This is a genomic window from Sphingomonas sp. Ant20, from assembly GCF_000783375.1.
GTDB lineage: Bacteria > Pseudomonadota > Alphaproteobacteria > Sphingomonadales > Sphingomonadaceae > Sphingomonas > Sphingomonas aerolata.
Map to the genome: position 1 here is coordinate 1 of NZ_JRVI01000006.1, position 49,089 is coordinate 49,089.

The 49,089-nt window shown below is 66.7% G+C and carries 38 protein-coding genes and 10 pseudogenes; 23 read left to right on the forward strand and 25 right to left on the reverse strand.

What is annotated here, in order from left to right; translation table 11 throughout:
* The 9 genes and pseudogenes from proB to NI18_RS01620 form a co-directional block, all read left to right on the forward strand.
* Window positions 1-920 (forward strand): glutamate 5-kinase (gene proB / locus NI18_RS01585; RefSeq protein WP_037527620.1); only part of this gene is annotated, 920 nt, incomplete at its 5' end.
* 34 nt (window positions 921-954) lie between these two features.
* Window positions 955-1,854 carry an NAD(P)H-binding protein gene (locus NI18_RS01590; RefSeq protein WP_037527652.1) on the forward strand — a complete coding sequence of 300 codons (900 nt, stop codon included), beginning with the start codon at window positions 955-957 and terminating at the stop codon, window positions 1,852-1,854.
* 58 nt (window positions 1,855-1,912) lie between these two features.
* Window positions 1,913-2,158: an acyl carrier protein gene (locus NI18_RS01595; RefSeq protein ID WP_037527622.1), complete on the forward strand. Its 246-nt coding sequence runs from the start codon at window positions 1,913-1,915 to the stop codon at window positions 2,156-2,158.
* 211 nt (window positions 2,159-2,369) lie between these two features.
* Window positions 2,370-3,560 (forward strand): aminotransferase class I/II-fold pyridoxal phosphate-dependent enzyme, encoded by a 1,191-nt coding sequence (locus tag NI18_RS01600; protein WP_037527624.1) that lies wholly within the window; start codon window positions 2,370-2,372, stop codon window positions 3,558-3,560.
* Between the two features lie 232 nt (window positions 3,561-3,792).
* Window positions 3,793-4,560, forward strand: a pseudogene (locus NI18_RS27715) (CHASE3 domain-containing protein); the annotation flags it as partial.
* Window positions 4,561-4,922: 362 nt separating this feature from the next.
* Window positions 4,923-5,573 carry a response regulator gene (locus tag NI18_RS27720; protein ID WP_347574782.1) on the forward strand — a complete coding sequence of 217 codons (651 nt, stop codon included), beginning with the start codon at window positions 4,923-4,925 and terminating at the stop codon, window positions 5,571-5,573.
* Window positions 5,574-5,688: 115 nt separating this feature from the next.
* The gene (gene lptF / locus NI18_RS01610) at window positions 5,689-6,882 is read left to right on the forward strand and encodes an LPS export ABC transporter permease LptF (RefSeq protein WP_031394134.1); all 1,194 of its coding nucleotides are present in this window, start codon (window positions 5,689-5,691) and stop codon (window positions 6,880-6,882) included.
* Window positions 6,879-7,975 (forward strand): annotated as a pseudogene (gene lptG, locus NI18_RS01615) (LPS export ABC transporter permease LptG). The gene lptF and the pseudogene lptG overlap by 4 nt, the downstream one beginning before the upstream one ends.
* 68 nt (window positions 7,976-8,043) lie before the next feature.
* Window positions 8,044-9,198 (forward strand): GNAT family N-acetyltransferase, encoded by a 1,155-nt coding sequence (locus NI18_RS01620; RefSeq protein WP_037527626.1) that lies wholly within the window; start codon window positions 8,044-8,046, stop codon window positions 9,196-9,198.
* 22 nt (window positions 9,199-9,220) lie between these two features.
* Here the strand turns inward: NI18_RS01620 and NI18_RS01625 are convergent, their stop codons facing one another.
* From NI18_RS01625 to NI18_RS26220, 10 genes and pseudogenes are all read right to left on the reverse strand, one after another.
* A complete protein-coding gene (locus NI18_RS01625; protein ID WP_031394137.1) occupies window positions 9,221-9,613 on the reverse strand; it encodes a response regulator in 393 nt (130 codons plus the stop codon).
* A gap of 64 nt (window positions 9,614-9,677) precedes the next feature.
* Window positions 9,678-12,110 carry an ATP-binding protein gene (locus tag NI18_RS01630; RefSeq protein ID WP_192008253.1) on the reverse strand — a complete coding sequence of 811 codons (2,433 nt, stop codon included), beginning with the start codon at window positions 12,108-12,110 and terminating at the stop codon, window positions 9,678-9,680.
* 54 nt (window positions 12,111-12,164) lie between these two features.
* Window positions 12,165-13,454, reverse strand: coding sequence for an EAL domain-containing protein (locus tag NI18_RS01635; RefSeq protein ID WP_084214944.1), 1,290 nt, complete (start codon window positions 13,452-13,454; stop codon window positions 12,165-12,167).
* A 723-nt stretch (window positions 13,455-14,177) separates the two neighbouring features.
* A pseudogene (locus NI18_RS01640) lies at window positions 14,178-18,433 on the reverse strand (translocation/assembly module TamB domain-containing protein).
* Window positions 18,433-20,550 (reverse strand): BamA/TamA family outer membrane protein, encoded by a 2,118-nt coding sequence (locus NI18_RS01645; RefSeq protein WP_306286166.1) that lies wholly within the window; start codon window positions 20,548-20,550, stop codon window positions 18,433-18,435. The pseudogene NI18_RS01640 and the gene NI18_RS01645 overlap by 1 nt, the downstream one beginning before the upstream one ends.
* 154 nt (window positions 20,551-20,704) lie before the next feature.
* Window positions 20,705-21,145, reverse strand: coding sequence for a hypothetical protein (locus tag NI18_RS01650; RefSeq protein WP_306286167.1), 441 nt, complete (start codon window positions 21,143-21,145; stop codon window positions 20,705-20,707).
* Window positions 21,145-21,918: an A24 family peptidase gene (locus NI18_RS01655; protein ID WP_249403288.1), complete on the reverse strand. Its 774-nt coding sequence runs from the start codon at window positions 21,916-21,918 to the stop codon at window positions 21,145-21,147. The genes NI18_RS01650 and NI18_RS01655 overlap by 1 nt, the downstream gene beginning before the upstream one ends.
* 61 nt (window positions 21,919-21,979) lie before the next feature.
* Window positions 21,980-22,447: a GNAT family N-acetyltransferase gene (locus NI18_RS01660; RefSeq protein ID WP_037527636.1), complete on the reverse strand. Its 468-nt coding sequence runs from the start codon at window positions 22,445-22,447 to the stop codon at window positions 21,980-21,982.
* Between the two features lie 32 nt (window positions 22,448-22,479).
* Complete coding sequence (locus NI18_RS26215; protein WP_306286168.1) at window positions 22,480-22,776, reverse strand: SH3 domain-containing protein; 297 nt, start codon at window positions 22,774-22,776, stop codon at window positions 22,480-22,482.
* On the reverse strand, window positions 22,773-22,970 hold the full coding sequence (locus NI18_RS26220) for a hypothetical protein (protein WP_306286169.1): 198 nt from the start codon (window positions 22,968-22,970) through the stop codon (window positions 22,773-22,775). Before NI18_RS26220 ends, NI18_RS26215 begins: the two co-directional genes overlap by 4 nt.
* Window positions 22,971-23,132: 162 nt before the next feature.
* On the opposite strand from NI18_RS26220, the gene NI18_RS01670 reads away from it, so the two are divergent.
* Window positions 23,133-24,155, forward strand: coding sequence for a D-glycerate dehydrogenase (locus NI18_RS01670; RefSeq protein WP_037527638.1), 1,023 nt, complete (start codon window positions 23,133-23,135; stop codon window positions 24,153-24,155).
* A gap of 91 nt (window positions 24,156-24,246) precedes the next feature.
* Entirely contained in the window at window positions 24,247-24,438 is a 192-nt protein-coding gene (locus NI18_RS01675) for a hypothetical protein (protein ID WP_031395371.1), read from the forward strand.
* Between the two features lie 47 nt (window positions 24,439-24,485).
* On the opposite strand, the gene NI18_RS01680 is transcribed toward NI18_RS01675, so the two are convergent.
* From NI18_RS01680 to NI18_RS01695, 4 genes are all read right to left on the reverse strand, one after another.
* Window positions 24,486-24,734 carry a hypothetical protein gene (locus NI18_RS01680; protein WP_197975206.1) on the reverse strand — a complete coding sequence of 83 codons (249 nt, stop codon included), beginning with the start codon at window positions 24,732-24,734 and terminating at the stop codon, window positions 24,486-24,488.
* 121 nt (window positions 24,735-24,855) lie between these two features.
* Window positions 24,856-25,482 (reverse strand): LysE family translocator, encoded by a 627-nt coding sequence (locus NI18_RS01685; protein ID WP_037527640.1) that lies wholly within the window; start codon window positions 25,480-25,482, stop codon window positions 24,856-24,858.
* A 26-nt stretch (window positions 25,483-25,508) separates the two neighbouring features.
* Window positions 25,509-26,912, reverse strand: a complete 1,404-nt coding sequence (locus tag NI18_RS01690) for a nitronate monooxygenase (protein ID WP_037527642.1) — start codon at window positions 26,910-26,912, stop codon at window positions 25,509-25,511.
* A 68-nt stretch (window positions 26,913-26,980) separates the two neighbouring features.
* Window positions 26,981-28,117: a glycosyltransferase family 4 protein gene (locus NI18_RS01695; protein ID WP_031441355.1), complete on the reverse strand. Its 1,137-nt coding sequence runs from the start codon at window positions 28,115-28,117 to the stop codon at window positions 26,981-26,983.
* Window positions 28,118-28,256: 139 nt separating this feature from the next.
* Here NI18_RS01695 and NI18_RS01700 point away from each other — a divergent pair, with 139 nt between their 5' ends.
* Window positions 28,257-28,463, forward strand: coding sequence for a hypothetical protein (locus NI18_RS01700; protein WP_128082019.1), 207 nt, complete (start codon window positions 28,257-28,259; stop codon window positions 28,461-28,463).
* A 35-nt stretch (window positions 28,464-28,498) separates the two neighbouring features.
* Here the strand turns inward: NI18_RS01700 and NI18_RS01705 are convergent, their stop codons facing one another.
* The 3 genes from NI18_RS01705 to NI18_RS01715 form a co-directional block, all read right to left on the reverse strand.
* A complete protein-coding gene (locus NI18_RS01705; RefSeq protein WP_037527645.1) occupies window positions 28,499-29,614 on the reverse strand; it encodes a glycosidase in 1,116 nt (371 codons plus the stop codon).
* A 133-nt stretch (window positions 29,615-29,747) separates the two neighbouring features.
* Window positions 29,748-30,482, reverse strand: a complete 735-nt coding sequence (locus NI18_RS01710; protein ID WP_347574783.1) for an SDR family oxidoreductase — start codon at window positions 30,480-30,482, stop codon at window positions 29,748-29,750.
* A gap of 86 nt (window positions 30,483-30,568) precedes the next feature.
* The gene (locus tag NI18_RS01715; RefSeq protein ID WP_037527659.1) at window positions 30,569-31,450 is read right to left on the reverse strand and encodes an alpha/beta hydrolase; all 882 of its coding nucleotides are present in this window, start codon (window positions 31,448-31,450) and stop codon (window positions 30,569-30,571) included.
* 37 nt (window positions 31,451-31,487) lie between these two features.
* On the opposite strand from NI18_RS01715, the pseudogene NI18_RS01720 reads away from it, so the two are divergent.
* Both NI18_RS01720 and astD read left to right on the forward strand, forming a co-directional pair.
* Window positions 31,488-32,866 (forward strand): annotated as a pseudogene (locus NI18_RS01720) (protein adenylyltransferase SelO family protein).
* Window positions 32,867-32,935: 69 nt separating this feature from the next.
* Window positions 32,936-34,347, forward strand: a pseudogene (gene astD, locus NI18_RS01725) (succinylglutamate-semialdehyde dehydrogenase).
* Between the two features lie 62 nt (window positions 34,348-34,409).
* Here the strand turns inward: astD and NI18_RS01730 are convergent.
* Window positions 34,410-36,226 (reverse strand): annotated as a pseudogene (locus tag NI18_RS01730) (DUF885 domain-containing protein).
* Window positions 36,227-36,424: 198 nt separating this feature from the next.
* Here NI18_RS01730 and cobA point away from each other — a divergent pair.
* The 5 genes and pseudogenes from cobA (at window position 36,425) to NI18_RS01755 (ending at window position 40,596) form a co-directional block, all read left to right on the forward strand.
* Window positions 36,425-37,212 (forward strand): annotated as a pseudogene (gene cobA, locus NI18_RS01735) (uroporphyrinogen-III C-methyltransferase).
* A pseudogene (locus NI18_RS01740) lies at window positions 37,209-37,504 on the forward strand (DUF2849 domain-containing protein). Before cobA ends, NI18_RS01740 begins: the two co-directional pseudogenes overlap by 4 nt.
* A gap of 282 nt (window positions 37,505-37,786) precedes the next feature.
* On the forward strand, window positions 37,787-39,418 hold the full coding sequence (locus tag NI18_RS01745; RefSeq protein ID WP_031441364.1) for a nitrite/sulfite reductase: 1,632 nt from the start codon (window positions 37,787-37,789) through the stop codon (window positions 39,416-39,418).
* Window positions 39,411-39,851: a DUF934 domain-containing protein gene (locus NI18_RS01750; RefSeq protein ID WP_031395826.1), complete on the forward strand. Its 441-nt coding sequence runs from the start codon at window positions 39,411-39,413 to the stop codon at window positions 39,849-39,851. The genes NI18_RS01745 and NI18_RS01750 overlap by 8 nt, the downstream gene beginning before the upstream one ends.
* A complete protein-coding gene (locus NI18_RS01755; RefSeq protein ID WP_037527649.1) occupies window positions 39,844-40,596 on the forward strand; it encodes a phosphoadenylyl-sulfate reductase in 753 nt (250 codons plus the stop codon). The genes NI18_RS01750 and NI18_RS01755 overlap by 8 nt, the downstream gene beginning before the upstream one ends.
* A gap of 41 nt (window positions 40,597-40,637) precedes the next feature.
* On the opposite strand, the gene NI18_RS01760 is transcribed toward NI18_RS01755, so the two are convergent.
* The gene (locus NI18_RS01760) at window positions 40,638-42,128 is read right to left on the reverse strand and encodes a replicative DNA helicase (RefSeq protein WP_031395824.1); all 1,491 of its coding nucleotides are present in this window, start codon (window positions 42,126-42,128) and stop codon (window positions 40,638-40,640) included.
* A gap of 143 nt (window positions 42,129-42,271) precedes the next feature.
* Between NI18_RS01760 and NI18_RS01765 the strand changes: the two genes are divergently transcribed.
* The 3 genes from NI18_RS01765 to NI18_RS01775 are packed head-to-tail and all read left to right on the forward strand — an operon-like array spanning window position 42,272 to window position 43,902.
* Window positions 42,272-42,754: a UPF0262 family protein gene (locus tag NI18_RS01765; RefSeq protein ID WP_031395823.1), complete on the forward strand. Its 483-nt coding sequence runs from the start codon at window positions 42,272-42,274 to the stop codon at window positions 42,752-42,754.
* A gap of 9 nt (window positions 42,755-42,763) precedes the next feature.
* Entirely contained in the window at window positions 42,764-43,441 is a 678-nt protein-coding gene (locus NI18_RS01770) for a GH25 family lysozyme (protein ID WP_031441366.1), read from the forward strand.
* Complete coding sequence (locus NI18_RS01775) at window positions 43,438-43,902, forward strand: cytidine deaminase (protein ID WP_031441367.1); 465 nt, start codon at window positions 43,438-43,440, stop codon at window positions 43,900-43,902. Before NI18_RS01770 ends, NI18_RS01775 begins: the two co-directional genes overlap by 4 nt.
* A 7-nt stretch (window positions 43,903-43,909) precedes the next feature.
* Here the strand turns inward: NI18_RS01775 and NI18_RS01780 are convergent.
* A pseudogene (locus tag NI18_RS01780) lies at window positions 43,910-45,342 on the reverse strand (porin).
* 239 nt (window positions 45,343-45,581) lie between these two features.
* Here NI18_RS01780 and dcd point away from each other — a divergent pair.
* Complete coding sequence (gene dcd / locus NI18_RS01785; protein WP_031395819.1) at window positions 45,582-46,136, forward strand: dCTP deaminase; 555 nt, start codon at window positions 45,582-45,584, stop codon at window positions 46,134-46,136.
* A gap of 93 nt (window positions 46,137-46,229) precedes the next feature.
* Here the strand turns inward: dcd and NI18_RS01790 are convergent, their stop codons facing one another.
* The 5 genes and pseudogenes from NI18_RS01790 to NI18_RS21950 form a co-directional block, all read right to left on the reverse strand.
* Window positions 46,230-46,574 carry a tetratricopeptide repeat protein gene (locus tag NI18_RS01790; RefSeq protein ID WP_031441369.1) on the reverse strand — a complete coding sequence of 115 codons (345 nt, stop codon included), beginning with the start codon at window positions 46,572-46,574 and terminating at the stop codon, window positions 46,230-46,232.
* Between the two features lie 236 nt (window positions 46,575-46,810).
* Window positions 46,811-47,233 (reverse strand): biopolymer transporter ExbD, encoded by a 423-nt coding sequence (locus tag NI18_RS01795; RefSeq protein WP_081874365.1) that lies wholly within the window; start codon window positions 47,231-47,233, stop codon window positions 46,811-46,813.
* Window positions 47,234-47,240: 7 nt separating this feature from the next.
* A pseudogene (locus NI18_RS01800) lies at window positions 47,241-47,754 on the reverse strand (biopolymer transporter ExbD).
* A 92-nt stretch (window positions 47,755-47,846) separates the two neighbouring features.
* Complete coding sequence (locus NI18_RS01805) at window positions 47,847-48,641, reverse strand: MotA/TolQ/ExbB proton channel family protein (protein WP_031395815.1); 795 nt, start codon at window positions 48,639-48,641, stop codon at window positions 47,847-47,849.
* A 51-nt stretch (window positions 48,642-48,692) separates the two neighbouring features.
* Window positions 48,693-49,089: energy transducer TonB (locus NI18_RS21950; RefSeq protein ID WP_306286170.1), on the reverse strand; the 397-nt coding region annotated here is incomplete at its 5' end.

Sequence of the window (49,089 nt, forward strand, 5' to 3'; positions counted from 1 at the left end):
CGCGGCGACTGGGCCTGGCCAAGGGCGGCCGCGCGAGTCTCGAGGATGCGCAGGCCGCCGCCGCCACCGGGCAGATCGCGCTGAGCCAGGTCTGGGCCGAGCTGCTCGCCGCGCAGGGTCTGAACGCGGCGCAGATGCTGGTGACGCTCGACGATCTCGAGGACCGCCGCCGCTATCTCAACGCCGCCGCGACGCTCAACCGGCTCCTGTCGCTCGGGGTCGTGCCGGTGATCAACGAGAATGACAGCGTCGCGACCGCCGAAATCCGTTTCGGCGACAATGACCGGCTCGCCGCGCGGGTCGCGCAGGCCGCGGGCGCGCAGGGGGTGATCCTGCTCTCCGACGTCGACGGGCTCTATACCGCCAATCCGCATGTCGACCCTTCGGCCACCCATATCGCCGATGTCCCGCGGATCGACACGGTCGCCGCGATGGCGGACGACGGGTCGGGGTCCGGCATGGGATCGGGCGGCATGGCATCGAAGATCGCCGCCGCGCGAATCGCCACGGCGGCAGGCATTCCACTCGTGATCGCCTCGGGCCGGATCGACCATCCGCTCTCCACCCCTGCCCGCCACACGATCTTCAGCGCCGAACGCACCGCGTCCGCGCGGAAAGCCTGGCTGGCGGGGGGGCTGACCGCGAAGGGCACGATCCGTGTCGACGCGGGGGCCGCCGCCGCGCTCGGCCAGGGGCGCAGCCTGCTGGCCGCGGGCGCGACGGGGCTCGACGGGGGCTTCGTGCGTGGCGATCTGGTGACGATCGAGGGGCCGGCCGGAATCGTTGCGCGCGGGCTCGCCGAATATGACGCGGCGGACACCGCGCGTCTGCTCGGCCGCCACAGCGACGATCACGCTGCGATCCTCGGCTATGCGCCGCGCTCGGCGCTCGTCCATCGCAATCATCTGGCGCTCGTATGACTGCCGCGCATACGTCGATCTGGAGCGAGCCGTCATGATCCTGGCCATCACCGGCGGCACCGGGTTCGTCGGCAGCCACCTGATCGACCATGCGCTGGAGACGGGTCACACGATCCGCGCGCTTGCCCGCAAGCCACAGGCCAAGCGCATCGGCGTGACCTGGATCGAAGGCGCGCTCGATCGCCCGAAGAGCCTCGCGACGCTGGTCGAGGGCGCGGACGTGGTCATCCACGTCGCCGGCGTGGTCAATGCCGCCGATCGCGCGGGCTTTGCCGAGGGCAATATCGCGGGCACCCAGGCGATCGTCGACGCGACGCGGTCGGCGGGGATCCGCCGCTTCGTCCAGGTCTCGTCGCTCGCCGCGCGCGCGCCGGCGCTTTCCAACTATGGCTGGTCGAAGGCCGAGGCGGAGACGTGCGTTGCCGCGTCGGGGCTCGACTGGACGATCGTCCGCCCGCCCGCGATCTTCGGCCCGCGCGATCACGACCTGCTCGACGTGTTCAAGGCGGCGCGATCGGGATATGTGCCGATGCCCCCTGCCGGCACGCGCGTCTCGCTGCTCTATGTCGAGGACCTGACCGCACTGCTGCTCGCGCTGGCCGAGATCCCGGTCGCACCGGCGATCATGGAACCCGACGACGGTACGCCCAAGGGCTGGGACAATCGCGACTTCGCGCGCGCGATCGGCGTCGCGGTCGGCAAATCGGTGAGGCCGCTGTCGATGCCGCGTGTCGTCCTGTCGCTGGCGTCGGCCGCCGACCGTCTCGTCCGGCGCGGCAAGGCCAAGCTGACGCGCGACCGGGTCCGCTATTTCTGCCATCCCGACTGGGTCTCGCACACGCCGCCGCCGGCCACGCTCTGGACGCCCTCGGTCCCGACCCCGCAGGCGCTGGCGCAAACCGCGGCGTGGTATCGCGCGGCGGGGCTGCTATAGCGCCGAAAAGCCGCCGCAATTCGCTGTCAGGATTGCGTCGACACCCGGAAGGAAGAGCATGAGCGACCGTCAGCAGATCTACGACACCGTCACCGCGCAGATCGAGCCGTTCAACAAGAAGGGCGTCGCGCTGAGCGATGCGACGACCTTCCAGGGCGATCTCGAATGGGACAGCCTGACCGTCATGGATTTCGTCGCCGCGATCGAGGATGAATTCGACATCATCATCACGATGAACATGCAGGCCGAGATCGAGACCGTCGGCCAGCTGGTCGATGCGGTCGCCAAACTGAAGCAGGACTAACCAAAAATATCCCGTTCGTGGTGAGTAGGGACTGAGCGCGGCGAAGGCCCGTATCGAACCACCTGCCCTTCGATACGCGTCTTCGGCTTCGCTCAGCCGCTACTCAGGACGAACGGAAGTTTTTAAGGCCGAATGACGATGACCGAAGCCGCCACTACCGCCCACGCCCTCCCCCGTCGATCCCCCCGAGGTCGCGCCCGAACGCGATCTGATGAGCAAGTTCGACGGGCTGATCGCCGAACGCGAGGCGCTGGTGAAGTCCGGCGTGCGCAATCCGTTCACGATCGTGATGGACGAGGTCAAGTCGCCGACCCAGGCGGTGATCCGCGGTAAGGACACGATCCTGCTCGGCACCTACAACTATATGGGGATGACGTTCGACCCCGACGTCATCCAGGCGGGCAAGGACGCGCTCGAGAAATTCGGGTCGGGCACCAATGGCAGCCGGATGCTCAACGGCACGTTCCACGATCATATCGACGTCGAGCAGGCACTGCGCGACTTTTACGACATGAGCGGCGCGATCGTGTTCTCGACCGGCTACATGGCCAATCTCGGGATCATCTCGACGCTCGCCGGCAAGGGCGAGTACGTCATCCTCGACGCGGACAGCCATGCGTCGATCTATGACGGCTGCAAGCAGGGCAATGCCGAGATCGTCCGCTTCCGCCACAACGACGTGGCCGATCTGGACAAGCGGCTCGGTCGCCTGCCGAAGGAGGCCGGCAAGCTGGTGGTGCTCGAAGGCGTCTATTCGATGCTCGGCGACATCGCCCCGCTGAAGGAGATGGTTGCGGTCGCCAAGAAGCATGGTTGCATGGTGCTGGTCGACGAGGCGCATTCGATGGGCTTTTTCGGCCCCAATGGCCGCGGCGTGTACGAGGAGATGGGGCTGACCGACCAGGTCGATTTCGTCGTCGGCACCTTCTCGAAATCGGTCGGCACCGTCGGCGGGTTCGTCGTGTCGAACCATCCGAAGTTCGAGATGGTCCGCTTCGCCTGCCGCCCGTACATCTTCACCGCATCGCTTCCCCCCTCGGTCGTCGCGACTGCCGCGACGTCGATCCGCAAGCTCATGACCGCGCATGACAAGCGCGCGCAGCTCTGGAAGAATGCACGGGCGATGCATGCGGGGCTCAAGGCGATGGGCTTCAAGCTCGGCACCGAGACGTCGGATTCGGCGATCATCGCGATCATCCTGACCGACCAGGAACAGGCGATCGCAATCTGGCAGTCGCTGCTCGAGGGCGGGCTGTACGTGAACATGGCGCGCCCGCCGGCGACGCCTGCGGGCACGTTCCTGCTGCGTTGTTCGCTGTGCGCCGAACATACCGACGCGCAGGTCGAGACGATCCTCTCCATGTTCCGCGACGCGGGTCGCGCCGTCGGCGTGATCGGCTAGCAGCCGGCCGCTGTCATTGCGTCGGGAGCAATACGCACGCTATCGTCGCGGGGTGACGCAGGACGAGGCCGACGCGGCAGCCCTTGGAGGCGGTGCGACCTGGCGGACCATCACGCTCATCGTGATGGCGCTGCTGGGCGCCGCCGTGCTGGTCGGGCTCATCGCGACGCTGAGCAGCGCGAACCGCCAGCGCGACAGCGCGTTGCGGCTGCAGGCGCACAGCTATGACGTGATGATCCTCGCTCGCACGCTGTCGAGCACGATCGCCCGGTCCGAAGCGTCGCTCGGCCGCTATGTGATCAGCGGCGACCGGCAACTGGGCCGGCTCTATTTCGAGGAATGGGTCCTGGCCGGGACGCAGCTCAACCGGCTCGAGCGACTGACCTACGACAATGGCGAACAACGCGGCCACATCGCCGAACTGCGCCAGGCCTATGAGGACCGCGGCCGCGAGCTGTCGATGACCGCGCTCAGCACCAATTACGGCAAGAATTCGCAGGCGTTCGCGCGCTATCACCAGGGCCGCAACGCCCCGACGCTCATCGCGATCAACCGGACGCTCGACCGGCTCATCGCGCGCGAGCGGGCGCTGCTCGACAACCGGACGTCGCGGGCGATGGCATCGGTCGAACGCTCGAGCTCGATCGCGGGCGTGCTCGCGGTGTTCGGGATGCTGATCGTGCTCGGCGCGATCGGGCTGGGCTGGTTCACGATCCGCGCGGTCAGCGACCGGGCAGTCGCGCAGGCGGACGCGGACATGGAACGCAGCCGCGCCGAGGAACTGTCCGCCGCGGTCGAACAGGCGACTGCCGAGTTGCGCGTGCAGGACGCCAAGCTGCGCCAGGTCCAGAAGATGGACGCGGTCGGCCGGTTGACCGGGGGTATCGCGCATGATTTCAACAACATGCTCGCCGTCATTCTGGGCGGGCTGGAACTGGCGCTGCGCAACATCGCGCGCGATCCGGCGACCGCGCGGCGGCACATCGAGAGCGCGACCGACGGCGCTACCCGCGCCGCCGCGCTGACCCGCCGGCTGCTCGCGTTCAGCCGCGAGGATTCGCTGAAGCCCGAGACGATGGGGGTCGCAGGGCTGGTCGAGGGCATGTCCGACCTGCTCGACCGGACGCTGGGCGATGCGATCACGCTGCACGTCGTCGACGCCTCCGAGGGCTGGCGCCTCCGCGCGGATCGCGTCCAGCTCGAAAATGCGGTGCTCAACCTTGCGGTCAACGCGCGCGACGCGATGAACGGCCGCGGCACGATGATCGTGACCACCGGCGCGCGGTGCTGGCCGCGGGCGCGATCGGCGACTGCCCGGCCGGCGACTTTGCCACCATCACGGTCGCCGACGATGGCAGCGGCATGTCGCCGGACGTCGCCGAGCGCGTGTTCGAGCCGTTCTTCACCACCAAGGAAACCGGCAAGGGCACCGGGCTTGGCCTCAGCCAGATCTTCGGCCTCGTCCGGCAGCTGGGCGGCGAGATCGCGATCGCCAGCGTGGTCGGCGAAGGGACGACGGTGACACTCTATCTGCCGCGCGACACCAGCGATCCCGCGACCGAGCCGCAACCCGTTCTGCCGTTTGCGGATCTGCCGGAGCCGGTACAGCCCGTCGCGCCGACGGGGCTGAACGTGCTGGTGGTTGAGGATGATCCCCGCGTGCTCGCCGCGACGATCGGTGCGCTCGAGGAGCTTGGCCATCATCCGGTCGCCTGTGACGACCCGACCCATGCGGCGGCGATGCTCGCGCGTCACGGCGCGATCGACCTGATCATTTCCGACGTGCTGATGCCGCGGCAGACGGGGCCCGAGATGATCGCGGCATTGCGGCCGCTGTTCCCCGACATCGCGATCCTGTTCGTCACCGGCTTTGCGGGCGAGGCCGCGACGAGCGAGTTCGGCGAGCATGAGGTGTTGCGCAAACCCTTCACGCTGAGCGGCCTGGAACGCGCGGTCGCGGCGGCGATGGGCACCGACCGCCCTACCCCGCCCCGCCAGATGGCGGCCGAATAGACCGTGACAGGCCCGCCCCGTCCGCCCTATATCCCTGACCCTATATCCCGCGCGAAAAGCTGATATAGACCCGCCCCACGCCTCGCGTTCGAGGCGCTCGCAGAGCCCCCGCTTCATGAAATCCATCGATCGCTACATGGCCCGGCTGATCGCGGTCCCGCTCTTTTCGACGCTGATCATCGCGGCGATGCTGCTCGTGCTCGACCGGATGCGCCGGCTGTTCGATTTCGTCGCGACCGAGGGCGGACCGATCAGCGTCGTCTGGCGGATGCTCGCCAATCTGCTGCCCGAATATCTCGGCCTCGGGATTCCGATCGGGCTGCTGCTCGGCATCCTGCTCGCGTTCCGCAAGCTCGCGACGACGTCGGAACTCGACGTCCTGCGCAGCGTCGGGATGAGCTATACCCGGCTGCTGCGGGTGCCCTATATGTTCGCCATCGTGCTGGCGATCGCGAACCTGCTGATCGTCGGCTATCTCCAGCCGATCGCCCGCTATTATTACGAGGGGCTCCGCTTCGAGCTGCGCACCGGCGCGCTCGGCGCGTCGATCAAGGTCGGTGAATTCACGCATCTGGGCGACCGGATGACGCTGCGGATCGAGCAGAGCCGCGACAAGGGGCGCGAGCTGTCGGGCATCTTCGTCCATGCGCAGACGCCCAAGAACGACTGGATCGGCGTCACCGCGGAGAAGGGACGCTTCCTCGCGACCGACGATCCCAACGTCATCATCTTCCGGCTCGCCAACGGGACGCTGATCCACGAACGACCCGAATTCAAGACGCCGCGCGTGCTGACCTTCAGCAGCCATGACCTGCCGATCAACCTGCCCAAGTTCGAGAGCTTCCGCGTCCGCGGCGGGCGCAACCTCGAATTCACGCTGCCCGAACTCGCGCGTGCGGGGCATGAGGCGGCGACGCCCGAGCTGCGCGATGCGAGCCGGTCCGAATTCCACTTCCGGCTGGCGGAGGTGGCGATGATGTTCCTGCTGCCGATGCTTGCGGTGGCGCTCGGCGTGCCCGCGAAACGATCGACGTCCGGTCTCGGCGTCTTCCTGTCGATCGTGATGATCGTCACCTATCACAAGGTGAACCAATATGCGGCGGACGTCGGCGAGCTTGGCCGGATCGACCCGCTGATCGCGCTCTGGGTGCCGTTCACGGTGTTCGCAGGGCTGATCCTGTGGATGTACTACACCATCGCCTATGTGCCCGGCGGCGAGCCGATCGGTGCGCTCGAGCGCGGCGTCGGCCGGATCGGCAAGGCGATCACCAGCCGGCTGCCCGGGCGCCGCAAAGAGAAGACGGCATGAGCAGGATCACGATCTTTCCGTCGCGCACGGTCGCGGTCTATATGGGCCGGCTGTTCATGACGCGGACGTTCAGCATCCTCGCGGCGCTGGTGCTCGTGCTCCAGGCGCTCGACCTGCTGAGCGAATCGGGCAACATCCTGGCGCAGGCGGGCAACGGCGACGCGCAGGTCTGGCAATATGTCAGCCTGCGCGCACCGCAGATCATCGCCTTCGCGCTGCCCTTCTCGGTCCTGCTCGGCACCATCCTGACGCTGATCACGATGAACCAGAACAGCGAGATCATCGCGCTCAAGGCGTCGGGCCTCTCGGCGCATCAGGTGCTCGCCCCGCTGCTGATCGCCAGCCTGGTTGTCGCGATCGTCAGCTTCAGCTTCAACGACCGCGTCGTGTCGCGCGCCACCGCAACTCTGTCGCAGTGGCAGAAGGTCAATTACGGCGCGATGCCGATCGACCGTGGCGACCGCGCCAATGTCTGGGTGCGCGACGGCGACGACCTGATCCAGGTGAACCAGACGCGCGGCAAGGGCGCGAGCACGCGGCTTGGGGGAGTGACGCTCTATGATCGCGCTGGCGGAAGCCTCGTCTCGATCATCCGCGCCCCCAATGGCAAACGCGTCGCCGGGGGCTGGGAAATCGGCCCCGCGACGCGGTTCGACGTTGCCAGTGGCACGCTGACCACGCTCGGCTCGGTGGTCGTCGGGCGCGATGTCCGGCCCGACCAGTTCACGCTCGCGAGCGTCGACGCCGACAGCCTGTCCTTCGGCGCGCTGAAGGCTGCGATCGGCGACCTGGCCGATGCGGGGCGCCCGACCAAGGCACTCGAGGGATCGCTCTGGCACAAGCTGTCGGGACCGCTGTCTTCGGTGCTGATGCCGCTGCTGGGCGCGGTCGCGGCGTTCGGCATCGCTCGCTCGGGCAAGCTGTTCGTCCGCGCGGTGATCGGCATGGGGCTGGGCTTTGCCTATTTCGTCGCGGACAATTTCGCGCTCGCGATGGGCAATCTCGGCGCTATCCGCCGTTCCTCGCCGCCTGGGCGCCCTTCCTCCTGTTCTTCCTGATCGGCGAGGCGGTGCTGTTCCGGACCGAGGAATAGCCGCTGTACGAACCGCGTGATCGTCGATATCCGCAGCGGCTGACGACGAAGCGCTGAGGGGCGAGCCAATGGCCGGTACGATAACGATCCGCAAGGTCGAGACGAAGCGTGATCGCAAGGTCTTTGTCGACGTGCCCTTCGGCCTCTATCGCGACGATCCGCACTGGGTCCCGCCCCTCAAGACCGAGGCGCTCGGGCTGATCACGCCCGAGAAGAATGGCTGGTTCAGCCATGCCAAGGCGCAACTGTTCCTCGCCGAGGAGAACGGCCGGGTCGTCGGTCGCATCTCCGCGCATATCGACACGCTCGCGCTCACCATGCCCGCCGAACAGGGCTTTGGCCCCGGCGTCGGCCAATGGGGGCTGATGGAGGCGGAAAGCGAGCCGGTGTTCCAGGCTTTGCTCGCCGCGGCCGAGGATTGGTTGCGTGCGCAGGGCATGACGCGGATGCTCGGCCCGATCAGCATGTCGATCTGGGAGGAGCCCGGGCTCCTCGTCGAAGGCTATGATCACGCGCCGACGATCATGATGGGGCATGCGCGTCCCGAATATCGCGACTGGGTCGAGCGGTCGGGCCAGGTCCCCGTCAAGCGGCTGATGACCTATGAGGTCGACGTCACGCGGCAATTCCCGCCGATCGTCCAGCGGATCATCAAGTCGGGCGAGAAGAATCCGCGGATCGTCATCCGCGAGGTCGACAAGTCGCGGTTCGAGGACGAGGCCGCGATCATCCTCGCCATCCTCAACGATGCCTGGTCGAGCAACTGGGGGTTCGTGCCCCTGACGCCCCCCGAGATCAAGGATGTCGGGGTGAAGCTCAAGCCGATCGTCTTCAACGACCTGATCCGGATCGCCGAGGTCGACGGCAAGCCCGTCGCGTTCATGATCACGCTGCCCGACCTGAACGAGGCGATCAAGCCACTGCGCGGGTCGCTCCTGCCGTTCGGCTGGGCCAAGCTGTTGCTGTGGCTGCGCAAACCAAAGGTGAAGACGGTCCGCGTCCCGCTGATGGGCGTCGTCCGGGAGCTGCAGTCGTCACGCATGGCAAGCCAGCTCGCCTTCATGATGATCGAATATATCCGGCGTTCCGCCTCGCAGGATTATGGCGCGACCCGCGCCGAGATCGGCTGGATCCTCGACGACAATCAGGGGATGCGCTCGATCGCCGAGACGATCGAGAGCCGCATGAACAAGGTCTACCAGGTCTACGAAAAGACGCTCTAGCGGCCGTATGACCGGCCTGCGATCAGCCGATCAGCCCGTCGCCCTGTGCCTCACGCGCGAGAATCCGGCCGATCGCGTCGAACAGCGAATCCATCGCGACGGGCTTGAAGATCACATCGTCGGCGCCCGCGGAAAGACAGCGCTGGCGAAGGTCGGGGGCGACGTCCGCGGTCACGACGATGATCGGGACCATGCCCTTGGCGTCGGACCGCGCGCGGATGTGGCGGATCGCGGTGATCCCATCCATGCCCGGCATGCGCAGGTCGACCAGCACCATCTCGAAATCCTGCTCGTCGAGGATTTCGAGGCCACGCTCGGCGCTTTCCGCCTCGACCATCGTCGCGCCGGCCACGTCGAGCATGTCGCCCACCACGCGGCGGTTCATCCGATCGTCCTCGATGAACAATATGTTCAACATATCCTCCGTGACGGGTCGACCGGGAGAGGCGCACTGTCCGTCATTGCTAGGCGTTTACGCATCAAGCCGCCCGCGAGACAAGATCGGGAATTGCGTTGTTTTTAACTACCGGCGACGCGAAGATCGCTTCGACCAGATCCGCACCCGATACCGGCTTCGCAACGATGCGTGTAATGGCAGTCGTGAGCAGTGCCGGATCGTTGAGCCGATCGGCGGGCCACAACAGCGTCGTCGCGGCATCACCCGCCGCCCGCGTCAGCTGCTCCAGCGCCGGCCCCGGATCGCCACCGGCGCGCAACGTCGCATCGTCGATCACGATATTCGCGACGACCGTCTGCGCCAGCAGTATGACAGCCTCGTCGATCGAGGCGGCGGTCAGGACGGTGTCGCAATGCGGTGTCACCAGCGTCCGGAACATGCTGCGCATGATCGGATTACGGTCGATGATCAGCGTCGCCGCGCCGGTTCCCTGATCGGCCCCCAGGTCGCCGAGCGCGATCGCCTCCGCATGGACCAGCGGCAGGCTGAGCGTGAACGTGGCGCCCTGCCCTTCGCGGCTGGTGACCGTGACGTCGCCGTTCATCGCGCGCGCGAGGTTGCGGCAGATCGACAGGCCGAGGCCCGTGCCGCCGAACTGCCGCGTCGTTCCGGCATCCGCCTGGCGGAAGGATTCGAAGATCTCGTCGAGCTTGTTCGCCGGAATGCCGATGCCCGAATCGGATACGTCGAGCCACAGCCGGTCTTCGCCGGTCCGCAACGCTACCGTCACCGCGCCCACGCGAGTGAATTTCAGCGCGTTCGACAACAGGTTGAACACGATCTGCCGCACCCGCGCGGCGTCGCCCATGATCCGGGCGGGGCAGTCGGCCATGTCGAGCGTGAACGACAGCCCCTTCGACCGGGCCTGCTCCTCCCACATCTGCGCAGCATCGGTCACCGTGGCGCACAGATCGAACGGTGCGAACTCGATCGTCAGGTTGCCGGTTTCCATCTTGGCGATGTCGAGAATGTCGTCGACCAGCGCGCGCATCGTCGCCCCCGCGCCGCGCACGATGCCCAGCCGGTCGCGCACATCGGGCGCCAGGCCGGGGTCCGCGAGCATCACCTCGGTCATGCCCAATATCCCGTTCAGCGGCGTGCGGATCTCGTGGCTCGTCGTGGCAAGGAATTCGGTCTTCGCCGCGAGTGCCTTGCCAAGCGCGGCATTGGTGATCGCGAGATCGTCATTCGCCGCCCGGACCTTGTCGCGACTGCGACGGATCGTCACCAGGCCGATCGCGAGCATGCCAATGATGATCGAAACCGCGGCGATCGCGCCGATGAACATCAGCCGCTGTGTCTTCGCCCGATCCTTCTCGTACCGCACGCTGCGCTCGAGGTCGTCGGCGCGCAGCTTCGAAATCTTCAGTTCCTGATTCGCAAAGTCGAATCGTGCCGCCAGCAAAGCCGTGCTCATATTGGTAGCAAGCTTGGTCGCCTGATCATCCAGACGCTTCTGCGCCTCGAGATGGACGAGTGCGTCTGCAGGGCGGTCGAGCGCTTTGTAGATTGCATAAGCTGTCTGGTGCGCTTCCCTAAACGACAAGCTGGTGTTTTCGACATCGACGCCCGCAAAACGTTCCGAAATCAGCGCCAACGCGCGCTGCAGATTGCCCTGCTTTAACGCAACTTTGGCGGCGATCGGCAGGAGCTGAACGCGCCACACCGCAGCTTCTGATTGCAGGGTAAGGCGCTGGCTCGACGCGACGGCCTTCGCTGCCGCAGCGATCTTACCAGCCTTGAGAAGCGTCCTAGCAATATTTCCCTGGATACGGGATTGCAAAAGCGGGCTTTTCATCTGCCCCGCGAGCCGCAGGGCATTGCGGTACTGCGCTGCGGACTGATCGTAACGGCCAAGATCCTGCAGATACGACCCGCTGTTATTATAGATTGAAACTAGCAGACCAGGATCGCCGTCGTAAGTGTCCAGTGCTTGGCCCAGATACTTCAGCGCCGACTCGGCATCATTGCTGTCGCCATAGAGCGCCGCAATCAACATCAGCGCCTTTGCGCGGTTGCGATTATCCGAAAGCGCGCGGAAGATGTTGTGCGCGTTCTGGTAGTCGGCCAGCGACGCGGCGACCTGCCCGCGCGCCGCATGCACCCCGCCCCGCGACAGCAGGACGTTGGCGTGCAGGTTCGAATTGGGGTCGCGCCGCTGAACGATCGCCAGCGACCGCGCGATGAGCAGTTCGGCATGATCCGGGTCGTTGACCCGGATCAATGCCTCACCCTGCAACCACCAGGCGGTGGCGAGCGCGTTCTCCTTCCGGACCGGATCGTTGATGCCTTGGGCGATCGTCTCGGCTGCCTTTGCCTTACGGATTGCCACGGAAGGATCGACCTGCATCGCCGACTTCGCGTCGGCGATCGCGGCGTCGAACCGTACCGCCGATGTCGCGGCGGACACTTTCACGACCGGGGCCGCGGCCGTCAGAAAGGGCGCTGCCAACATCACGCCCACCGCCAGGCTGCAAGCGATCACACGCGATCGGATCGACCTGTGCATTCAGCCGCTCTTCCGAAAGGCCGCCACCCGCGTGAAAGGCGACCGCACATCCTGCGCGATTGCGAGGTGACGTTCCTCCGCCAGGAACGGGAGCAGCGCATCGAGCCCGATCGGGCGGCTGATCAGGAATCCCTGCACCATGTCGCACCCCATGACCGACAGCAATGCCATTGCTGCCGGGGTTTCAACCCCTTCTGCCACAACTTCCATCTCGAGCGCATGCGCCAGATCGATGGTCGACCGGACGATCAGCGGGTCGCGGTTCGAGCTGGTGAGCTGCGTCACGAAGAGCTTGTCGATCTTGAGCTCGCGCGCGGGCAGCTGTTTGAGATAGGCGAGCGAGGACAGGCCGGCACCATAATCGTCGATTGCGATGACGATGCCGATGTCCGCGAAGATCTGCAGGTTTCTGATCGCACTTTCCGGATCGCGGATTACCGACGTCTCGGTGATCTCGAAACCGAGACGCGCGCCGCTCGACGTGATCATCTCGCAGGCCTGCCGCACAAAACGCGCATCGGCGAGCAAGACGCCGGCGATATTGATGAAGATCGGCAGTTCATGACCATGCGCCGCCAGGATCCGCTGGTCGCCGATCACCTGCTCGATCGTCCATAGCGTGAGCGCAACGATGTCGCGGCTCTCCTCCGCGATCGGGATGAAATCGCTCGGCAGGACAAGGCCGCGCTGCGGATGGCGCCAGCGGACCAGTGCCTCGACACTGACGATCTCCTGCCGACGCAGATGGACCTTGGGTTGATATTGGAGGAACAGCTGGTCGCCGCCGATCGCCTTGTGCAACTCGCGCGCCAGCATCAGCCGGTCGAGCGACGCGCTGGCCGCCGATACGTCGCGCGCGATCGGTCCGCGCTCGACCCGAGCATCGGCAAGCGCGAGCTCGGCTTCCTCGACCAGGCGAACCTCGTCGTGCTGTGGCGCACGGACCGACGCGCCGCCCAGCGTCAGGTCGACATGATAGAGCTCGCCATCGATGTCGAACGGCGTGGTGAAGGCGTGCGCGATCTGGTCGAGCGCCAGATCGAGATCGCTCTGCTGATCCCCCAGCAGCGCGATGTCGATCAGGTCGCGGGCGGCGATTTCGGTGCGCGACTGTGGCAGCAAGGCTGCGATCCGGATCGCGATGTCGCCGACCAACGTGTCTGCACGGCCCCGCCCGACATGCCGGCGAAGCATCGCGAAATTCGCCACTTCTGCCAGGATGACGAACTGCCAGCCATGATAGGCGACCGGAAGGCAAGGCACAGTCACGTGCTCCGGGACGTCAGTCATAGGACCGCCCCGTCGACGCATACCCGCACTCACGCACGTCGCAACGGCAGTCGGAAGGAAGATGCGACCGGTCATTCATCTCCGAAACGCTAGCTGCCGATACTGAAGATAGCGTTAAGCCTCCCATTACGACACGTAAACATGGTTAACGATCAATAAACCATGTTGTGTTTCAATTAACGCCTGATTAACTTTCTCAAGCGTCCGAAACGGCGTGAATAAGGGAGAAAAAAGTGCTGAAGTTCATTCTTTCGCTCGTCTATGGCGACTCGATGCGCCCCTGGTAAACAGGTGCCGGCCCGGTGTTTTTGGAAAGATCCGCGGTTTCGTGGTTCGGCTTCCTCGGCACCGGGCCAATTTAACGACGTTCAACTATAGTAGTTTAAGATCCAGCCCGGCCTGCCCCCCCGGCCCGCCGCGAACGGCATTGCCCCGTGCGCTGACCGCCACGTGGCACAGGCGTAGAGCCGCCCTGCAAGACCGTATCGGGTCATGCATCAGCGACAGCCGTCATTCCTGTCATCAGTCCGAACGGACCACCACGTCGCCGGCGGAAAGCCCGGGCACCCGGCATCGTCTCACGAACGGCTCAGGCCTTCGCGCAACATCGCCGCGCCCGCACACGCGACGTCAATGGACGCGCGAGCCTGACCGCAAGCGGAAATCACCGATCAAGCGAGATCCCGTGGCGGGCGTGATTCGCGCCGCCACGGGATGATGCGATCAATAGTCCTTGGAGTATTTCACGCTGGCGTTGGTCCCGCCCTGCGCGCCAGCCGACGAGAGCAGGCTGAGCGCCTTGGTCAGGGCAATCTCGAGCTGGGTCGAGGTGAAGCCCTTCGCGTCGGTCACGATCTCCACATAGATGTTGTCGGTCAGGTACTTGCCTGCCGCAAGGCTAGTGCCACGCCCGCTGGCCTCGTCGGCGCCAAGGACGCGCAGACGATCGAAGCCGGTCGCCGAGCGCAGCTTGCCGAGCGGGTTCAGCCCGCCACCCGATCCGCGCAGCGAATTGAGCGCAGACGCCAGCTGGATCGCCTCGGTCGCCGAGAGATTCTCGGGGTTGGTCCCGAACAACAGCCTGCTCAGCACCTCGTCCTGTGGCAGCGCCGGGGTCGAGGTGAAGGCGATCTGCGGCCGCTGGCCGGTGCCCGTGACGTTGATGACGACGGTGATGTTGTTCGTGGTCGTCGTCGCCTGGATGTTGATGTCCGGATCAGTCAGCGCCCCGCCACGGAAGCGGATCGTGCCGCGATTGACCTCGAACCGCTTGCCCGCGAACGAATAGGTACCGCGGACGATGTCGAGCCCACCGGTGACGACCGGCGCGGTCGACGTGCCGGTGATCCGCATGTCCATCTCCCATTCCGATTCGAGACCCATGCCGGACACGAACAGTTGGTTCGGCGCCCGCACCCGGAGGTCGAGCTTGATCAGGCTCGGCGGCGCGGGCCGCGCCGGACGATCGGTCGGCAGGGCCGGCCGGATCTCGCTCTTGCGACGGATACCGGACAGCTCGGCGACTTCCGCCTGACCCTGGCGGATGATCTCGTAGCGCGCCTCCGGGATCTGCAGGTCACCCTTGAGCAGTCCGCCATCGCGGCCATAGGTGAACCGCACCGACCCGGTCGTCGTCGCACTGAGCGCGTCGCTCTTGGCAAGCTGTGCATTGTCGAGGGTCGCGCGCAGATCGATCGGGAAGCCGCTGTCCGCGGCAAGCCCGACGCTGCCCTGGGCCTGTACACTGCCATTGCCGGCACGGGCCCGCAGCTGCGTCAGTTCAAGCCGGTCGTTATTGAACCGTGCGTTGATCGCCATCTGCGACAGCCGCGTCCCGTAGACCTCATTGTCATAGGTCAGCGAATCGGCCCGCACGATGCCGTTCAGACGCGGCGCCTGGACACGCCCGGAGAAGTCCGCCGCGATCGCGATCGGCCCGGACAGCTGCTGATTGGGCAGCGCGGCCAGGCTGAACAGCACTGCCGATGGCCCGTTATACCGGATGCCACCCGACAGCGGTGCCGCCATCAGTCGTTCGGACCAGGACGCGCCAGCGCCCAGCGGCCGGAGATTGGCGACCATGCGCCCCACCACCGTCGTCCCGCGCCGGACCAGCGCGCGGCCGGTCCCGCCATCGGCATTGAGCGTGCCGGCGAACACGATGTCGACCGCATCGGACACCGCCGCGATCCCCGTGCGGGTGAAGTTGCTCACCGTCGCACGGACGTTCGCCGTCGGCACCGCAGTGCTGTTGGCCTGGGCGAAGTCGAGGCTGCCCGTCGCGGTGCCGCCGATCCCGAGGTTCGGCATCAGCGCGCTCAGCACCGACAGGTCGAGCTTGTCGAGCCGCGCTTGTGCGTTCAACCCGCGGCCATAGCTGCCGGCAAGACGCGCTGCGCCGGCCGCGGTCCCCTGACCAAAGTCGATCCGGGTCGGCGAAAGGCGATAGACGCCCTGCGTCGCCTGGATCCGCGCGGGATTGGCAGTGCGGAAGTCGATTCCGTTCGCCTGGCCCTTGAGCGCAACGAGATAGTTCTCGGGGCTCAGCTTCGCATTCATCGCGAGGCGGAATGGTACGCCGCTCGACCCCGTCGCCAGTGCCTGGGCGGTGCCCTTGCCACCGACGTAATTCACCTTTGCGCGCGCGGCGGACAACACGACCTCGCCGTAGCGCATGTCGGCGATCTGGACGTCGGCGATCACTTCGGGCGCCTTGGGATACAGCACGGCGCTGGCATCGACGATCGCGCGGCCGATCGTGAAATCGACCATGCCCGGAATCTTTGCGCCATAGGCCCGCGCGGCGACATCGGCGCGCTGATACCCGCCCTGGTTCGCGAGACGGACATTGCCCGTCAGTCCCTGCCCCGCGAACTGCAGCGCACCGGCGAACGGCCCCGCCGCACTCTGCACGATCCGGCCGCGTGCAACGATGCCCGCGAAGACCGCACGGCGCACGTCGACCGCAAGCTGGGTGCCCGGCGTTACGAGCACATCGGCGGTGAAGGGGCCGTAATCGGTGCCGCCGCTCGCGACGACGGCATAGGCGCCGTTGCGCCCGACGACCCGCGCCTGGAGATTGACCAGCCCGACGCCGACGCCCGGCCGCGGTGCACGCAGGACGACGACCGGCGCGGTCGCGCTGCCCGTGACCCGCGCCGACAGCGGCCCGTAGACGGTCGAATAGGCATCGGCGTTGACGAGCACCGCGCCGGTGGCCGGATCGAACCGCCCCTCGCCGCGCGTCACGCGGAATTGCGGGGCGTTCATGCGGAGGTTGCGGAAGGTCACGATCCCCTCGGGACTGTACCCGATATCCGACCGGACGATCGCGTTGCCGCCGAGGAAGCTACGCGCGCCCTCGTTGAAGATCTGTGCGGTCTGCGCGACGACGCGACCGGTGATGCCGAACCCGCCATTGGGGCCCGGCACTAGCTTCGCATCAGCGTCAGGTTGACGATGCCGATCCCGTCGACGCGGTAGTTGTTGACCCGCCCCTTGAGCGCGCCGGTGTAGCGTCCGGTCGACATGTTCGCGACGACGACCGCGGTCGCGTCGATCTTGTCCGAACGGATCTTGAGATTGTCCGACAGGACGTTGACGCCGGAGATCGCGAAGTCCCCGTCGATCGCGACGTTGGTCGCAAGACCGCCAACCGCCGCATTGAGCCCGGTCACGCGACGCGCGCGGGCCTTGATCGGCAGGAGGATGCGGTCGGCATTCACGCGCGCAAGACCCTCGGCATAGAGGTTCTCGACACCCATTTCGCCAAAGGCGATCGTTGCCGCCCGGACCTTGTAGTCGACCGTCGGAGTCGCGAACGCCCCGTCGAGGACGACGCGCGCGGTGACATCGCGACCGCGCAGATTGGGCAGGATCGCCCCCGGGGTCAGAAGCTTGGCATTGACCGCGAAATTGGCGAACCGGCTGTTGGCGAGATCGATCAGGCCGCCGGCATCGACCGCGAGCGCGTCCGACTTCAGCGTCATGCGCGTGTCGGCCTTGCGGTCGTTCAGCGTCGTGTCGATCGACACGTCGAGCTGTGGCGCGGTCAGGCGCTCGACCGGTCCTTCGAGATAGAGGCCGGGGCGGGTCGCGCCGCGCACCTCGATATGACCGTTCTTCGCGGTCAGGTCGAGATTGGCGAGCTCGCCGCCGCCCAGCGTCGCGACCGCACGGCCGCGCCAGGCGGCCCAGCTTCCGCGTCCATCCACCGTTGCGGTCAGCGGTGCCTTGAGCGACCCCATCGTCGCGACCACGCCGTCAACGGGCGCGGTCAGCTTGACGTTGACGTCGAGCTTGTTCTGTTCGGGCACCGCATCGAGCTTGAGAATGAGGCTGTCACCGCCGGCAATGCCGGGGCCGGTCAGCGCGGCAGCGTTGGTCGTCAGCTGTGCACGCTTGTCGGCGATATGGACCGCACCGTCGATCTTGAGGATATGCGTCTGGCCCGTCACCGGCTTGCCGATCACGAACCGGTCGATCACCAGCCGGTTCACGTCGATATCGAGATCGGGCAGCAGCGGCGCGTTGGGATCGGTCGGGGTCGCCTTGAGCACCGGACGCCGTTGCAGCGTGACGAGCGGCGTGGTCAGCGACCGGACGTCGACATGGTTGCTGGCAAAGGCGAACGGGCGCCAGTCGACGCGCAGCTTCGGGCTGGTGAGGAACACGCCGGTCGGGTCCGACACGCGGACGTCGCTGAGCGTCATCGCGCCGTAGATGGATCCGTCGATCCGGCCGACCTTGATGTTGAGACCGGACGCGGTCGTATAGCCACCGATCTGATCCGCGACGAGGCGGCGACCGGGATCGGTGTTGATCCCGAACAGCACGATCAGCACAAGTGCGATCAGCGCCACGATCAGGATCACGATCCCCTTGAGGATCCGCTGCCACAGCGGCCGTCGGGCGACGACGTTGTCGTCAGCCTGATAGATAGGTCCCTGGTCGGCAGGGGGTGCGCCGTTTTCGGCCATCAGAATGCCTGCCCGATCGAGATGTAGAGCGCGACCTTGCCGTCGCCCTCGCGTGGGTTCAGCGGCGTCGCGACGTCGATGCGCATCGGACCGAAGCTGGTGTAGAAGCGACCGCCGATACCCGCGCCGTAGCGCAGGCTCGACAGGTTCGGCGTGCTGCTCTCATAGCTGTTGCCCGCGTCGATGAACGGCACGATGCCGAAATCACCGAACCGGTAGCGCGCCTCGAGCGCGAACTCGTTGAGCGAGCGGCCACCAACCGGATCGCCATTGGGATCAAACGGTCCGAGGCGTTGATAGCCATAGCCGCGGACCGATCCGCCGCCGCCGCCATAATAGCGCCGCGAGGGTGCCAGATCGTCGCGCGCGACGCCCTGGATCGTTCCCGCCTTGGCGCGGCCGGCGATCACGATGCTGCTCGACACGGGATAGTAGAAGGTCCCCTCGACCATCGCGCGGACATAGGGTTTGACCGAGCCCTGCACCGATGTTTCGGGGCTGGCGTTCAAACGCAGGCGGAAGCCCTTGGTCGGGTTCAGCAGGCTGTCGGAGCGGTCGAACAACAGCTGCCCGGGCAGCGCGACGATGCCGTAGGTGCGCCGGACGTTTCGCCCCTGCGCGAAGTCATAGACGCTCTCGTTCGTGCCGACGAGCTCGCCGCCGTAGTAATAGGTGATCGGCTTCTGCCAGATCGGCGTCGAATCATAGCTCCAGCGGATGCCGACGCTCGTCGTGAACGCCTCATAGGCGTCGTAGTTCGAATGATTGGCCCCCGCCGTCAGGCTGAAGGTGCGGTCGCGACGCCCGGCATTAGCGCGCCGGAACGTGCCCGCAAGCCCCTGTTCCTGCGTCCCCGCGATCACCGACGCGAGCAGGCCACCCTCATAGGGGAAGAGGTTGCGATGCTGCCAGGTCCCCTCGGCGCGGAAGCCCTGCCCAGTCGAGAAGCCGACATTGCCGCCCAGCGTGCGCGCCGGGCCCTTTTCCTGCCGGACCAGCAGGTCGACCTGCTCGGTGCCGTCGGGGTTGGTCCTGCCGGTGCGCTGCGGAACCACCGAGACGCTCTGGAACAGGCTCGTCGCGACCAGCGCGTCGCGCAGATCGTCGGTCATCCGGTTGTCGTAGAGCTGCCCCGCCTCGAACCGCGGAAAGACGTTCAGATGCTCGATGTCGAACACTGCGTCGCCTTCGGTGCGCAACTGCCCGAACGAGGCGCGCGGCCCCGTATCAACGGGCAGCGTATAGGCACCGGTCGGGACCTGCGCCTCGTCGTCGAGCAGGATGTCGCGCTCGCCGACCTTGACGAAGGGATAGCCCATCTGCGGCAGCATTAGCGAGACATTGGCCTCCGCCCCCTGGATCCGGTCCGCCTGGATCGGATCGCCGACCTTCAGCGGCAACTGGCTCCGCACCAGATCCGGCGGAATGGTCTGCGCGGTCTTCACGTCGATCGAGCCGAGCGTGTAGAGCCGCCCCGGCTGCGCGCTGACGATCGCCTTCAGCCGGCCGGGCTTTTCGGGAACCGCCTCGATCGTGGAAATCGCGGTCGCGTCATAATAGCCGAGCGACTTCAGAAGCCGGACGACCAGCGCCTCGTCTTCCTTCGCGCGCGCCGAAACCTGCGTCGTGTTCGCCGCCTTGCCGCCGCCCTTCAGCGCGGACAGCGCCTTGTAGCGCGCCTCGAGCCCGTCGCCCGCATCGGCCAGACCCTTGATCTCCGCATCATAGCGGATCTCGGGCGCATCCTTGTCCTTGATGTCCGCAGCAGTCGCCAGCGGTGCCGTGTCGTAGCTCGCGAGTGCGGGAAGCGGCACGACCAGCTGGGGATCTTCGGGACCGATGGGGGGCAATACGGCGCCCGTCGCGGTTGTCGCGGAGGTCACATCCGTCGCGGGGGTCACGGGCGCGGTCTCGCTTGCCATCGGTTCGAGCGGTGCGTTGATGTCGTTCGAAAGCGGCGGCAGCGCCTGGTTGAATTCCGCGTCGGGAACGATCGGGGCGTTGCCCTTCGGATCGGCGACGCCGGTGTCGGCTCGCTGCTCGGCGGTGGGTGCGTCGGGTCCCTTCGCTGGCGCGGTACCGGGCTTTGCCAGCTGGGCTTCGCCGGGAGCAGCCACAGTCGCCGCCAGAGCAATCGCGAGCCAATAGTGCCGTCTTGTCGAACTCGTCACAGGAAACACGATCCCCTTTCGAAGGGCGACCGCGTTCGATTCATCCCCGTTAATCCCTCGCAACGCACGAAACTTGGGTTGGTTTCCGTCATCCGGCGATTCACACGCAGCCGATCATGCCGGCCACCGGAAGGACGATGGTGTCGCGGCCCGGCCGCTCGAGCCGTAGCGTCGCATTGGGCACCATCGCGCCTGACGCCAGATCCTCGCGCGTGACGATCGTCATGTCGAGCGCGACGGTCAGATCGCCACCGCGATAGGTCGTGACCCCGGCAAAGCCGTAGCCACCCGGCCCGGCCTCGTCGACGCGCGCATAATCGACCGGCTTGCCGTCGACCGCGAGACGCAACCGCGCCGAGTCGGCGGTCGCCATCGCCACCAGCGCTCGGTCGCCCGTCGACCAGAGATACGCCGCGCATCCCCGTGCGGGCATCGACTGCTTGCCGATCGGACCGAGCGTCGCGGGAGCCTTGGTGGTGTCGCCGGGCACCGTCTTGGCGGGCGTGGCGGCCTGCACGGCCGCGGCGATAAGCAATAGCATCATCCGCTCGACGCTATCATGAAGAGCCAGGCCGGATAAGCCGCGATCGCCAGCAATGCGCCGAACGGCATCGCGGTCTGCCCGGTCACGGGTTTGCCGCCGACACGCATCGTGAGCACCGCGCCCAGCCCGACCATGCTGGCGATCAGCAACACGGCGGGCAGCATCTGCCAGCCGAGCCACAGCCCGATCGCACCGAACAGCTTGGGATCGCCGCCGCCCATCCCGTCATGCCCACGGATCCGACGATAGCCTGCCGCGATCGCCCAGAGCAGGCCGAACCCCGCGACCCCGCCGATCAGCCGGTCGGCTCCTCCTGGCGCCAGTCCGGTGACGCCGCCCGCCGCGCCGCCGAGCGCCAGCAAGAGGGTCAGACGGTCGGGCAACCAGAAGGCGACGAGATCGAGCGCGGCGAGTGCCAGCAACAGCCAGCCAAAGGCGGCGCCCCACAGGGCGACGGCCCCCGGCACGACCAGTCCCGCGGCGACGCCGATCGCCAGGCCGCAGGTCTCGATTCGCCAGTGCAGCGGGTCGATCCGCGCGCCGCAACTTCGACACCGCCCCCGCAGCAGCAGCGCACTGACCAGCGGGACGAGATCGATCACGGTCAGCGTCCGCCCGCATGCGTCGCACGCCGACCGCCCGCGAACGACCGACCGGTCCTGCGGCCAGCGAATCACCAGCGCAGCGATGAAGCTGCCGACGATCGCACCGAGCACGCCCAGCGCCGCCGCGGCGATCATCGGGCTCGGCACGGGCATGGCGTCGATCATCCGCCGCGCGTGCCGGGCACGTCCCGCGCCGTCAAGCCGATCCCGGCCAACGTTACCGCCGTCAGAGATCCAGCGTGTAATATCGGCTGAACCGCGAGGGCGGATAAGACCCGAACCGCTTACAGCGGACAAAGCCGGCGCGCTCGTACAGCGCGCGCGCTGCGGCATAGGCGGCGTTGCTCCCGGTCTCGAGGCTGATCCGGGTCGCGCCCATGTCTCTGGCATGGCGGATCGCATGCTCCAGCAGCGCCGCGCCGACGCCGCGGCGTACATGGTCGGGATGCGTCCGCATCGATTTCAGCTCGCAATGCCCCGCGTCGAGCCGCTTCATCGCGACGATCCCGAGCAGCGTCGACTCGCCCCCCGCCCCGTCCCAGGCCGACCACACCACCACCGACGGATCGCGCAGGCCGGCGAGGTCGAGGGCAAAGACACAGCCCGGCGGCGAATTGGCATGCGCGGCGCGCTGGTGCAGCGCGACCAGATCGACGACCGCGTCGCGCGTCAGATCGTCGCGCTCTATCCGCATGACGCGATCCGGATGCGACGGCGCGTCATCGCTCAGGGCAGCGCTTCGTCCGCGTCGACTCCCCACAGCGCGTCGACGCGCACGAAACCGGCCTGTCCCTTGATGTCCATCTTGCACCACCCATTGCCGCACTGGCTCAGCCGACCGACGACGCCGGGGGCCGCGCGCCATTGCAGGCGTCCGCTTTCGCTCGGGCGGTCGAGGATCGCGATCGGGGTGGTGCCGCGTACGATCGCGGTGCGCGTGCTGCTCATCAGATTGGCCTGCATCCAGCCTTCGGTGCCGTCCGGATCGGCGATCTTGCGCCATTCCTTGTGGATCGCGATCACGCGCACGGGCAGGTCGCACGCTGATACAGCCAGCTGGCGGGATAGGCGCGTGCCGGGCCGGTCCGCAACCGCGCGCGCCCCGCCGAGATCGAGGCATAATAAGGGAGTTTGCGCACCGGATCCGCGGCGGCGGCAGGCTCGGTGCCCAGCGCCGCCGTGACGAGGGCGGCGAGCCCGAAGGCGAGAATGCGCATGCTGATGTCCTGTTGCCGACGCGGTTCGTGTCCGGCCAAGCTCTATCGCCACCGCGGCGGCGGTTTCAACTGCTAAGCGTGCGCGCCGCCGTTCCACGGATGGCAGCGCGGTTTTGCCGCTCCATCGTTGACGCCGTGGATGACGTTCGCCAAGCCACAGTCATGCCCGATCCACGCCCCGATAGCCGGCCCGACACCCGGCGCTGCCCCAACCCCAAGGTGGTCGTCACGCGCGAACTCGCCGATGCGGTCATGGACCGTATGGCGGCGCTGTTCGACACGACCAACAACCACGGCGATGCCAAGCTCAGCCGCGACCAGTTGGCCGCCGCGATGGCCGATTGCGACGTGCTGGTCCCGACCGTGACCGACGATATCGACGCCGCGCTGATCGCCGGCGCGGGCGATCGCCTTCGCCTGATCGCCAATTACGGCGCGGGCGTGAACCATATCGACCTGAAGGCGGCGCGTGCGCGCGGGATCATCGTCACCAACACGCCGGGGGTGCTGACCGAAGACACCGCGGACATGACGATGGCGTTGATCCTGTCGGTGCCGCGGCGGCTGGCGGAGGGCGAGAAGCTCGTCCGTTCGGGCGCATGGACCGGCTGGAGCCCCGGCGGGATGCTGGGCCACCGGATCGGCGGCAAGGCACTCGGCATCGTCGGGATGGGCCGGATCGGACAGGCGGTCGCGCGCCGTGCCGCCGCATTCGGCCTCTCGATCCACTATAACAATCGCCGCCGCCTCCCCGTCGCACTCGAACAGGCGCTCGGGGCGACGTGGCACCCCTCGCTCGACGAGCTGCTCGGCGCAGTCGACATCGTGACGATCCACACCCCGCTGAACGCCGACAGCCGGGACATGATCGACGCGCGCCGGATCGCGCTGATGCGCCCGCACGTCTTCCTCATCAACGCCTCGCGCGGCGGCGTGGTCGACGAGACCGCGCTGGTCGACGCGCTCGAGGCGGGCCGGCTCGCCGGTGCCGGGCTCGATGTCTGGCGCCACGAGCCGCAGATCGATCCGCGGCTGCTCGCGCTCGATAACGTCGTGATGCTCCCGCACATGGGATCGGCGACGTTCGAGGGGCGGATCGCGACAGGCGAGAAGGTGATCCAGAACATCCGGATGTGGGCCGATGGCCACCGCCCGCCCGATCAGGTGCTCGAAGGCTGGGCCTGACTGTCCCTCACCCGTCCCCGCGCCTGTGCCCGGAACCGATTCCGCAGTGCGGCATTTGTTGGATACCCCCGGAGAGAAAGAGGAGTATCCCATGAAGAAGATTGCTGTTTCCGCGCTGCTGATCGCGTCCGCCGTGTCGATGAGCGCCTGCTCGACGCTCAAGGGCGCAGGCATCGGTGCTGCGGGCGGTGCGGGTGTCGCCGCGGCGACGGGCGGTAGTGTCGAAAAGGGCGCAGCGGTCGGTGGTGCCGGCGGTGCGGTGGTCGGCACGGTCGCTGACTGAAACGTCTGGCGCGCGCGGGCCTGAAGGTCCGCGCGTCGCCCCTCAAATCACCGTGCGCGGATCCAGCCGGTCCGCTGGACGGTGCCCGTCAGGACCTTCGACCCGAACGCCTTGGCGACGGTCGCGGCATCCGCAATGTTCATCAGGACGATCCGTGTCCCCCCCGACGGCAGCGATTCTATCGCGCTGATCTCGGCCTTGTGCTTGGCGCACATCGCGACGGCCTGGGCCTCGGTGACGCGTACGTTCATCGCACGCGAAATGGGCGCAACATCGGCGCTGGGCGTGGTGGTCATCTGATAATCCCGGCAGGAGCGGGAGCGCGATACGTCTCTCAGTCGTGGCTTGCCCGAATGAAGCGCCGCAATGCGCACGGTATGCGCGCTATCCCGCCAATCGGCAACCTCAGCCGCCGCGTCAGACGCGCGTTCCGAGCAGCGCGAGACCGAAGCCGACGAACACCGCCCCCGTCGCCCGGTCGAAGGCGCGCCGCAGTGCCGGTCGCGTCAGATGCCGCGCCAGCGTCCGCCCGCTCATCGCATAGACCGCATACCAGAGGCTTTCGACCACCGCGAAGGTGACGACGAGGATCGCGAACTGCGGCCCCTGCGGCGCGGCGCGGTTGACGAACTGCGGCAGGAAGGCGGCGGCGAACAGCAGCAGCTTGGGATTGCTGATCCCGATCACGAACCCGCCGCGGAACAGTCGTGCGGCCGACATCGTGCGCGGCAGCGTGTCGGCGCCCAGATCGACTGGCCCGCCCGCACTGCGCCACGCCTTGATCCCCAGCACGATCAGATAGGCGACGCCGGCATAGCGCAGCGCATCAAACACCCGCGGCCAGGCAGTCAGCAAAGCCGCGACGCCCGCCGCCGATGCCGCGAGGACGAGGACCAGCGCGGTCAGGCACCCCGCCATCGCCGCCAGGCTGCGCCGCGCGCCGAAGGTCATGCTGCGCGTCATGACGTGCAGCATGTTCGGCCCCGGCGTGCCGCACAACAGGATCACCGCGACTAGGAACACCGTCCACGCATGCAGCGTCATGCCTTTGCCCCCCTAGCCTGACCGGCTCAGTCGCCGGTCAGGATCCGATCGACCAGCTGCCCGACGCTCGGCACGAACCCGTTGGAATAGAACGGGTCCTTCTTGAAGTTATACGCCGCATGGCCGGCGAACATCAGGTTCTGGTCGATGTCGCCGCCATGCGCGATATCCTGCAGCGTCTTCTGGATGCAGAAGCTGCGCGGGTCGGCGAGCCGCCCCGTCGAGTTGGTCTCGGTATCCGCCCAGCTCGAGAAGGAGCATTGCGACAGGCAGCCCATGCAGTCGGCCTGGTCCTTGCGGATCATGCCCTTCTCCTCGGGGCCGACGAAGACGAGCGTGTTGTCCGGGGTCTTGAGCGCGTCGGTATAGCCTTCGCCGAACCACTGGCGTGCGCGCAGCAGGTCGTTGCGCGTTACCCAGAAATTCTTGCCCTTCACGCCGACGTCGAGCTGGAAGATGTGGTCGCCCGCCTCCTGCGTCGAGAACGCGATCTGGCGTTCGGACCGCGCCTCGAGGCTACGCAGAAACGGGTTGCGCACCGCCGAGGAATAGAAACCGGTCGGCGAGAATTTGTGCAGCAGCACATCGCCTTCCTCGATCTTCGTCAGCGCGTCCTTCCACCCCTGCGGGATCGGGCTTTCGCGCGTCAGCAGCGGGCGGGTACCGAACTGGAACGCGATCGTGCCGAGTTCGGGATTGTCGATCCAGTCGTTCCAGTCGCGCAGATACCAGACGCCGCCCGCCATCACGATCGGCACATCGTCCGAAATACCGCCCTCGCGCATCACGTCGCGCAGTTCCTTCACGCGAGGATAGGGATCCTGCGGCTTCAGCGGATCCTCGGCATTCGACAGGCCGTTATGCCCGCCCGCGAGCCAAGGATCCTCGTACACGACTGCCGCCAGCCACTGTGCCGCCTTCGAATAGGCGCGCTTCCACAGCGCACGGAACGCCCGCCCCGAACTGACGATCGGCAGGTAGCTGACGCCGTAGGACGCGGTGATCTCGCTGAGCTTGTAGGGCATGCCTGCGCCACAGGTGACGCCCGCCACCTTGCCGCGCGTCCGCTCGAGCACGCCGTGCAGGATCCGCTGCGCGCCGCCCATTTCCCACAGCACGTTGATGTTGATCGCGCCCTTGCCGTCGGCGATCTCATAGGCGCGCTCGACCTGCTGGACCGCACCGTCGATCGCATACTGGACCAGCTCCTCATGCCGGTCACGCCGCGTCAGCGCGGCATAGACCTGCGGGATGATCTTGCCCTCTGGATCGTAACTATCGGCATTCACGGCAGAAACCGTGCCGATGCCACCCGCGGCGGCCCAGGCTCCGGCCGACGCATGGTTGGTCGCCGCGACTCCCTTGCCGCCTTCCACCAGCGGCCACACTTCGCGACCGTTATAGACGATAGGCTTCAGGCCCTTGAACACGACGTCACCTCTCCCGGAAAATACGGCCCCCTATATCGCAAGGACGCAGCGTGCGAGCAAATTAAGACCTAGGTTAGCGCGCCGGGTCTGCCGAGCGCCTCTTCGTACAGCGCACGGTAGCGCGCGATCATCACCGATTCGTCGAATTCGGCCCGCGCGCGCCGCTGATTCGCCGCCCCGATCGACGCGCGCAGCGCGGGATCCGCGACCAGCGCCTGCAACGCATCGCGCAGCCGCACCTCGCTCGGCGCCTCGGTGATGAACGGCAGGTTTTCGGGCGCGACCATCCGCGCGACGTCGCCGACCGGATAGCTCGCGATCGGCAGGCCGGCGGCCATCGCCTCGACCACCGAAATCGGAAACTGCTCGCTGCGCGACGACAGAGCGAGGATGTCGAAATGCCCGATATAACGATAGGGCCGATCGAGAAATCCCGGCAGGACGAGCGTGTCGGCCATCCCCATCGCGGCGGCCGCCTGCGCGATCCGCGCGCGTTCGGGTCCTTCGCCGACGATCACCAGCCGCACCCGCCCCGACACGCCGCCGACCGCACGCACCAGTGCGGTGAGGTCCTTCACCTCGCGCAGACCCGCCAGCGCGCCGATGACGACCTCCTTCGCCTTCGGCACGAACCCCGGGATCGCCTTGGGTTCGGGCTTCTGCGCATAATAGGCGGTGCCGATGCCGTTCACGATCCGGTGCACCCGCTCGCGCGGCTGTTTCCAGGTCTTCAGCGCGATCGCCTCGAGTACCTCGGACGGGACCGCCAGCGCATGTGCCGCACCCAGCGCGAGCCGGCGATAGATGTTGCGCTCGATCTTCAGCCCGCCCGCCTCGTCGGCGTTGAACCCGTCCTCGTGGTGGACCAGCGGCGGTGCGCCCTTGCCGAACGCGCGGCGCGCCATCGCCCCGTCGATCGCCCCCCAGTTATAGCTCAGCACCAGGTCGAACCGCCGCATATATTGCGCGATCGCCTCGTAGCGCGCGACCGACGGCTTGCCCGTCAGCGGCGGCGGGTTCTGCGCGATCTCGTAGCGGATCCCCTTGGCGATCGACGCCTGCGCGCCCAGCGCATCGGGCACGCCCGACACGATGGTATGCTTGGCGCGATCGCCGAACGCATTCATCAACCGCACCGCCCGCGCCTCCTTCCCGCCGAGGTCGAACGAGGAGTGGAGATGCAGGATGTTGACGGGTGCGGCCATGCCCGACGCGATGCCGATTTCCCGCCGGGGTTTCAAGGGAGCAGGCGCGCTGGATTGCTGTCAGCTTCCGCCCACTTGCGGACACTAGAAGCATAATTTCATGCCGTGCTATGATGCCGACAACGGAGGGGGGCGGACGGTGAAAACACTGGATGACTTGATCAAATGGGCGAACGAGCAGCGCAAAGAATCTCTGCGACAGGTCGATCTCTTCAGTAACGGCGGAGTGAAGGCACAGCTTGTCATGCCGGATGGCACTACGCAGGATATTACTGCCGGGGTGCTTTCGCATCAGAAAGCGAACGTAGATGCTTTCACCAGTCTTGTGTCAGCCTTGGAGAGGTAAGGTCCGCTCCCCACCAAAATACGCCACGAACCGCATCAGGCGGGCGGGTCGAACGCAGTCTTCGCGATGTGGGTGATCCGGCACGCCAGGTCCGCCTCGCCGCTCGCCACCACGTAGAAGTCGCCCGCGTCCGCAATGCCCGTCGTGAAGACGACATTGTCGACGTACATCTGGTCCTTGAGCGGTTCGGTCAGCGCGGGGTTCGCCTCGAGCAGCGGCGCGTGCTGGGTCGCGATCGTGATCGACGGGTCGCCCTTGTCGAGGATCGACCAATAGGTGCGGTAGATGCCGACCACGCCCGACGGCTCGACGCCGTGCCACAGGCTCAGCCAGCCGCGATCGGTCAGGATCGGTGGTGTCCCGCCGCCCATCCGCGCGGTCGAGACCGTGGCGGCGTGAGGGCGGATGCCGGGCTTGTCATGCGGCTTCCAGTGGAGCGCATCGGGCGAGCGCGACAGGTTGATCGACGGCCCGGCGCGCCATTCGCTGCCCGGCGGATAGGCGAAGTACAGATCGCCGAGCGGCCGCGTCTGCGCCCAATATTGCCCGCCGATCAGCCCTTCGAAGATCAGCATGTCCTTGTTCTGGTGATCGAGCACGATCCCCTCGAGCTGCCAGTCGAGCGCATCGGCGGACGAATAAAGCGTGGTCGAATGCCGTTCCGGGCTGACCGAACAGGTCGTCATCAGATAGCGGTCGCCGACCTTCGAGATTCGGGCATCCTCGACGCCGTAGCATTGATAGGGCGTGCGCGGCGCGATCGCCTTGTCGTAATGGACCGCGACGACCGAACGGCCCTCCGCGTCGAGCTCGACCGGTAGCAGCCAGGACAGCGAGGTCAGCGCCATCACCTTCCATCCGCCGCCGGGGATCAGGAATTTGCGCGGATCCTTGGTGTCGACCATCTGCAACGGCCACGCATCGCGCAGATAGGCGCCGTCCTGCCAGCGGATCGCATGGACATTCCCGCCCTTGAGCGGCTCGCGCAACGCCTCGGCCACGCGCACCATCAGCAGCAGATTGCCGTTCGCCAGCCGCGTCATCCCCGGATTGAACGCACCGAGCACATAGGTCTCGGCCCCGACCTTGCCCGCCAGCGGCGAGCGCGACAGGTCGATGTCGGCGGGAGTGAAGACGAGCTGATCGAACATGCTATTCTCCTAAATTCTGGTTGTTTGGCCGCCCCGCACCATGCCCGTTCGCCCTGAGCGAAGTCGAAGGGCATGCCCCGAGCGGAGGTGCTTCGACTTCGCTCAGCACGAACGGGACGGGTGAGCGGTGTCGCTATTCCCCCTCCAACGCGCGGGGCACGATGACGAGCTGCTGGATCACACTGCGCGTCGGCTGCGTCAGCAGGAACTCGACGCCCGCAGCGATGTCCTCGCCGCGCAGCATCTGCTCCGCCGCGATCATTTCCCGCTGCTTTTCGTCGGGCACGTCGGGATATTGCATGTTGGAGCCGACCTTGCCGGGCTCGATCAGCGACACCCGGATCCCCTTGGGCCCCAGCTCGCGGCGCAGCGCCTCGGCGAAACCGGCGATACCCGCTTTGATGCCCGCATAGACGGTCGAGCTCGGCCCGAGGATATGCGCGCTGAGCGACCCGATGAGGACGAGGTCGCCGATCGGCGTCATCCGGTGCGCGGCGTGATGCGCGCTGAGCAGATAGGCGGTGAAATTGACCGCGATCGCGTAGCGCAGCGCGTCTTCGTCCATCTGCGTCAGCCCGCCCGCAGCGATCGAGGCGTTGACGACGGTGATGTCGAACCCGCCCAGATACGCCTCGCCGGCATCGAAAAAGGCGCGGACCTTGTCCGGATCGGCAAGCTCGGTGACCATCCCGTCGCCTTCGCCAACCTCGCGGATGCAAACGAGCGCGTCCTCGAGATGACCCGCATCGTGACCGCAGATATAGACTTTGGCGCCCCCCGCCGCGAGCAGCACCGCGATCGCCCGGCCGATGCCCGTCGTCCCTCCCGTGATGATCGCGCGTCGACCCTCGAGGGAGCGATGATTCACATGAAGGTCGGCAGGTGCGGTCATAAGCTGTTCCGGTCATCGAGCAGGCGGGACGAGGCGTCGCTGCGACGCCCCGTCCCCGTCCCCTAGGCGCGGACAGCATCCCCCTCAAGCACCTGCGCCAGCAGCTCGTCGATCGGCGCCTGGACGATCGGCTCGCTCAGCGTTGGGGCATGACCGACCCCGGGCACGGTGACGAGCGTCGCGCGGTCGAGCGATGCGACCATCCTGTCCGCGATCGCGGCGGACAACAGGTCGGACCGGCCACCGCGCACGATCAGCGTCGGGATCTCGCGCAGGCCCGCCAGCGCCTGCCACATGTCCGGCCCGGCCTCGCTGCCCGGCACGCGGAACGGTTCGGCGATCTTCAGGTCGTAATCGAGCACGATCCGGCCCGAGCTGTTCAGCCGGTAGATGCGCTTGGCCATCGCCAGCCAGTCCTCGATCGTCCAGTCGGGATAGACGTCGGCATTGCTCTCCGACACACAGCGCGCGGCATGCATCCAGGTCGGAAAGACGCTCGCCTTGCCGACATAGCCGCGGATCCGCGACAGGCCCTGCGCGTCGATCTCGGGTCCGACATCGTTGAGCAAAGCGGCTGCGATTCGCCCGCGCGCCGGCCCCGCCATCAGCATCGTGACGATCCCGCCGAGCGACGTCCCGAACGCGACGAAACGGTCGATGCCATGCTCGGCCAGCAACGCCTCGACATCCTGGACATAGGTCAGCGGGACATAGGACATCGGATCCTTGGCATAGGCGCTCTCGCCGCGCCCGCGGAAATCGATCCCGATCAGCCGCCAGCGTCCCGCCAGCCGCGCCGCGAGCGCATCGAAATCGCGCGCGTTGCGTGTCAGCCCCGGCAGGCACAGGATCGGCGGACGGCCATCGCCGCCGCCCGGATAGTCGCGTGCGTGCAGCCGCAGCCCGTCCCTGGACCACCAATAGAGGTTTTCGTAAGCGGCCATGGTTGCGTCCTTCGGGTAGCGGCCACCATATCGCCGCATGCCCATCGACCCGCAAGCCTTCCCCGCCTATCGCCCCGAAACCACGTTGCTCGACCTGGGCGACCCGTTCTTCGATCCGGTCGCGGCGGCCGATTTCCCCCGCACCCAGCTCCGCTTCCGCAACGATCGCGCCGCCGCACAGGTCGGTCTGGCGGCGCTCGACGACGACGAATGGACCCGCCATTTCGGCCGGTTCGCGCCGTTGCCGGACACGCTGCCCGGCCCGCTAGCGTTGCGCTATCACGGTCATCAGTTCCGCAATTACAATCCCGATCTGGGCGACGGTCGCGGTTTCACCTTTGCCCAGATGCGCGACGATCGCGGCCGCCTGATGGATCTCGGCACCAAGGGCTCGGGGCAGACGCCGTGGAGCCGCGCGGGCGATGGTCGGCTCACGCTGAAAGGTGGCGTTCGCGAGATCCTCGCGACCGAGATGCTCGAGGCGCTGAACGTCCCGACCTCGCGCACGCTCTCGCTTATCGAGACGGGCGAAGACCTGCAGCGCGGCGACGAGCCGAGCCCGACCCGCTCCGCGGTCATGGTCCGGCTCAGCCACAGCCATGTCCGGATCGGCACGTTCCAGCGCCTCGCCTATCATCGCGACGACGGCGCCCTACGCCGGCTGGTCGGCTATACGCTGCGCAACCTGTTCGACGAGGACGGGAACGGGGAAGGCGACGATCCGGTCCGCCTCCTCGCGCTCGTCGTCGCGCGGACCGCGCGGCTCGCGGCGCGCTACATGGCCGCGGGCTTCGTCCACGGCGTGCTCAATTCGGACAACATCAACGTCACCGGCGAAAGCTTCGACTATGGCCCGTGGCGGTTCGCGCCGACCTGGGACCCGGGCTTTACCGCCGCCTATTTTGATCATCAGGGGCTGTACGCCTTTGGTCGCCAGCCCGAGGCGATCCACTGGGACGTGATGCAGCTCGCGGTATCGCTGCGCACGATCGCCGAGAGCGATCCGCTGATCGCCGCGCTCGACGGTTTCGGCCCCGCCTATCAGACCGAAGTGGGCGCGGCGATCCTGTGGCGGCTGGGCGTCCGCCCGCGCGATCCGGACAGTGACCGCGCGCTCGTCCAGGCGATCGAACGCGCGCTGCGGACCAGCGGGACGGGTATCGACCGGTTCTTCTTCGATGCCTTCGGCGGCGAGCTGCCCGCAAGCTACGGTCCCGAATGGGACGAGGTCCGCGCCGCGCTCGGCGGCTATGCAGCGCGCAAGGATCGCAGCCATCCCTATTGGTCGGGCACGCCGTGCAGCCTGCTGATCGACGAGGTGGAATCGATCTGGGCGCCGATCGCCGACGCGACGACTGGAGCCGTCTTACTGCGAAGGTCGCGGCGATCCGGGCGATGGGCGAGGCGCTTGCCTGAACGCGGGTGCCGCGGCCGACGGTGCGGCGGGTGGTGGAAACTCTTCTAAAATTGGGGCAAGAGCCCGATATGGCCGATGAGATCCTCTCCTACGAACCCGCAACCGGTACGCTGTTGTGGCGTCACCGATCGGGGATGTCGATACCGAAGTGGCGACCGCGCGGTCGGGCTGGGCCGGCTGGGCCTCCAAGCCGCTCGCGTTCCGGATCGAGACGATGCGCCGGTTCGCCAATGTCGTCCGCCAGCGCAACGACGCGTTCACCGACCTGATCGCGCGCGAGACGGGCAAGCCGATCTGGGAAGCGCGCGGCGAGGTCGAGACGGTGATCGCCAAGGTCGACATCTCGGTCAGCGCCTATGCCGAACGCACTGCGCAGCGCCGGATGGAGGCGCCGATGAACAGCCGCGTCGCGCTGCGCCATAAGCCGCACGGCGTGCTCGCGGTGCTCGGCCCCTATAACTTCCCGGCACATCTCCCCAACGGCCACATCGTCCCCGCCCTGATCGCCGGCAACGCGGTCGTCTTCAAGCCGTCCGAAAAGACCCCCGCATCGGGCGCGTTCCTCGTCGAGTGCTACCGCGCCGCGGGTGTGCCCGAGGACTGTATCCGGCTGCTCGTCGGCGGCCCCGCGGAGGGCAAGGCGCTGGCCGCGCATCCCGATATCGACGGCCTGCTCTTCACCGGTTCGGCCCAGACCGGCCTCGCGCTCAACCGCGCCTTTGCCGAGAAGCCCGAGAAGATCCTCGCGCTCGAAATGGGCGGCAACAACCCGATCATGGTCTGGGACACGCCGGACCTGCACACCGCGGCGGTGCTCGTCGTCCAGTCCGCCTTCACCACCGCCGGCCAGCGCTGCACCGCCGCGCGCCGGCTGATCGTCCAGGAACGGCTCGCCCAGCCGCTGCTCGACACGATCGAGCGGATGATTGCGCGGATCATCGTCGACGAGCCGCATGCGAACCCGGCGCCGTTCATGGGCCCGGTGATCGACAACCAGGCGGCGGACCAGCTGACCGAGAGCTTTCTCGAGCTGCTGATGCGCGGCGGCCGGCCGATCCGGCATCTCGAACGCCCGGTCGATACGCTGCCCTTCCTGCGCCCGGCGATGATCGACGTCACCGACATGGCGGAGCGCCCCGATCTCGAGCTGTTCGGGCCGATCCTGCAGGTCTTCCGCACCGATGATTTCGACGCCGCGATCGCCGAGGCGAACAACACCCGCTATGGCCTGTCCGCCGCGCTGATCAGCCAGACGCCCGCGCTCTACGACCGGTTCTGGGCCAATATCCGCGCCGGGATCGTCAACTGGAACAAGCCCACCAACGGTGCCTCATCGGGCGCGCCGTTCGGCGGCGTCGGCTGGTCGGGCAACCACCGCCCCAGCGCCTATTACGCCGCCGACTATTGCGCCTATCCGGTCGTCAGCAGCGAATCCGAAAGCGCGCGGGCCAGCATCGGCATCGGCCTGCGCGACGGCTGAGGCGGGTAGCGGGCCTAAAGCCGCACTGAAATCCTCCCCCGCCAGGGGGAGGATCATGGGGCTTACTTCGCCCCGCCCAGCCAGTCGTCGATCTTCTTCTCCAGCACCGGCATCGGCAGTGCCCCCGTATCGAGCACCTGCGCATGGAAGGCGCGCGGATCGAACGCGGCGCCCTGCGCCGCCTGCGCCTTGGCCTTCATCCTGAGGATCGTCAGCTGGCCGATCTTGTACGCCAGCGCCTGGCCGGGAATAGAGATGTACCGCTCGACCTCGGCGGTCGCGTCGGTCCGCCCCATCGGCGAATTGGCGAGCATATAGGCGATCGCCTGGTCGCGGCTCCACCCCTTGGCGTGGATGCCGGTATCGACGACCAGCCGCATCGCGCGCAGCATCTCGTCGTTCAGGCCGCCCATCCGCTGATAGGGATCGCTTTCGACGCCCAGTTCCTTCCACAAGGTCTCGGCATAGAGCGCCCAGCCCTCGACATAGGCGGTGTTGCCGCCGAACCGGATGAACGCGGGGAGCGCGACATTCTCCTGCGCGAGGCTGATCTGGTAATGATGGCCCGGCACCGCCTCGTGCAGGTAGAGCGTCTCCATCCCCCACAGATACCGCGTCGGCAGGTCATAGGTGTTGTAGTAGAAGATCCCCGGCCGCGTGCCGTCGGGGGTCCCCTGCTGATACGACCCCGCCGCATCGGTCTTCGCCCGGAAATCGGGCACCGCGCGGATCTCGAGCGGACTTTTGGGCACCAGCGAGAATTGCGTCGCGATGCGCGCGTTGACCCGTTTGCCGATCTCCTCATAGCCCTCGCGCACCGCCGCCGCCGACTTGGGCTGGAAGCGAGGATCGGTGCGCAGATGGTCGAAGAAGGCGGCGAGCGTGCCCTTGAACCCGACCGCGGCCTTCTGCGCCTCCATCGCCTGCGTGATCCGCGCGACCTCGGACAGGCCGAGCTGATGCACCGCCTCGGGCTCTAGCGGCAGCGTCGTGCTGTCCTCGATCCGCTGGGCATAAAGCGCGGCCCCGCCCGGCAGCGCCGACAGCCCGACCGTGTCGCGGGCTTGGCGAGATATTCGTTGGCGAGGAAATCGCGCATCCGGACATGCGCGGGATTGATCACCTCGCGCACCTGCTTGGCATAGGCCGCGGTCAGGCGCGTGCGGTCGGCCGTAGGGATCGACGCGGGGAACATCGTCACCGGGGCGTAGATGGTCGATTTCTCGACACCCTCGGCGATCAGATTGTCGAACTGGCCGATCATGTTGCGCACGACCAGCTTGGGCTGGGTCACGCCCTTCGCCATGCCCTCGCGGAACCGCGCGATCGCCCGGTCATAGACCGCGGCATAGCCCGCATTGCGCCGCAGATTATTCTCGTAATCCGCGACCGTCTTGAACGGCGCGCCACCCTTGCCCGACGCGAAATCGGGATAGAAGGTCTGGAACCCGCCGAAATGGCTGAGCGGCAGCAACCGGTCGATCGCGACCAGGTTCGGCGCGAACCCGCGCAGCGCGACCTCGCGGCCGTTGCGGAACACGTCATAGGCAATCTGGTCGACGCGGGTCAGCTTGCTGCGGTCGATCGCGGCGATCGCAGCCAGGTCCTGCTCGACGTTGCGCTTGTCCTGCGCTGTGCGCGCATCGGTCAGATATTCGCCGAAACGATCGGCATAGCGCATGTCGCCGCGGAAAATGGCCTGCAGCGGATCATTCTTCAGATCGCGCTCGTCGCTGGCATAGAAAAGCTGCTTGAGCTTCGCATCCTCGGGGCCGTCGCCGGCGATCGGCGCGGGCGGCGGCAGCGCCTGGCTCGACACCGGCACCGCGCCGATGAAGGTGGTCGCCAGCAACATGGCGGCAAGGCAGGTCAGGCGCATTATCGAAGTTCCCCATCGCGTCCGGGTTACCCGGTTGTCGCGCCTTCCTATCGCGCGGATTCCACCGCCACCAGCCCGTGACCGGGGCCTGCGCACGTTTCCGGCGATGGCACCCGCGCCGCGTGGGAAAGCAGGACTAGCCCCGGGGCAAATAATGCTGGGCTCGCCAATCGCCCGCCCAGAGCCCATCTTCCTGACATGGTAAGCTTGCTAGACCCCGGTGCCCGCGGGCGCGTCATCCTCGTCGGGGCGGGGCCCGGCGATCCCGGGCTGCTGACCGTGCGTGCGGTCGCCGCGCTCGAGATTGCGACGTCGTCGTCCATGACGGGCTGATCGATCCGCGCGTGCTCGACATCGCGCCGCCTGCCGCCCAGCGCATCTCGGTCGCCAAGCAGCGCGCGCGCCACACGCTGCCGCAGGAGGCGATCAACGCGCTGATCATCGCGCATGTGAAGACCGGCGCGATCGTCGTCCGGCTGAAGGGCGGCGATCCGTTCGTGTTCGGTCGCGGCGGCGAGGAGGTCGAGGCGGTACGTGCGGCGGGCCTGCCGGTCGAGGTGATCCCCGGCGTCTCCGCAGCACTGGGTTGCGCGGCCGAGGCGATGCTCCCGCTCACTCACCGCGATCATTCGAGCGCGGTCAGCTTCGTCGCGGGCCAGTGCAAGGGTCTGACCGAACAGGACTGGTCGGGGCTCGCCGGCCAGGGCCGTACGCTCGTCATCTACATGGGGATCGCGACCGCGACCGATATCGCCGACAAGCTGATGGCCGATGGCGTCGCGCCCGACATGCCGGTTGCGGTGCTCGAGCGCGGCACGCTATCGGGCAGCCGTGCGATGCGGACCCTGCTCGCCGATCTCGGCCCGATGGTGCAGCGCGAGGCGGTAAAGAGCCCCGCGATCATCGTCGTCGGCGAGGTCGTCGAACTCTCCGACGCGCAGGACAAGCTCGCCCGCTGGGCACGAATTGCAGAGGCCGCCGCATGAAGCTCCTGACCGGAAACGACCTTCCCACCGGCGACGTGATCTGGTGGACCGGCGACGGCTGGTCGCGTCACATCGAGGATGCGGCCGATGTCGGCGTCGCGGGTGAATCGATCCTCCAGGCGGAGGAAGGCGCACGCCGCGTCAACGTCCCTATCTGATCGAGGCGACCGCGACGGCAGACGGCCCCCGCCCTGCGCACATCAAGGATCGCATTCGCGCCTTGGGTCCGACTATGCGGCCCGACCTTACGCTCAAGCCGGCCGATCCGGCTGCGGGGAGTTGGGTTATATGATTCACGCGATGGCGCGAAGGCGCGAAGAGAGCAGTGAGAAGGTGGTTCGCGCGGAGGCGCGGAGGCGCGGAGGTGTCTCCCTTGCCGCGCAGCGGCCCTCACACTCGCTGATTGAGGCAGATTCGATGCCCGCTGGCGCGGGAGTTACTTCCTCGTCTTTCTCCTCCGCGCCTCCGCGCCTCCGCGTGAACAAAATTCTTCTGAATCTCTTCGCGCCATCGCGCCCCTTCGGCTTCGCTCAGGACAGGCTCCGCGTGAACCAAATTCTACCGGGAACCCCCCATGTATAAGTACGACGAATACGACCAGGCCATCGTCGACCAGCGCGTCGACGAGTTCCGCGACCAGGTCCGCCGCCGCCTCTCGGGCGAGCTGACCGAGGACCAGTTCAAGCCGCTGCGCCTGATGAACGGCCTGTATCTCCAGCTGCATGCCTATATGCTGCGCGTCGCGGTGCCCTATGGCACGCTCGACGGACGGCAGATGCGGATGCTCGGCCACATCGCGCGCAAATATGATCGCGGCTACGGGCATTTCACGACGCGGCAGAACATCCAGTTTAACTGGATCCAGCTCGACCAGACCCCGGACATCCTCCAAGAGCTGTCGACGGTCCAGATGCATGCCATCCAGACGTCGGGCAACTGCATCCGCAACATCAGTTCCGACCAGTTCGCCGGCGCCGCCGCGGACGAGGTCGCCGATCCGCGCCCCTGGGCCGAGCTGATCCGTCAGTGGAGCACGTTCCACCCCGAATTCACCTACCTCCCGCGCAAGTTCAAGATCTGCGTGATCGCGGCGGACGAGGATCGCGCGGCGATGCGGCTGCACGACATCGGCATCGGGCTGCACGTCCGCGACGGTGAACTCGGCGCGAAGATCTATGTCGGTGGCGGCATGGGCCGCACGCCGATGATCAGCCACGAGATCCGCGATTTCGTCCCCGCCGACGATCTGATGAGCTATCTCGAGGCGTGCCTGCGCGTCTACAATCGCTACGGTCGCCGCGACAATATCTACAAGGCGCGGATCAAGATCCTGCTGCACGAGATCGGCCCCGACGAATATCGTCGCCAGGTCGAGGAGGAATTCGCCGCAGTGAAGGGCCTCGGCCTCGATCCGCCGCGCGCCGAGCTGGAGCGGATCACGAGCCATTTCGGCGCGCCCGCATTCGAGGAAAACGCGTCCTCCGAGATCGACCGCAGCGATCCCGACTTCGCGGTCTGGCTCGACCAGAATGTGAAGGCGCACAAGCAGCCGGGCTATGCGATCGTCAACATCAGCCTGAAGCCCGTCGGCGGCATCCCCGGCGATGCGTCGGCGGACCAGATCGACGTGATGGCCGATCTCGGCACGCGCTACAGCTTCGACGAACTGCGCGTCACGCATGCGCAGAACATCGTCCTGCCGCACGTCCGCATGGCCGATCTGCACGCGGTGTGGTCGACGCTGAACGAGGCCGGTCTGGCCGAGGCCAATCTCGACCTGATCAGCGACATCATCGCCTGCCCCGGTCTCGATTATTGCAGCCTCGCCAACGCACGCTCGATCCCGCTCGCACAGAAGATCGCGACGCGCTTCGGCAGTCTCGATCGCCAGCGCGACCTGGGCGAATTGAAGCTCAAGATCAGCGGCTGCATCAACGCCTGTGGGCATCACCACGCCGGCCACATTGGCATCCTCGGCGTCGACAAGAAGGGCACCGAAAATTACCAGCTCTCGCTCGGCGGATCGGGCGCGGAGGATGTCAGTCTCGCCAAGATCACCGGCCCCGGATTCTCGGAGGACGGCGTGGTCGACGCGATCGAACGCGTCACCGACCGATATCTCCAGGTGCGCGATCCCGGCGAGCGGTTCCTCGACACCTACCGCCGCGTCGGCTTCGAGACGTTCAAGGAGGCGATCTATGGTTGAGTATCCGGACCAGACGCTGCTCCGCTTCCGCGACGACGAGCCGCATGACGAGCCCGCGGTGACGCTCGATTCGTTCATCGGCCAGAGCAATGCGGCGGCCGTTCGCCTCGAGGCGGGTGACGATGCGCGCGCGCTGTTGCCGCAGATCGACCAGCTCGCGCTGATCGAGGTGAGCTTTCCCGGCTATCGCGACGGCCGCGGCTATTCCGCGGCGCGGATCCTGCGCGAGGCGGGCTATACCGGCGAGCTGCGTGCGGCGGGCGACGTGCTCGTCGACCAGATTCCGCTGATGCGCCGCTGCGGCTTCGACAGCTTCGCGCCCGAGGCCCCGATCGATATCGACGTGCTCCGCGCCAGCCTCGCGCGCTACGACACGCCCTATCAGAAGGCGGCGGACGGCGCCGTGCCGGTCTGGAAGCTGCGCCATGGGTGAAGCGCTCCGCCGGATCGACACGATCGACGTCACCCCCGCCTTCACCAAGGCGGATGCACAGGCGATGCAGGACCGGTTCGCCGGCGTTCCTGCCGCGCAGATGCTGCGCGAGCTGCTGACCAGCGAGCTGGCCGGGCGGATCGCGTCGGTTTCGTCCTTCGGTGCCGAATCGGCGGTGCTGCTGCATATGGTCGCGCAGGTCGATGTCGACGTGCCGGTGGTCTTCACGAACACGCAGAAGATGTTCGGCGAGACGCTCGCCTATCGTGATGCGCTGGCCGAACGGCTGGGCCTCACCGACCTGCGCGTGTTCAGACCCGATCCGCGGCTGCTCGCGATCAAGGATCGGGCCGGCGAACGCTGGTCCTACGACCCCGATGGCTGCTGCGACCTGCGCAAGGTCGAGCCGTTGCGCCGCGCGCTCGCGCCGTTCGACGCGTGGATCTCGGGGCGCAAGGGCTTCCAGTCGGGCACGCGCACCGCGCTGCCGCGGTTCGAGGAAGATGAGGGCCGTTTGAAGATCAACCCGCTTGCCGATTGGGACAAGGCTAAGCTCGACGCCTATTTCGCCGAGCATGACCTGCCGCGGCATCCGCTCGAGGCGCAGGGCTATCTCTCGATCGGCTGCGCGCCCTGCACGACCAAGGTCGCCCCCGGCGAGGATCCGCGCGCGGGGCGTTGGCGCAGCTTCGACAAGGTCGAATGCGGCATCCACGCTCCCGGCGGCTACGATCCGATCATTTGATCCGTGTCCCTCTCCCCGTGGGGGAGAGGGACACCAGAGTTTCAATACTCGGCCAGATCCGAGAACTTCGTGATCGTCGGATCGAACTTCATCCGCACCTTGCCGGTCGCGCCGTGGCGCTGCTTGGCGATGATCAGCTCGGCAAGACCGTAGACCCGCTCCATCTCAGCCGCCCAGGACGCGTGATCCTCGAAGATCTTCGCGCTGTCGCCTTCGGCCGGGCGCTTGGGCTCCTTCGACGCGACGTAATAATCCTCGCGGTACACGAACCAGACCATGTCGGCGTCCTGCTCGATCGACCCCGATTCGCGAAGATCTGACAGCATCGGCGTCTTGTCCTCGCGGCTTTCGACCGCGCGGCTCAGCTGCGACAGCGCCAGCACCGGGACGTTCAGGTCCTTCGCCAGCGTCTTGAGCCCACGCGAAATCTCCGAGATTTCCTGGACGCGGTTGCCGTCCTTGCTCTTGCCCGACCCCGACAGCAGCTGGAGATAGTCGACCACCACCAGCCCGATCTCGTTATTGTGGCGACGCTGCAGCCGGCGGACGCGCGTGTGCAGCGCGCCGATCGACAGGCCGCCGGTGTCGTCGATGAACAGCGGCAGGTTCTCGAGCTCGGCCGCCGCGGCCGCGAGCTGCGCGAACTCGGTGCGGCTGATCTTGCCCATGCGGAGCGATTCGGAACTGATCTGAGACTGCTCGGCAAGAATACGCGTCGCCAGCTGATCCGCGGACATTTCGAGGCTGAAGAACGCGACCTTCGCGCCGACCGAATCCTTCGGGGCGATCCCGTCGGCCATGTCGCGCATCCAGCGCCGCGCGGCGTTGAACGCGATGTTGGTGGCGAGCGACGTCTTGCCCATGCCCGGACGCCCGGCGAGGATCATCAGATCGCTGTGATGCATGCCGCCGATCTTGGCGTTGATCGAGTCGATACCCGTCGTCACGCCCGACAAATTGCCGCCCGAGTTGAGTGCCCTCTCGGCCATCTTGACCGCCGCGGTGGTCGCCTGCGCGAACGTCTTGACCGAGTTTTCCGCCCCGCCATCGGCGGCGACCTTGAACAATTCCTCCTCGGCCAGCTCGATCTGCGCGCGCGGATTGACCTCCTCGGACGTATCCATCGCGCGATCGACCAGCGTGCGGCCAACCGAGACGAGCGCACGCAGCATCGCCAGGTCATAGATCTGCTGCGCAAACTGGCGCGCACCGATCAGCCCTGCGCCGCTGCCCGTGAGGCCGGCCAGATAGGCGGGACCGCCCAGCTCGCGCATGCCCTCGTCCGCGTCGAACATCGGCCGCAGCGTGACCGGCGTCACCAGCATGTCGTTGCCGCGCAGCGTCTTGATCGCGGCGAAGATGCGCCCGTGCACGGGTTCGAAGAAATGCGTGGGTTCGAGCTTGTCGACCAGATCGTCGGCGAGCCGGTTGTCGATCATCATTGCGCCGAGCATCGCGGCTTCGGCCTCGACGTTGCGGGGAAGCTGCTGTGGTTCGGCCACGGCGGGGACGGGGAATGCGAGGGTTGCCATACTGCGTTCTACGCACTGCGCGCGATCGCTCCAAGCCAACTGCGCCAGATTGATGGGGATAAGTCGACCAGCCCGCCGCGATCGGCGGCCGCCGGTGCAGGCGACAAGTGACACGCGTTACGACCATCGCTATCGCACATGGCATGGCCGACCCGCGGATCATCGACATACAGCTCGACGAGCGCACGATTGCGTGGCGTTCCGCGGATATCGAGCAGGAACGCCGGATCGCGATCTTCGACCTGATCGAGGGCAATTATTTCGCGCCGCAGCGCCAGCATGCCGATGGCTATGCCGGCCCGTACCGCATCAGGCTCGAGACGGAGGAAGGCCGTCTCGGCATTCACATCCATCGTGAGGACGACACGCATCTTGAGACACTGGTGCTCGCGCTCGGCCGTTTCCGCCGACCGATCAAGGACTATTTCGCGATCTGCGACAGCTATTACCAGGCGATTCGCCAGTCCTCGCCTGCGCAGATCGAAACCGTCGACATGGCCCGTCGCGGCGTCCACAACGAGGCCGCCGAGCTGCTCAAGGACCGGCTGTCGGGCAAGATCGAGGTCGATTTCGACACCGCCCGCCGGTTGTTCACGCTCATCTGCGTCCTTCATCTGCGTGGCTGAGCAACGCTGATGGCCACGACATTGCTGAAGCTTGCGACCCTGCTGTTCGGCACGGGCGGCATCGCGATTGGCGGCTGGGCCTATGCGACGCAGTGGCATCCCGCGACCGAGACCTATCCGCTGCAAGGCGTCGACCTAGGTGAAAATCCCGCGCCGGTCGAATGGGGAACGGTGCGCGCGCGCGGCGTCGACTTCGCCTATATCGTCGCGACCTCGGGCAAGGATCGCCGCGATCCGGCATTCGAGGCGAACTGGGCGGCGCTTCCCGAAGCCGGGCTGCGGCGCGGCGCGGTGCACATCTATTCGCTGTGCCAGCCCGCGGTCGATCAGGCGAATGCGTTCAATACCTTCGTGCCCGCCGCCGCCGATGCGCTGCCCGTCGCCGTCGATGTGCAGTTCCGTGATGATTGCGTCGCCCGCCCTGAAAAGGCCGCGCTGGTCGCCGATCTGACGCGCTTCGTGACGATGGTGGAGACGCATACCGGCAAGCCTGTCCTGCTGCGGATCGGCAAGTCGGTCGAGGGCAGCTATGCGTTGTCGGCGGCACTGCCGCGGCCGGTCTGGGCGATGGCCAATCTGCTCAAGCCCGATTATGCGGCACGGCCATGGCGAATGTGGCGCGCGAGCAATTTTCGGCGTGTCGAGGGAATCGAGGGACCGGTGAACTGGGACGTGGTGGCAGGATGAACGATGGTTTCGATACCGATCAGGCAACCCGCCTGATCGCCGCGGCGCGCGACGCCGCGCGTCACGCGCATGCGCCCTATTCGCGATTCGCGGTCGGCGCCGCGGTGCTGCTCGACGACGGCAGCGTGATCACCGCCGCCAATTTCGAGAATGCGAGCTACGGCCTGTCGCTTTGCGCCGAAACCGTCGCGCTGGCGACCGCAAGCGCGCAGGGCCGCCTGCGTGACGTCGTTGCGATCGGCGTGATCGGCGGCGCGATGGATGCGGACGGCATCGCCACCGGCCTCGCCCCGGTGAGCCCCTGCGGACGGTGCCGCCAGGTGATCAACGAGGCGGCGCAGATGGGCGGGCGCGATCTCCCCGTGCATTGCGGCGCGGCGCAGGGCGAGGCTGTCCGCAGCTACCGCCTGTCGGAGCTTCTCCCCGATGCGTTCGGCCCGGCGGACCTCGGGATCGGCTGAGCCGCGGTCAGTAGTTGAACTGCAGCTGCGTGCGGATCAAATCGCCCTCCGCCCGGCCCTCGCGGCGTTCGTCGGCCTCGCGCCGTGTCATCCGCGCATAGGCGACGGTCAGCTCGATCGGCGGGGTCGGCTGGAACTCGATCCCCAGCTCGAACTCGTCGGTCTCGAGCCGCGGCGCGTTGGGCAGCGCCTTCCACCCGCCGCGATAATATTGCCGGCGCGCATAGGGCATGAACGGACCGAGCGGCGACGACCGCACACGCGCCATCGCCTGGACATAGCCGCCGTTCAGCCGCTTGGTCGTAATCGACTGTGACGCGTCGTCATATTCGGGGCCGCGGCCCCAGTTCCACTCCGCCTGGAACCCGAAGGCTGCGGATAGAGGATCGCGTGGACGCCGAGCCGCTCGTCGGCAAAGCTCGTGTCGCTGACCCCGCCGCTGCGCAGTTCGGGCTGGACGCGATTACGGATGGCCGCCGCGCCGACCTCCAACACCTGTCCGCTGAACGCCCCGCCAAGCCCGTCGAGCGCGAACGGCCAGGTCGCCATCGCCACCGTCATCGCGCCGTCATTGGTCTCCGAACGGCTGATCCCCTGGCCGTTATACACGCCGAGCGCGAACGCGCCGTAATTGCCGAACAGTTTCTGGCCGTCCTCCTCGAGGCGACCCCAGATCCGTTGCACGCCGGTGGGCGTGTAATAGGCGACGATGCCCAGATCGCGCTCCCCGGGGACCGCGCTGTTGATCCCGTCGCTGCGATCGATCGTGATGCGATTCGACGAGGACTGCATATTCTCCCAGCCGAAGGGCACCTTCGACTGCCCGAACCGCAGCCGGAAGCGGCGATCTGCGTCGAGGAACGTGTCGACATAGGCGTCGCGCAGCTGGGCAAAGCCCTCGCGCCGCTCGCCGCCCGACTGGTTGCTGACGTTCACCGCGAAGTCGGGCTGGAGATAGAAGGACACACGGTCGGTCAGATCGCCCTGCAGGACCAGCCGGACGCGGCGGAGCGAGAAGCCCGTATTGTCGCCGATGCTGCCGTCATGCACTGATCGCAACCGCGACTGGCCGTCGGGCGCGGTGCGATCGCCCGACACGATCTCGTTGAACCGCATCTGCGTATAGCCGCGGATCGCGATGCGATCATACCAGGCGCGCTTCGGCTCGGGCGTCGCCGCGGCCAATTGCGTCGATGGCGCGACCGCTGTTGCCAGCTTCGGCGCCGGGGCGGGCGCAGGCGTTGCCGCAACCGCGATCGGCGCGGTGGCTGGCGCGGTGGCTGGCGCAGTAACTGGCGCCGTTTGGGCAATCGGTCCGTTCTGCGCGGCCTTGAGCTCGGCGATCGTAGCCTTCAGCTCGTCGATCTGGCGTTGCAGGTCCTGCACCGACTGCGCCTGCGCCGCGCCGCCCGACAGCGCGATCGATCCGGCCAGCGCGATCCGCACATAGCGGCTGGCGCGGCGCGCGCGGATCGCGGCGCGGTTCCGCTCGTCATCATGGTCCGGAAGCTGTGGCTCGACGGACGTACCGCGCGGAAAAGGCTGCCGAATCTGGTTCATGCCGCGCCCCATGACGGCCCGACACGCCGGCTGCAACGGCAAAAACGCTCTCTGCGTGCGCGCGCTCTTGCCGCCATCGACCATCCGCGCGAAAGCAGCGGCGAAAAGGGGAATGTCTCATGTCCGTCATGTCCGACCGCTGGATTCGCGAACGCGCGCTGGGCGATGCGATGATCGAGCCATTTCACGAGGCGCAGCGCCGCGACGGCTGTATCAGCTACGGGCTGTCCTCCTATGGCTATGACGCGCGCGTCGCCGACGAGTTCAAGATCTTCACCAATGTCGACAGTGCGATCGTCGATCCGAAGAATTTCGACGCGAACAGCTTCGTCGACCGCAAGACCGATGTCTGCATCATCCCGCCGAACAGCTTTGCGCTGGCGCGGACGGTCGAATATTTCCGCATCCCACGCGATACGCTAGTGATCTGTCTGGGCAAATCGACCTATGCGCGCTGCGGGATCATCGTCAACGTCACGCCGCTCGAACCCGAATGGGAGGGCCATGTGACGCTAGAATTCTCGAACACCACGCCGCTCCCCGCCAAGATCTACGCGAACGAGGGCGCCTGCCAGTTCCTGTTCCTGCGCGGCAATGAGCCGTGCGAGATCAGCTATGCCGACCGCGCAGGCAAATATATGGGCCAGCGCGGGGTCACCCTGCCCCGACTCTGACCGCCTCAGGCGTCGACCGCACGAGGTCGACGCCAGCGCTAGCTTACTACCGGAACCACAGAACCGGCGCCGGGCGAGCGCGACGGCCTTAGCTTAGCGCGTGGCGATCTGCACCGGGGCCACGCCGAGCGCGCGCCGTGCCAGATCATGCGACGAGGCCACCGCACCCGAGGGCAGGTCCATCGCGATGTCGCGGCGTTCGAGCACGCGCTTGTACAGCGCCCGAGCGTCCGCCTCGCGGCCGGTCCGCCGGTAAACCGCGGCAAGGTTGAGCATCAGTTCGGGGCGACCCGGATAGACCGCCTGTTCCGCCAGGATATGGCGTTCGGCCGCGGCCAGATCGCCCGACACGATCGCCTGATAGCCATTCTGATCCGCCGCGAACGCCGGTGCTGCCGCGCCGACAAGGGCAAGAACTACAAGGCCGAATTTGCGCATCATCCCGTCTCCATCGCCCTTCTGAGTCGAAAGGTTTCACTTTTGTGACACTGTTGTGTCACTTCGATGACTGTGGCGCAATATGGGATTTTTACGGATATTGCCCTGATAAGGCCGTGAGGTGCGCGCGCGTCATGCCGACGCTCTTTCCGCCCCCGGTGTCATGGACGTCGGACATGCAAAAGGGGCGGCCCTTGCGGACCGCCCCTGGCATCGTATCGATCGTGTCGCGTGACTTAGAAGTCGTTGCGATACTGCTCGTTACCGATGAAGCCGAGCTTCGTGATCGAAGACCGCTTCACGACGGCCAGCGTGCGATCGACGACTTCGTACCGCGCCTGCGGGTCGGGCTGGAAGTGAAGTTCCGGCTCGGGGTTCATGCCCGCGGTCTGGTCCAGATACTGGCGCAGCGTCACCTCGTCGACCGGCGACCCGTTCCAGGCCACCGTGCCCGATGCGTCGATCGAGATCTTGTTCTTCTCGGGGTCGATCGGGTTCTGCGGCGGGTTCTTGCTGTTGACCGGAAGGTCGACCTTGACCGCGTGCGTCTGGATCGGGATCGTGATGATGAACATGATGAGGAGAACGAGCAGGACGTCGATCAACGGCGTCATGTTCATTTCCATCATCGGCCCGTCATCTTCTTTGCCGCCGCCCATTGCCATTCTATACTACTCCTAAATACGTCCGAGCGATCGTCAGCGTTCGGTGGTGCCGCCGGGGGGGCGGCTCGGAGATGAAGCCGACGCGGGCGAAGCCGGCGCGCTGCATCGTGTAGATCGTGCCGCCGATGCACTTGTACGGCGTGTTCACGTCGCCGCGAATATGCGCCTCGGGCAGCTCAAGACCTGCGGCATTCACGCCACCCTGACGATCGATCTCGGTCTTCAGCTTGGCGACCGCGCGATCGAGCAGCTCGGTCGAGGTGACCGGGGTCATGTTCCAATACACTGCACAGCTGCCATCACCATTTGTCGTCACCGACAGCGAGACATTTTTCGGGCTTGGTCGTGGTCGGATCAAATTTGACCTCGGGGAGCTTCAGCTGCACCGCCTGGACCGCGACGGTCGTCGTCACCAGAAAGATGATCAGGAGCACGAGCATGACGTCGACCAGCGGCGTCGTATTGATGTCCGATATCGATTTCTCGGTGGAATCGCCACCAACACTCATCGCCATGTGCGAACTATCCTATTCTTTTATCGCCACCGGCACCGCCGGCGGGAAGGAAGCGGGGCTGCTGCGAACACCAGCCCCGCCTTTCTCGCGTCTTAGTTAGCGCGCGGCACGCCACCGGTCTGACCGGCAGTCGTGGTCGCCGTGGCAGGCTTGGCCACAACTGGCTTGACGCCCGAAGCGGTGATCGGACGCACGGCGCCGTTCGATGCCAGGAAGCCGAGCACGTCGTTCGAGAAGGCCGACAGGTCCTCTGCGATCGACTTGTTGCGACGCTGCAGCCAGTTGTACGACAGCACGGCAGGAACCGCGACGACGAGACCCAGTGCGGTCATGATCAGTGCTTCACCGACCGGCCCTGCGACCTTGTCGATCGATGCCTGACCCGATGCACCGATCTTCACGAGTGCGCGGTAGATGCCGATAACCGTACCGAACAGACCGATGAACGGCGAAACCGAACCGACCGTTGCGAGGAAGGCGAGACCGCCACCCAGCTTCGAGTTGATCGCAGCTTCCGAACGCGCGAGCGAACCGTGCAGCCAGTCATGCGCCTCGACCGGATCGGTCAGCTTCGAGTGCTGCTCCTGAGCGGCCAGGCCGTCGTCGACGATCTGCTTGTAGGCCGAGTTCTTCTCGAGCTTGGCCGAACCTTCGCGAAGGCTGTTCGACGACCAGAAGGCCTGACGGACGCGCTTGCCCTGGCCGATGATCTTCTGCTGCTCGAACAGCTTGGAGAACAGGATGTAGAACGAAACCACCGACATCAGCACCAGAATGCCGAACACGGTCTGGGAGATGAGACCGCCTTCGCGAAGTGCCGCTTCGAGGCCGTACGGGTTGGCTTCGGCTGCTGCGGGCGCCGCCGCGGCAAGGATAGTGGTGAACATGGTCGGATGATCCTCTTAAGATTCGTTGGTCTAAGTGCGCCGAGACGCAGATTAATTTTCCGGCAACGTCCACCGGATACGCTGCGTCGCACTCGAACGCATCGGGTTCCCGGCCTGATCGAGCGCCGGCGAGTAGCGACCACGTCGCGTCATCGCAGCACAGGCTGCCCGATCGAGAGCAGGCGAACCGCTCGACGACGTCACGGTGCAGTTCTCGACACGACCCTGGGCGTTAATGTCCCAGCGCATCGCGACCGCACCCTGTTCGCCGGCACGGATCGCGCTCGGCGGATAGTCGTCCTGGCTCACCCATGTCGCCGGATTACCCTTGCGCCCGCGGCCTTGCTGACCGTCGGTGCTGCTGGCGGGGCCGGCGGCGCTGGCGGCGCGGGAGGCGCCGGCGGTGCCGTTGGCTGGCTCAGCGGGATGATGTTCGCGTCGTGATCGC

Bases quoted from the DNA above. Each gene is read 5' to 3' on its own strand.
- NI18_RS01670 (WP_037527638.1), top strand. From the start codon at position 23,133: ATGCCCGATCCACGCCCCGATAGCCGGCCCGACACCCGGCGCTGCCCC.
- NI18_RS27720 (WP_347574782.1), top strand. From the start codon at position 4,923: ATGTCGCCGGACGTCGCCGAGCGCGTGTTCGAGCCGTTCTTCACCACC.
- dcd (WP_031395819.1), top strand. From the start codon at position 45,582: ATGTCCGTCATGTCCGACCGCTGGATTCGCGAACGCGCGCTGGGCGAT.
- NI18_RS01745 (WP_031441364.1), top strand. From the start codon at position 37,787: ATGTATAAGTACGACGAATACGACCAGGCCATCGTCGACCAGCGCGTC.
- NI18_RS01680 (WP_197975206.1), bottom strand. From the start codon at position 24,734: ATGACCACCACGCCCAGCGCCGATGTTGCGCCCATTTCGCGTGCGATG.
- NI18_RS01660 (WP_037527636.1), bottom strand. From the start codon at position 22,447: ATGCGGATAGAGCGCGACGATCTGACGCGCGACGCGGTCGTCGATCTG.
- NI18_RS01760 (WP_031395824.1), bottom strand. From the start codon at position 42,128: ATGGCAACCCTCGCATTCCCCGTCCCCGCCGTGGCCGAACCACAGCAG.
- NI18_RS01790 (WP_031441369.1), bottom strand. From the start codon at position 46,574: ATGCGCAAATTCGGCCTTGTAGTTCTTGCCCTTGTCGGCGCGGCAGCA.
- NI18_RS01805 (WP_031395815.1), bottom strand. From the start codon at position 48,641: ATGTTCACCACTATCCTTGCCGCGGCGGCGCCCGCAGCAGCCGAAGCC.
- NI18_RS01590 (WP_037527652.1), top strand. From the start codon at position 955: ATGATCCTGGCCATCACCGGCGGCACCGGGTTCGTCGGCAGCCACCTG.
- NI18_RS01675 (WP_031395371.1), top strand. From the start codon at position 24,247: ATGAAGAAGATTGCTGTTTCCGCGCTGCTGATCGCGTCCGCCGTGTCG.
- NI18_RS01715 (WP_037527659.1), bottom strand. From the start codon at position 31,450: ATGGCCGCTTACGAAAACCTCTATTGGTGGTCCAGGGACGGGCTGCGG.
- NI18_RS01650 (WP_306286167.1), bottom strand. From the start codon at position 21,145: ATGCTATTGCTTATCGCCGCGGCCGTGCAGGCCGCCACGCCCGCCAAG.
- lptF (WP_031394134.1), top strand. From the start codon at position 5,689: ATGAAATCCATCGATCGCTACATGGCCCGGCTGATCGCGGTCCCGCTC.
- NI18_RS01765 (WP_031395823.1), top strand. From the start codon at position 42,272: ATGGCCGACCCGCGGATCATCGACATACAGCTCGACGAGCGCACGATT.
- NI18_RS26220 (WP_306286169.1), bottom strand. From the start codon at position 22,970: ATGCGCATTCTCGCCTTCGGGCTCGCCGCCCTCGTCACGGCGGCGCTG.
- NI18_RS01655 (WP_249403288.1), bottom strand. From the start codon at position 21,918: ATGATCGACGCCATGCCCGTGCCGAGCCCGATGATCGCCGCGGCGGCG.
- NI18_RS01770 (WP_031441366.1), top strand. From the start codon at position 42,764: ATGGCCACGACATTGCTGAAGCTTGCGACCCTGCTGTTCGGCACGGGC.
- NI18_RS01755 (WP_037527649.1), top strand. From the start codon at position 39,844: ATGGGTGAAGCGCTCCGCCGGATCGACACGATCGACGTCACCCCCGCC.
- NI18_RS01620 (WP_037527626.1), top strand. From the start codon at position 8,044: ATGGCCGGTACGATAACGATCCGCAAGGTCGAGACGAAGCGTGATCGC.
- NI18_RS01775 (WP_031441367.1), top strand. From the start codon at position 43,438: ATGAACGATGGTTTCGATACCGATCAGGCAACCCGCCTGATCGCCGCG.
- NI18_RS01635 (WP_084214944.1), bottom strand. From the start codon at position 13,454: ATGACTGACGTCCCGGAGCACGTGACTGTGCCTTGCCTTCCGGTCGCC.
- NI18_RS01630 (WP_192008253.1), bottom strand. From the start codon at position 12,110: ATGTTGGCAGCGCCCTTTCTGACGGCCGCGGCCCCGGTCGTGAAAGTG.
- NI18_RS01600 (WP_037527624.1), top strand. From the start codon at position 2,370: ATGAGCAAGTTCGACGGGCTGATCGCCGAACGCGAGGCGCTGGTGAAG.
- NI18_RS01695 (WP_031441355.1), bottom strand. From the start codon at position 28,117: ATGGCCGCACCCGTCAACATCCTGCATCTCCACTCCTCGTTCGACCTC.
- NI18_RS01685 (WP_037527640.1), bottom strand. From the start codon at position 25,482: ATGACGCTGCATGCGTGGACGGTGTTCCTAGTCGCGGTGATCCTGTTG.
- NI18_RS01795 (WP_081874365.1), bottom strand. From the start codon at position 47,233: ATGGGCGGCGGCAAAGAAGATGACGGGCCGATGATGGAAATGAACATG.
- NI18_RS01750 (WP_031395826.1), top strand. From the start codon at position 39,411: ATGGTTGAGTATCCGGACCAGACGCTGCTCCGCTTCCGCGACGACGAG.
- NI18_RS01705 (WP_037527645.1), bottom strand. From the start codon at position 29,614: ATGTTCGATCAGCTCGTCTTCACTCCCGCCGACATCGACCTGTCGCGC.
- NI18_RS01595 (WP_037527622.1), top strand. From the start codon at position 1,913: ATGAGCGACCGTCAGCAGATCTACGACACCGTCACCGCGCAGATCGAG.